The organism is Bacillus sp. MZGC1, assembly GCF_002998605.1.
In the GTDB taxonomy this organism is placed as follows: domain Bacteria; phylum Bacillota; class Bacilli; order Bacillales; family Bacillaceae; genus Bacillus.
Genome location: NZ_PVRE01000002.1, coordinates 570,291 through 627,961, shown reverse-complemented (window position 1 = coordinate 627,961; position 57,671 = coordinate 570,291). Strand labels below are relative to the sequence as shown.

54 protein-coding genes and 1 riboswitch (2 of these 55 cut by a window edge) are annotated in these 57,671 nt (G+C 42.1%); all 54 genes read right to left on the bottom strand.

From position 1 onward, the window contains the following. Positions 1-998: the 5' portion of a sulfate permease gene (gene cysP / locus C6Y06_RS08405; RefSeq protein ID WP_066030931.1), read on the bottom strand. 67 nt of this gene lie to the left of the window's left edge; the window shows 998 of its 1,065 coding nt (coding positions 1-998); it begins with the start codon at positions 996-998; its stop codon lies beyond the left edge, outside the window. A gap of 13 nt (positions 999-1,011) precedes the next feature. Then, complete coding sequence (locus tag C6Y06_RS08400) at positions 1,012-1,713, bottom strand: phosphoadenylyl-sulfate reductase (RefSeq protein ID WP_060596213.1); 702 nt, start codon at positions 1,711-1,713, stop codon at positions 1,012-1,014. A gap of 36 nt (positions 1,714-1,749) precedes the next feature. Beyond that, positions 1,750-1,815 carry a DUF2292 domain-containing protein gene (locus C6Y06_RS20315; RefSeq protein ID WP_080869532.1) on the bottom strand — a complete coding sequence of 22 codons (66 nt, stop codon included), beginning with the start codon at positions 1,813-1,815 and terminating at the stop codon, positions 1,750-1,752. A 151-nt stretch (positions 1,816-1,966) separates the two neighbouring features. Beyond that, a riboswitch (SAM riboswitch) is annotated at positions 1,967-2,069 on the bottom strand. Positions 2,070-2,364: 295 nt separating this feature from the next. Then, on the bottom strand, positions 2,365-3,003 hold the full coding sequence (gene pyrE / locus C6Y06_RS08385) for an orotate phosphoribosyltransferase (RefSeq protein ID WP_106036778.1): 639 nt from the start codon (positions 3,001-3,003) through the stop codon (positions 2,365-2,367). Positions 3,004-3,010: 7 nt separating this feature from the next. Then, a complete protein-coding gene (gene pyrF / locus C6Y06_RS08380) occupies positions 3,011-3,715 on the bottom strand; it encodes an orotidine-5'-phosphate decarboxylase (RefSeq protein WP_060596211.1) in 705 nt (234 codons plus the stop codon). Beyond that, the gene (locus C6Y06_RS08375; protein ID WP_060596210.1) at positions 3,687-4,619 is read right to left on the bottom strand and encodes a dihydroorotate dehydrogenase; all 933 of its coding nucleotides are present in this window, start codon (positions 4,617-4,619) and stop codon (positions 3,687-3,689) included. Before C6Y06_RS08375 ends, pyrF begins: the two co-directional genes overlap by 29 nt. After that, positions 4,613-5,389 carry a dihydroorotate dehydrogenase electron transfer subunit gene (locus C6Y06_RS08370; RefSeq protein WP_060596209.1) on the bottom strand — a complete coding sequence of 259 codons (777 nt, stop codon included), beginning with the start codon at positions 5,387-5,389 and terminating at the stop codon, positions 4,613-4,615. Before C6Y06_RS08370 ends, C6Y06_RS08375 begins: the two co-directional genes overlap by 7 nt. Further along, on the bottom strand, positions 5,386-8,601 hold the full coding sequence (gene carB / locus C6Y06_RS08365) for a carbamoyl-phosphate synthase (glutamine-hydrolyzing) large subunit (protein ID WP_060596208.1): 3,216 nt from the start codon (positions 8,599-8,601) through the stop codon (positions 5,386-5,388). The genes C6Y06_RS08370 and carB overlap by 4 nt, the downstream gene beginning before the upstream one ends. Next, positions 8,586-9,680 carry a carbamoyl phosphate synthase small subunit gene (locus C6Y06_RS08360; protein WP_060596207.1) on the bottom strand — a complete coding sequence of 365 codons (1,095 nt, stop codon included), beginning with the start codon at positions 9,678-9,680 and terminating at the stop codon, positions 8,586-8,588. Before C6Y06_RS08360 ends, carB begins: the two co-directional genes overlap by 16 nt. After that, positions 9,677-10,963, bottom strand: coding sequence for a dihydroorotase (locus C6Y06_RS08355; RefSeq protein WP_060596206.1), 1,287 nt, complete (start codon positions 10,961-10,963; stop codon positions 9,677-9,679). Before C6Y06_RS08355 ends, C6Y06_RS08360 begins: the two co-directional genes overlap by 4 nt. Beyond that, positions 10,947-11,870 (bottom strand): aspartate carbamoyltransferase catalytic subunit, encoded by a 924-nt coding sequence (locus C6Y06_RS08350; RefSeq protein ID WP_060596205.1) that lies wholly within the window; start codon positions 11,868-11,870, stop codon positions 10,947-10,949. The genes C6Y06_RS08355 and C6Y06_RS08350 overlap by 17 nt, the downstream gene beginning before the upstream one ends. 130 nt (positions 11,871-12,000) lie before the next feature. Then, positions 12,001-13,329: a solute carrier family 23 protein gene (locus C6Y06_RS08345; protein WP_060596204.1), complete on the bottom strand. Its 1,329-nt coding sequence runs from the start codon at positions 13,327-13,329 to the stop codon at positions 12,001-12,003. Between the two features lie 155 nt (positions 13,330-13,484). Further along, on the bottom strand, positions 13,485-14,027 hold the full coding sequence (gene pyrR / locus C6Y06_RS08340) for a bifunctional pyr operon transcriptional regulator/uracil phosphoribosyltransferase PyrR (RefSeq protein ID WP_024424234.1): 543 nt from the start codon (positions 14,025-14,027) through the stop codon (positions 13,485-13,487). Between the two features lie 170 nt (positions 14,028-14,197). Next, positions 14,198-15,112, bottom strand: a complete 915-nt coding sequence (locus tag C6Y06_RS08335) for an RluA family pseudouridine synthase (protein WP_066030939.1) — start codon at positions 15,110-15,112, stop codon at positions 14,198-14,200. Next, positions 15,109-15,576, bottom strand: a complete 468-nt coding sequence (gene lspA / locus C6Y06_RS08330; protein WP_012009890.1) for a signal peptidase II — start codon at positions 15,574-15,576, stop codon at positions 15,109-15,111. Before lspA ends, C6Y06_RS08335 begins: the two co-directional genes overlap by 4 nt. A 94-nt stretch (positions 15,577-15,670) precedes the next feature. Continuing rightward, positions 15,671-16,045, bottom strand: coding sequence for a TraR/DksA family transcriptional regulator (locus tag C6Y06_RS08325; RefSeq protein ID WP_066030940.1), 375 nt, complete (start codon positions 16,043-16,045; stop codon positions 15,671-15,673). 160 nt (positions 16,046-16,205) lie between these two features. Then, the gene (gene ileS, locus C6Y06_RS08320; RefSeq protein ID WP_060596200.1) at positions 16,206-18,971 is read right to left on the bottom strand and encodes an isoleucine--tRNA ligase; all 2,766 of its coding nucleotides are present in this window, start codon (positions 18,969-18,971) and stop codon (positions 16,206-16,208) included. A 355-nt stretch (positions 18,972-19,326) separates the two neighbouring features. Next, on the bottom strand, positions 19,327-19,821 hold the full coding sequence (locus C6Y06_RS08315) for a DivIVA domain-containing protein (RefSeq protein WP_003211323.1): 495 nt from the start codon (positions 19,819-19,821) through the stop codon (positions 19,327-19,329). Positions 19,822-19,847: 26 nt separating this feature from the next. Beyond that, positions 19,848-20,624, bottom strand: coding sequence for a YlmH family RNA-binding protein (locus tag C6Y06_RS08310; RefSeq protein ID WP_034662515.1), 777 nt, complete (start codon positions 20,622-20,624; stop codon positions 19,848-19,850). Between the two features lie 53 nt (positions 20,625-20,677). Continuing rightward, a complete protein-coding gene (locus tag C6Y06_RS08305; protein WP_060596198.1) occupies positions 20,678-20,959 on the bottom strand; it encodes a YggT family protein in 282 nt (93 codons plus the stop codon). Between the two features lie 6 nt (positions 20,960-20,965). Further along, positions 20,966-21,424: a cell division protein SepF gene (locus C6Y06_RS08300; protein ID WP_034662521.1), complete on the bottom strand. Its 459-nt coding sequence runs from the start codon at positions 21,422-21,424 to the stop codon at positions 20,966-20,968. A gap of 1 nt (position 21,425) precedes the next feature. Further along, positions 21,426-22,115 (bottom strand): YggS family pyridoxal phosphate-dependent enzyme, encoded by a 690-nt coding sequence (locus C6Y06_RS08295; RefSeq protein ID WP_066031761.1) that lies wholly within the window; start codon positions 22,113-22,115, stop codon positions 21,426-21,428. 6 nt (positions 22,116-22,121) lie between these two features. Then, positions 22,122-22,961 carry a peptidoglycan editing factor PgeF gene (pgeF, locus tag C6Y06_RS08290; protein WP_080869533.1) on the bottom strand — a complete coding sequence of 280 codons (840 nt, stop codon included), beginning with the start codon at positions 22,959-22,961 and terminating at the stop codon, positions 22,122-22,124. A gap of 237 nt (positions 22,962-23,198) precedes the next feature. Next, entirely contained in the window at positions 23,199-23,435 is a 237-nt protein-coding gene (locus tag C6Y06_RS08285) for a YlmC/YmxH family sporulation protein (RefSeq protein ID WP_008344958.1), read from the bottom strand. A 79-nt stretch (positions 23,436-23,514) separates the two neighbouring features. Continuing rightward, positions 23,515-24,294 (bottom strand): ABC transporter ATP-binding protein, encoded by a 780-nt coding sequence (locus C6Y06_RS08280; protein WP_106036777.1) that lies wholly within the window; start codon positions 24,292-24,294, stop codon positions 23,515-23,517. 127 nt (positions 24,295-24,421) lie between these two features. Beyond that, positions 24,422-24,778 (bottom strand): PTS glucitol/sorbitol transporter subunit IIA, encoded by a 357-nt coding sequence (locus tag C6Y06_RS08275; protein ID WP_106033186.1) that lies wholly within the window; start codon positions 24,776-24,778, stop codon positions 24,422-24,424. A 26-nt stretch (positions 24,779-24,804) separates the two neighbouring features. Next, a complete protein-coding gene (gene srlE, locus C6Y06_RS08270; protein WP_060596196.1) occupies positions 24,805-25,815 on the bottom strand; it encodes a PTS glucitol/sorbitol transporter subunit IIB in 1,011 nt (336 codons plus the stop codon). 13 nt (positions 25,816-25,828) lie between these two features. Further along, entirely contained in the window at positions 25,829-26,359 is a 531-nt protein-coding gene (srlA, locus tag C6Y06_RS08265) for a PTS glucitol/sorbitol transporter subunit IIC (protein ID WP_106036776.1), read from the bottom strand. Positions 26,360-26,377: 18 nt separating this feature from the next. Further along, the gene (locus tag C6Y06_RS08260; RefSeq protein WP_034662530.1) at positions 26,378-26,809 is read right to left on the bottom strand and encodes a transcriptional regulator GutM; all 432 of its coding nucleotides are present in this window, start codon (positions 26,807-26,809) and stop codon (positions 26,378-26,380) included. 12 nt (positions 26,810-26,821) lie between these two features. After that, a complete protein-coding gene (locus tag C6Y06_RS08255) occupies positions 26,822-28,066 on the bottom strand; it encodes an NAD(P)H-dependent oxidoreductase (protein WP_034662533.1) in 1,245 nt (414 codons plus the stop codon). Between the two features lie 445 nt (positions 28,067-28,511). After that, positions 28,512-29,450 carry a sugar-binding transcriptional regulator gene (locus tag C6Y06_RS08250; RefSeq protein ID WP_060596195.1) on the bottom strand — a complete coding sequence of 313 codons (939 nt, stop codon included), beginning with the start codon at positions 29,448-29,450 and terminating at the stop codon, positions 28,512-28,514. Positions 29,451-29,601: 151 nt separating this feature from the next. Next, positions 29,602-30,381 carry an RNA polymerase sporulation sigma factor SigG gene (sigG, locus tag C6Y06_RS08245; protein ID WP_003211879.1) on the bottom strand — a complete coding sequence of 260 codons (780 nt, stop codon included), beginning with the start codon at positions 30,379-30,381 and terminating at the stop codon, positions 29,602-29,604. A gap of 142 nt (positions 30,382-30,523) precedes the next feature. Next, positions 30,524-31,243, bottom strand: coding sequence for an RNA polymerase sporulation sigma factor SigE (gene sigE / locus C6Y06_RS08240; RefSeq protein WP_007499746.1), 720 nt, complete (start codon positions 31,241-31,243; stop codon positions 30,524-30,526). A gap of 58 nt (positions 31,244-31,301) precedes the next feature. Next, a complete protein-coding gene (gene spoIIGA / locus C6Y06_RS08235) occupies positions 31,302-32,231 on the bottom strand; it encodes a sigma-E processing peptidase SpoIIGA (RefSeq protein WP_060596194.1) in 930 nt (309 codons plus the stop codon). 249 nt (positions 32,232-32,480) lie between these two features. After that, a complete protein-coding gene (locus tag C6Y06_RS08230; protein WP_106036775.1) occupies positions 32,481-35,987 on the bottom strand; it encodes a S8 family peptidase in 3,507 nt (1,168 codons plus the stop codon). 292 nt (positions 35,988-36,279) lie between these two features. Then, positions 36,280-37,425 carry a cell division protein FtsZ gene (gene ftsZ, locus C6Y06_RS08225; protein WP_024424252.1) on the bottom strand — a complete coding sequence of 382 codons (1,146 nt, stop codon included), beginning with the start codon at positions 37,423-37,425 and terminating at the stop codon, positions 36,280-36,282. Positions 37,426-37,458: 33 nt separating this feature from the next. Beyond that, entirely contained in the window at positions 37,459-38,781 is a 1,323-nt protein-coding gene (gene ftsA / locus C6Y06_RS08220; RefSeq protein WP_034662541.1) for a cell division protein FtsA, read from the bottom strand. A 159-nt stretch (positions 38,782-38,940) separates the two neighbouring features. Beyond that, complete coding sequence (locus tag C6Y06_RS08215) at positions 38,941-39,309, bottom strand: small basic family protein (RefSeq protein ID WP_003210988.1); 369 nt, start codon at positions 39,307-39,309, stop codon at positions 38,941-38,943. Next, a complete protein-coding gene (locus C6Y06_RS08210) occupies positions 39,309-40,034 on the bottom strand; it encodes a DUF881 domain-containing protein (protein ID WP_066030945.1) in 726 nt (241 codons plus the stop codon). The genes C6Y06_RS08215 and C6Y06_RS08210 overlap by 1 nt, the downstream gene beginning before the upstream one ends. Positions 40,035-40,054: 20 nt before the next feature. Then, complete coding sequence (locus C6Y06_RS08205) at positions 40,055-40,744, bottom strand: DUF881 domain-containing protein (RefSeq protein WP_106036774.1); 690 nt, start codon at positions 40,742-40,744, stop codon at positions 40,055-40,057. Then, the gene (locus C6Y06_RS08200; protein ID WP_060596191.1) at positions 40,741-41,520 is read right to left on the bottom strand and encodes a cell division protein FtsQ/DivIB; all 780 of its coding nucleotides are present in this window, start codon (positions 41,518-41,520) and stop codon (positions 40,741-40,743) included. The genes C6Y06_RS08205 and C6Y06_RS08200 overlap by 4 nt, the downstream gene beginning before the upstream one ends. A 127-nt stretch (positions 41,521-41,647) precedes the next feature. Continuing rightward, positions 41,648-42,559, bottom strand: a complete 912-nt coding sequence (gene murB, locus C6Y06_RS08195) for a UDP-N-acetylmuramate dehydrogenase (protein ID WP_034662552.1) — start codon at positions 42,557-42,559, stop codon at positions 41,648-41,650. Positions 42,560-42,590: 31 nt separating this feature from the next. Next, on the bottom strand, positions 42,591-43,685 hold the full coding sequence (gene murG / locus C6Y06_RS08190; RefSeq protein WP_066030946.1) for an undecaprenyldiphospho-muramoylpentapeptide beta-N-acetylglucosaminyltransferase: 1,095 nt from the start codon (positions 43,683-43,685) through the stop codon (positions 42,591-42,593). Between the two features lie 197 nt (positions 43,686-43,882). Further along, a complete protein-coding gene (spoVE, locus tag C6Y06_RS08185) occupies positions 43,883-44,983 on the bottom strand; it encodes a stage V sporulation protein E (protein ID WP_003212197.1) in 1,101 nt (366 codons plus the stop codon). 59 nt (positions 44,984-45,042) lie between these two features. Continuing rightward, the gene (gene murD, locus C6Y06_RS08180; protein ID WP_411265985.1) at positions 45,043-46,389 is read right to left on the bottom strand and encodes a UDP-N-acetylmuramoyl-L-alanine--D-glutamate ligase; all 1,347 of its coding nucleotides are present in this window, start codon (positions 46,387-46,389) and stop codon (positions 45,043-45,045) included. A gap of 9 nt (positions 46,390-46,398) precedes the next feature. Further along, positions 46,399-47,373, bottom strand: a complete 975-nt coding sequence (gene mraY, locus C6Y06_RS08175) for a phospho-N-acetylmuramoyl-pentapeptide-transferase (RefSeq protein WP_003211854.1) — start codon at positions 47,371-47,373, stop codon at positions 46,399-46,401. Between the two features lie 135 nt (positions 47,374-47,508). Continuing rightward, positions 47,509-48,984, bottom strand: a complete 1,476-nt coding sequence (locus C6Y06_RS08170; RefSeq protein WP_066031763.1) for a UDP-N-acetylmuramoyl-L-alanyl-D-glutamate--2,6-diaminopimelate ligase — start codon at positions 48,982-48,984, stop codon at positions 47,509-47,511. Positions 48,985-49,196: 212 nt separating this feature from the next. Further along, the gene (locus C6Y06_RS08165; RefSeq protein WP_106036772.1) at positions 49,197-51,116 is read right to left on the bottom strand and encodes a stage V sporulation protein D; all 1,920 of its coding nucleotides are present in this window, start codon (positions 51,114-51,116) and stop codon (positions 49,197-49,199) included. Between the two features lie 125 nt (positions 51,117-51,241). Continuing rightward, positions 51,242-53,392, bottom strand: a complete 2,151-nt coding sequence (locus tag C6Y06_RS08155; protein ID WP_223251443.1) for a penicillin-binding protein — start codon at positions 53,390-53,392, stop codon at positions 51,242-51,244. Positions 53,393-53,399: 7 nt separating this feature from the next. Then, entirely contained in the window at positions 53,400-53,747 is a 348-nt protein-coding gene (ftsL, locus tag C6Y06_RS08150) for a cell division protein FtsL (RefSeq protein ID WP_012009864.1), read from the bottom strand. 37 nt (positions 53,748-53,784) lie between these two features. Continuing rightward, positions 53,785-54,717, bottom strand: coding sequence for a 16S rRNA (cytosine(1402)-N(4))-methyltransferase RsmH (rsmH, locus tag C6Y06_RS08145; RefSeq protein ID WP_003210993.1), 933 nt, complete (start codon positions 54,715-54,717; stop codon positions 53,785-53,787). 66 nt (positions 54,718-54,783) lie between these two features. Next, positions 54,784-55,215: a division/cell wall cluster transcriptional repressor MraZ gene (mraZ, locus tag C6Y06_RS08140; RefSeq protein WP_060596189.1), complete on the bottom strand. Its 432-nt coding sequence runs from the start codon at positions 55,213-55,215 to the stop codon at positions 54,784-54,786. A gap of 128 nt (positions 55,216-55,343) precedes the next feature. Continuing rightward, positions 55,344-56,963 carry a bacillithiol biosynthesis cysteine-adding enzyme BshC gene (gene bshC, locus C6Y06_RS08135; protein ID WP_106036770.1) on the bottom strand — a complete coding sequence of 540 codons (1,620 nt, stop codon included), beginning with the start codon at positions 56,961-56,963 and terminating at the stop codon, positions 55,344-55,346. A gap of 65 nt (positions 56,964-57,028) precedes the next feature. After that, positions 57,029-57,671, bottom strand: the 3' portion of a protein-coding gene (locus C6Y06_RS08130) for a 2-dehydropantoate 2-reductase (protein WP_106036769.1). Its footprint extends 257 nt past the window's final position; only the last 643 of its 900 coding nucleotides appear in the window; its start codon lies beyond the right edge, outside the window; its stop codon occupies positions 57,029-57,031.

Sequence of the window (57,671 nt, the reverse complement as noted above, 5' to 3'; positions counted from 1 at the left end):
GCACCAAGTGAGGCAAGCAGTACACTCATCATGATAAAGATAGAATAATAGTCTCCTTTTAAGAAAAGGCTCACCAGCAAATACGATAGGCTAAGTGATAAAAAGGGTGACACTACCCACACTTTCAGCATTTTTTTCACCACATGTTTATGAAAAATATTTGGTCCGCCTTTTGCCATTCCAAGCCCAATGATAGACGAGGAGGTGATTTGGGTAAGTGGAACTGGCAGCCCAAAAATAGAGCTGACGATGACAAGTCCAGCACCGGTACTCGAAAGCAAAATCCCTTCACCTGTTTGATAGCGGGTGATTTTCTTTCCGTTTGTTTCAAGCACTCTTCTTCCTAATAAAAGGGCACCCAGTGCAACGAAAAGTCCGCCGTAAAGCGTTCCTTGCCCAACGGATAAAATGCCTGAAGCAACAAGGGGGCCTACAGCATTTGCGACATTGTTCATCCCAGCAGAAAACGCTTCTAGAAATCCACTGATGATCAAAACGATCGATAAAATCATGGTGCCTTTTTTTGACAAAGTTCGTTTCGGGAACATTCTGATGATTTTGACTACAACGAATGTAAAAAGAAAAGCAACAATAGGAATGATGACCCAAAATGACACAATGACTAAAATGGATTTCACATACAATACTTTATACGCTACTGCAACTCCAACGACAGCACCTACTGTGACCTCACTTGTTGATAAAGGGATGGCCATCAGATTCGCTATAAAGAGTGATAATGCAGCAGAACCAATAATAATACAAACAATTTCAAGTGTAATGACGGATTCAGGCATAATTCCAGAGCTAATCGTTTTGACGACCTCACCGCCGCCAATGACTGAACCTGCTAAAATCCCAACTGCACATACGCTAAGTGCATAGATAGGCTTTTGAATAGCACCTGACCCGTACGCGATGCCCATCGAAGCAGCTGCACCACTCGCGCCAATGTTTAGAGCGAAAAATAAACTAAATAAAATTGCGGCGATTTCCATACATTATGCTCCCTTACTCATGTAATCCGCACTCAGTCTTAGCTGTGCCTGACCATCTGCCAGAACGAAGATCCTCGGCAGTAAATGCCGGCTGTGTACACGGGGCACAACCGATACTTGGATATCCCTGATCATGCAGCGGATTATAAGTAAGTTCCTCTCTAGATGCATATCTCCATATGTCCTTCCACGTCCAGTGGATAAGAGGACATACTTTCACTGATTTGAATTTTTCATCCTGATTTAAAAAGTTCGTCCCTGCTCGCTTGGGTGACTGCTCTCTTCTTAAGCCAGAAAGCCATGCCGGATAGCCGGATAGCGCTTCTTGCAAAGGAATGACCTTACGCATATAGCAGCAGCTTTGAGGGTCCGTTTTCCATAGCTGATCACCATGCTGCTCGTTTTGCTCCTCAACCGTCAGCTCAGGGGTTTTCAGCACAATATCTAAACCTGGGTATCTTTCCTTTACCGCATCAATTGTGTCGTACGTTTCCTTAAAATGCAGACCTGTATCTAAAAAGACAATTCTTGCATCCTTTTTTACTTTCGCAATAAGATCAATGAGGACGATGCCTTCAATACCAAAGCTGCATGCATAAACGAGCTGATCACCATAATGACCGTATGCCCATTTCAGCACAGATAAGGCCCCTTTATACAAATCATCCTCTTGAAATGTAATGGACGGCTCTTGCCAATTTTCATAAGTTAACATTGTTTCTCCCCTTCCGGAGTATCACTACTCTCCGCACTACGTCAACCGAATTTTTCTGTTTTCTTCCACTTGAATCACTTGACCGTCCTGAACAATCAACATAACTGAACCGAATTCATATCCCCAATCAGTTTCTGCATATGCTTCAATAAGTCTTCATACTGATTTCGCTTCACTTCCATCTCGTCTTCCTCCTCACCGTTAAAATAAAAAAACTTCCTTTCAGTCCGAAAGAAAGATGAGGAAGCTCATTTCCTTATCTTTCAAAATAGAATCATTTTGCAGGAAGTAGCACCTTGCAAATCGCAGGTTGCCGGGCTTCATCGGGCCAGTCCCTCCACCTCTCTGGATAAGTGTTTTAATTTGTCTTAAATATTAACACAATTCAAACAAAAGTCAACCCGACTTTATTGATAGGATTAGTTTTTATTTGAATTTGAGTCTATTTTACTATTTTTAACCAAATAAAAAAGCTGTGCGGGTACGCGCAGCTTCATATTGTATTCAGCGTGATAGAAAACCTTTGCAGTCTAGGAAGGACGAGTACCGGAGCGGAGCGAATTGAACATTCGTGAGCACCGGCACGCAGTTCTGACAAAGAATGCGAGGGTTTGTCCGCGCGCTGAAAGCTGTGCGGGTACGCGCAGCTTTTTAGACGGTTTCTTTCATCCAAGATTCAGAGGAAGGATCTTGTCTCCAGCGTTTTAGTTTATTCATAGCAGAAGGCTCGATCGCTTTCAGCTCAAGTGCCACGTCTGTCAGTGTGTCATAGTCTGTTAGGGTGACATATGGAATGTTTTTCTCTTGAAAAGCAGCTGCAGCTTTTGGCAGTCGGTATGTGAAGATCGCGGCAACTCCTAGTACGTCACAGCCCGCTTCTTGAAGAGCAGCGACCACTTCAAGCACACTGCCTCCTGTTGAAATCAAGTCTTCTACGACGACCACCTTTTGACCTTTTGATACGGCTCCTTCAATTTGATTCCCTTTTCCATGTGCTTTTGGCTTACTTCTCACATAACACATCGGCACGTTCAGACGGTCTGCCGCTAATGCCGCATGCGGGATGCCTGCTGTTGCAGTACCAGCAACAACCTCCGCTCTTTCAAAATGAGTGAGGATCAACTCTTTAAGACCTTCAGCAATGTCGTGTCTTACTTCTGGGTAGGACAAGGTAAGACGGTTGTCACAATAGATCGGTGATTTGATACCGCTTGCCCATGTAAACGGTTCGTCTGGTTTTAATGAGACCGCTTTGATTTGTAATAGGTGTTTAGCGATTTTTGTTTTCATCTGGCAGTCACTCCCACTCTTTTAAAATTTGATGATAGGCTTCCAATGGTTTTTCAGCTTTTGTGATTGACCTTCCGACAACAATTTGTGAAACACCTTGCTCTTTTGCATAGGCAGGAGTCGCCACACGCTTTTGGTCATCGGTTTGATCATTTTGTAAGCGAATCCCCGGCGTGACAGTGAGAAAGGCAGGTGAGATGTGCTCATGAAGGGCTTTGGATTCATGAACAGAGCAAACAACACCGTCTAGTCCACTTTCATATGCCAATTGCCCGTACCGGATGACAGTCTCTTGCAGCGGACGGTCTATGAGTAATTCGTTCCTCATCATGTCTTCTGACGTACTCGTCAGCTGTGTCACTGCAATAATGCCTGGACGTTTTTGTCCAGCAGGCGTCCCGCTTTCAAGCCCTTCTAACGCAGCTTGCATCATATGTTTCCCGCCAGCAGCATGCACATTGACCAAATCAACACCAAGTGCGGCAAGCCGGTTCATTGCTTTTTGCACCGTTGTTGGAATGTCATGTAATTTGAGATCGAGGAAAATGCGGCAATTTTTTTCTTTGAGCTCGTCAAGGATAGCAGGTCCTTCTTGGTAAAACAGCTCCATGCCGACCTTCACAAATAATGGCGTCCCTTCAAAGGGTTCTAAAAAGGCGAGCGCTTCCTGCGCTACCGGAAAATCAAGCGCGATGATGGGCAAGTGCTTCATGTTTCCAGCTCCTTCCGATACATTCCTCTACAGATGAATAGCCATATGCTGCTAACACTCTTGGCAGTTCTTCAATGATTTCTGGGCAAATAAATGGGTTTACAAAATTGGCTGTGCCAACAGCTACTGCACTTGCACCTGCTAGTAAAAATTCAAGTACGTCTTCAGCATTTTGTACCCCGCCCATTCCAATAATCGGAATAGAAACCGCTTGACTGACCTCATGTACCATGCGCACAGCGACAGGTTTTACTGCCGGTCCTGATAATCCGCCTGTTTTATTGGCAAGAATCGGTTTCCCCGTTTTTAAATCTAAACGCATACCGATTAACGTGTTAATCATCGTGAGTCCATCCGCTCCAGCAGATTCAATCGCTTGAGCAATCTCCACAATATTGGCTACGTTAGGAGACAGTTTGACATAGACAGGAACGGAAGAAACGTCCTTCACCGCTTTTGTCAATGCTGCTGCCATTTGAGGATCTGTACCAAAGGCAATTCCGCCTGTTTTGACATTCGGGCACGAGATATTCAGTTCAAGGGCATGGACATTTTTTGCTTGGCTGATTTGCTTGGCTACTTCGACATAATCATCGACCTGTGAGCCAGCGACGTTTGCAATGATCGGTGTATCAAACTGCTCAAGCCAAGGCAATTCATTTTCCAGCACGCCTTTTAGGCCTGGATTTTGAAGACCGATTGCATTGAGCATACCGGCACCTGTCTCCGCTACCCTTGGTGTCGGATTGCCAAATCTCGGTTCAAGGGTTGTGGCCTTGATCATGATACCGCCCAGCACTGATAAGTCATATAATGAAGCAAATTCCCTTCCGAATCCAAAGCAGCCTGATGCAGGGATAATCGGATTCTTTAAAGATAAGCCGGGTAACTCAACGTTTAGCATGACAATGCCACCTCCTCTGCTTTAAATACAGGTCCATCCAGACAGACTTTGACGTAAGGTTTTTCGTGCTGGTCGGTATGACAGACACATGCAAAGCAAGCACCAATTCCGCAGCCCATTCGTTCTTCCATTGAAATATAGACAGGCTTATCGGGATAAGAGTCTTTTAGTGCTTTTAACATAGGTGTCGGTCCGCAGGAAAGCATGACATCAAAGCTCAAATCATTCTCTTCAATGACACCTGTCACGAAGCCCTTTGAACCATATGTCCCATCAACTGTCGCGATAAACGTATCTCCGAGTGCTTGGAATTTCTCCTCGTAAAATACATCCTTTTTCGATTGAAAGCCAAGGACATGCTTGACGATGACACCTTTTTTCGTTAAACGCTTGGACAGTTCATATAAAGGCGGTACACCAATTCCACCGCCGACTAGTAAGGCTGTCTGACCTGGCTGAACAACTGAAGGATCGTACCCGTTGCCAAGCGGTCCTAATACATCGATGGATTCCCCATCCCGCTTTTGGGAAAGGAGCTTTGTGCCCTCTCCCTCTGCGCGGTAGATGATGGTTGCTTCTTGTTTCTCGGCATGAATATTGGCAATACTGATCGGTCTTCTCAGCAGCGGTGTCATGGACTCGCTGACCTTGATATGAAGAAATTGTCCAGCCGTTTGAAAGGAGTCCACAAGGTCACCTTTTAATGTCATTTCGTAAATATGATCAGCGATCTCTCGGTTTGAGACGACCGTCAAGTATGCTTTTTTCATATCGTTACTGTCACCTCAGCATTCGTTTTCACTTCTGGCATTTCGTCCGCTCTAAATGTCATGCTTTCCAGCACTCTTAAAATGGCTTCTGCTGTATCTAGCGATGTTAAGCAAGCTACGCCATTTTCAACAGCTTCACGTCTGATTCTAAAGCCGTCTCTTGCCGGCTGTTTTCCTTTTGTTAGAGTGTTGATGACAAATTGAGCTTCCCCGTTTCGAATGACATCGAGAAGGTTTTTGCCTTCTTCTCCTATCTTGCCGACAACACTTGACGGGATGGAGGCTTGTTTTAAGTAATTCGCCGTTCCTTCTGTCGCTAAAATATGATAGCCGATCGAATGGAATCTTCTTGCAATCTCAAGTCCTTCTTCTTTATCCTTATCAGCAACTGTTAGAAGAACTGTTCCGTCTTTAGGAATTTGAATGCCCGATGCAATTAATCCTTTGTAGAGGGCTTTTTCAATTGTGACATCTTTCCCCATGACCTCACCTGTAGATTTCATTTCAGGCCCGAGTGTAATATCCACTCTTCTTAGTTTTGCAAAAGAGAAGACTGGAACTTTGACGTACACCCCTTCTTGCTCTGTGTGAAGTCCTTCTTCGTAGCCATAGTTTTTAAGCTTGTCACCTAAAATGACTTTTGTCGCTAGATTTGCCATCGGGATGCCTGTAATTTTACTTAAGAAAGGAACTGTCCGGCTTGAACGAGGATTCACTTCAAGTACGTACACTTCACCTTTCGAGAGAACAAATTGAATGTTTAGCAGCCCAATAATATTGAGGCCTTTTGCAAGCTTGATCGTGTATTCTGCGATCTTCGCTTTGATCTCATCAGACAATGTTTGCGGCGGGTAAACCGCAATCGAGTCACCGGAGTGGACCCCGGCTCTTTCAATATGTTCCATAATGCCTGGGATCACGACAGTTTCCCCATCAGATACGGCATCTACTTCAATTTCTTTTCCCGTCAAATATTTGTCAATTAACACTGGGTGCTGCGGATTGACTCTCACCGCATTCTCCATGTAGTGAAGAAGCTCTTCTTCTTGATAAACGATTTCCATCGCACGACCGCCTAATACATAGGAAGGACGGACAAGGACTGGGTAGCCGATCTGATTGGCAATCGCTACAGCTTCAGGCACAGACGTAGCTGTTTTCCCTTTAGGCTGCGGCACGCCGAGTGCTTCTAATGTTTGTTCAAACTTGTCTCGGTTTTCGGCGCGGTCTAGGTCTTCAAGAGAAGTGCCGAGAATCTTCACCCCTCTATTTGATAATTCATCTGCTAGGTTGATCGCCGTTTGTCCGCCGAACTGGACGACGACTCCTTCAGGCTGCTCAAGATCAATGATGTGCATCACATCTTCTACAGTGAGTGGTTCAAAGTAGAGCTTATCTGAAATACTAAAGTCTGTTGAGACCGTTTCAGGGTTGTTGTTAATAATGATTGCTTCATAGCCTGCTTGTTTAATTGCCCACACAGAATGAACCGTCGCATAATCAAATTCAACTCCTTGACCGATTCTGATAGGACCTGAGCCTAATACGATGACGCTTTTCTTGTCTGTGCGTTCTGATTCATTTTCATCTTCATACGTGCTATAGAAATATGGCGTCTCGGATTCAAATTCAGCCGCACAAGTATCTACCATTTTGTAGACAGGTACGATGCCTGCTTCTTGTCTTAGCTTGTAGACATCCGCTTCATTCATATTCCACTCACGGCTAATATAGATGTCTGAGAAACCTTTATCTTTCGCATCTTTTAATACGTCTGTATTGCCTTTGTTTTCTTTTAATGTCTTTTCAAATGCGATGATGCCTTCCAGCTTATGAAGGAAGAAGTAATCAATTTTTGAGAATTCATGTATTTGTTCAACCGTATAGCCTCTTCTAAGCGCCTCGGCGATATAGAATAATCGTTCGTCTCCCGCCTTGATAATCCGCTTTTCAAGCACTTCGTTTGTGATATCTGCTTCATCTTTTAATTCAATGTGATGCACATCAGCTTCAAGTGAACGGACAGCCTTTAGAAGGGACTCTTCTAATGTACGTCCGATCGCCATCACTTCACCAGTTGCTTTCATTTGCGTCCCAAGACGTCTGTTAGCAGATTCGAATTTATCAAACGGCCAGCGCGGGATTTTAGACACAATATAGTCAAGTGCCGGTTCGAAGGCAGCATAGGTTTTCCCTGTGACTGGATTCATCATTTCATCAAGCGTTAAGCCGACAGCAATTTTCGCTGCAAGTTTGGCAATTGGATAACCAGTTGCTTTCGACGCAAGTGCAGAAGAACGACTGACGCGCGGGTTTACTTCGATGATATAGTATTGAAAGCTGTCTGGGTCAATCGCCAGCTGTACGTTACAGCCGCCTTCAATGCCAAGTGCCCGGATCAGCTTGAGCGACACATTGCGAAGCAGCTGATATTCACGGTCACTTAATGTTTGGCTTGGCGCCACAACGATACTGTCACCTGTGTGGATACCGACAGGATCAAAGTTTTCCATGTTACAAACAACGATCGCATGATCACCGCTATCACGCATGACTTCATATTCAATTTCTTTAAAACCTGCAATGCTTTTTTCAAGTAAGCATTGTGTGACTGGGCTTAACTTCAGGCCGTTTTCGACGATTTCCTTCAGCTCTTGCTCGTTTGTACAAATTCCGCCGCCTGTTCCGCCTAATGTATAAGCTGGTCTCACAATGACAGGGAAACCGATTTGATTCGTAAACGCTATCGCTTCTTCAAGGTTATGGATGATTTCACTTTCTGGTACAGGCTCATTTAGTTCATTCATCAGATTACGGAATAAATCTCTGTCCTCTGCTTTTTGAATAGCTGACAGCTTTGTTCCTAATACTTCAACACCGCATTCAGCTAATACGCCAAGGTCTGATAATTCAACAGCAAGGTTAAGTCCAGTTTGTCCGCCAAGTGTTGGCAAGATCGCATCAGGACGTTCTTTTCGAATGATTCGTGTTAAGAATTCTGGTGTCAGTGGTTCGATGTATACCTTATCGGCCATTTCTGTATCTGTCATGATGGTCGCTGGATTGGAATTCACAAGAACGACTTCATAGCCCTCTTCTTTCAGTGCTAAGCAAGCCTGTGTGCCTGCATAGTCAAACTCCGCTGCCTGTCCGATGATGATTGGACCTGAACCGATGACTAAAATCTTTTTGATGTCTACGCGTTTTGGCATACTTCTTCCCCTTCTTTCTCAGTTGTATGAATCATGTCCATGAACTGGTCGAATAAGTAGTTCGCATCTTCTGGACCTGGTGACGCTTCTGGGTGGTACTGGACAGTGAATGCTGGTGCTTCTTTATGTTTTAACCCCTCAATCGTATTGTCGTTTAGGGCGATATGTGTGACTTCGAGCACGTCCTCGTTAATTGCACTAACTGTGTAGCCGTGGTTTTGAGATGTCAGTGTCACCTTGCCGGTGGCTAGTTCTTTGACTGGGTGATTCGAGCCTCTGTGTCCGAATTTCATTTTTTCAGTACTTGCGCCGCACGCAAGAGCGAATAATTGATGTCCAAGGCAAATGCCAAAGAGCGGAACCTTTCCAATCAATTGCTGAATCATCTCGACTGCTTCTGGTACATCAACAGGGTCTCCAGGGCCGTTTGAAAGCATGATCCCATCAGGCTTTAACTGCAGCACTTCATCTGCCGTGATATTGTACGGCACCACGATGACATCACAGTCACGTTTATTGAGCTCGCGCAAAATGCCATGCTTCATGCCGAAATCGACAAGGACAATTCTTTTTCCTCTTCCCGGGCTTGGATACGCATTTTTCACAGATACTTGACTCACTTGATCAGTCGGCAGCTGCATTGTTTGAAGGCGGCGGACTAAGTCTTCCACTTGTTCATCCGGTCCTGCAAACGCCCCTCTTAAAGTCCCTGCACTTCGAATCATTCTCGTCAGCTTCCGTGTATCGATTCCGCTAAGACCTGGAATGTTTTTCATTTTTAAGTATTCATCTAGTGAGTATGAAGAGCGCCAGTTTGAGGGCTTTTCACAAAGCTCCTTCACAATCAGCCCTTTTACAAACGGTGTGATCGATTCAAAATCATCACGGTTAATGCCATAGTTGCCGATGAGCGGATAAGTGAGTGTGACAATTTGTCCGCAGTATGATGGATCAGACAAAATTTCTTGATAGCCCGTCATCCCTGTATTAAAGACGACTTCTCCGACTGACGATTCTAAGCTGCCAAAGCCTGTTCCTTCGAATACTGTTCCGTTTTCTAGCACTAAGCGTCTCTTCATTTTACTAGTCTCCCCTCTTCATACACGACTTTCCCAGATGCAAGTGTCATGACCGGCCATCCTGATACAGTCAATTTGTCAAACGGTGTATTTTGCCCTTTTGATAAGAAGCTTTTTTTATCGATTGCCATTTCTTTGTTTAAATCAATGAGTGTGATATCAGCTGTTTGTCCTTCTTCCAGCTTTCCATATGGAAGAGAGAAGGCTTCTGCTGGCTTGATTGTCATATAATCAACGAGTTCTTTTAATGTCCATTCGCCTGTTTTGACAAATCGTGTATACAGAAGCGGGAACGCTGTTTCAAGCCCGACAATTCCAAAAGGTGCACGCTGCATCGTTTCGTTCTTTTCTTCTTCAGTATGCGGCGCATGGTCTGTTGCGATGAAATCAATCGTTCCATCTAAAAGTCCCTCGATCAGTGCCTCGCGATCCTCTTTTCCTCTGAGCGGCGGGTTCATTTTATAGTTTGTATCAAGACCAGGGATGTCCGCATCACATAACAGCAGGTGATGCGGTGACACCTCAGCTGTCACACGGATGCCTGCTTTTTTTGCATCGCGAACGACTCGCACAGATTCTTTCGTACTGATATGACATACATGATAATGGCAGTTCGCTGCTTCTGCTAAAAGAACATCTCTTGCAATATGCACCGATTCACAAATGGACGGTATACCGTTTAATTCATTTGCTTTTGAAAATTCTCCTTCATGAACGCATCCTCCGTAAATGAGCGAGTTATCTTCACAGTGTGCCACAATCGCTTGATCAAGACTTGCTGCCTTTTTCATGGCTTCGTACATCATGCCTGCTGTTTGGATGCCGACTCCGTCATCTGTAAAAGCGAAGGCGCCTGCTTCTTTTAGTGCTGCAAAGTCCGTCATTTCTTCCCCAATCTGTCTAGTTGTAATGGAGGCGTATGGCAGTACTCTGACAGAAGAGGTCTCTTCGATTCGATCCATGAGCCATTCCATTTGCTCTTTTGTATCTGGAACTGGGCGTGTATTCGGCATAGCTGCAATCGTCGTATAGCCGCCTCTTGCGGCTGCTTTAGAGCCTGTTTCAATCGTTTCCTTTTTCTCTCCGCCTGGCTCTCTTAAATGTACATGCAGATCAATCAAGCCTGGTGAAACAAATAGCCCTTTAGCATCAATGACCTCTTCTCCGTCTTCTCTTTCTAAGTGACCAATCGCTTGAATCACTTCTCCTTCTACCCTAATATCCTGCTGCACTTTTTCGCCTGTGCTTGTTAAGATAAAACCGTTTTTAATGAGATATGACATAGACAGAATCTCTCCCTTTTTGATGTAGTCTGCTATTTTGAAAAGCTCTTTTTAATACGGCCATTCGGACATAAACGCCATTTTCCATTTGCTTGAAAATTCGTGACTGCTTTGATTCCACTAAAGAATCATCTATCTCCACACCTCTGTTCACTGGTGCTGGATGCATAATAATGGCTCGTTCTTTCATGTTGTTTGCCCTGTCTACTGTTAATCCATAAGTCGATAAGTAATCTTCACTGCCCATTTTTTCAGCATGTCGTTCATGCTGAATTCTGAGCAGCATCACCACATCAGATTGTGTGATGGCTTCATCTACTTGGACATACGTTCCGTGAGGGTTTTGCTCATCTTGGAAGGAAGCAGGCCCTGAAAAAAGGACTGTTGCTCCCAGCCTTGAAAGAACCTCAGCATTCGACCTTGCCACCCTGCTGTGTTTGATGTCTCCATGAATCGAAATCGTTAAGCCCTCAAAGCCGTCAAACTCTTCATAGATGGTCATTAGGTCGAGCAGTGATTGGGTCGGATGCTGCCCGCAGCCATCTCCAGCATTGATGATGGGAATCCCAACCTTCCCGATCAGCTCATTGTAATATTCATCGGTGCTGTCTCTGATCACACATGCTTTCACGCCGATGGATTCGAGCGTTTTTACCGTATCGTAAAGTGTTTCGCCCTTTTGAACGGAGGTGCTTGCTGCATCTAAGCTCAGTACATTCATCCCCAGTTTCTTTTCGGCAACTTCGAAGCTAAATCGTGTTCTTGTGCTTGGTTCAAAGAAGAGGTTTGCTACAAATTCTCCCGCTAAGCCAAGTTCTTGCTTCCCCTTTTTGAGAGCCGCTGCTTCTTCAATCAGCTGTAAAATCTCTTCTTTAGACAAGCTGCTCATTGTCGATAGATCATTCATTTTTTCTTCCCCCTCTAGTTTTTCATCACTTTCAGGTTCAAAAAAACCCTAAGCCTCGGCAGCTTAGGGTTCTCCAAAAGAAGCAGCGGCACTTTCGTGCATTCTGCTCATTTTAGAACCCTTGTCAGCCTCACTGGACTTCTTTTAAAAGGTTTTCTGTATTCGATTCATTTGACTCGTCATCCTCCGCTTTTTGCTGCGGCAGGATCAGGTTTAACAGGACACCCGTGATGGCAGCAAGTGCCATTCCAGATAGTGTGAGGTTGATTTGTTTCACCTCAATGAATGCCCCGCCAATTCCAATGACTAAGATGACTGATGCGATAATGAGATTACGCTTTTCTTCAAAATTCACTTTATGATCAATCAGGATTCTCAGACCGCTTGAGGCAATGATCCCAAAGAGCAGGAACGAAACGCCTCCCATGACCGCGGACGGCACTGTACTGATTAATGCTGAAATTTTTCCGACAAAGCCGAAGCAGATCGCAAAGACTGCTGCTCCGCCGATGACGAAGATACTGAACACTCTTGTGATGGCAAGGACCCCGATGTTCTCTCCATACGTTGTTGTTGGCGGTCCGCCAATGAGTGAAGCGAAGATCGTCGCTGCACTGTCTCCTAAAATGGAGCGGTGAAGACCAGGTTTTTTAATAAAATCTTGCCCTACAACTTTACTTAACACCACTTGATGGCCGATGTGCTCAGACATTGTCACAAAGGCAACCGGCACCATCACTGTGAGAATGCTTAAAGTCACAGCAGGTGTGTAGTCGACAAATGGTACGACGAAGTCTGGTACAGCAAACCATTTCGCGTCAATGACCGGCTGGAAGTTCACAATGCCTTGTGTTAAAGCAAAGAGATAGCCGCTAATAATTCCGATTAATACTGGGATCAAGCTTAGGAATCCTCTTAGGAAGATCATGCTGATAATCGTGACAGCCAGTGTGAAGCCGGCGACCATTAGGTGCTTAAGGCTGTAAACAAGCTCGGTTGCATTCGGATCAACATACATCGCCATGTTGACAGCTGTTCCAGCGAGTCCGAGTCCGATGACCATAATGACTGGCCCTACGACGACCGGCGGCAGAAGTTTCATCAGCCAGCCTGTGCCGAGCCATTTAATAAATAGTGCAATGAGTGCATAAGCGACACCCGCCATGAAGGCACCAACCATTGCGGCTCCAGGGCCGCCTGTTGCTTTGACATTCAGTATGGGGGCGATAAAGGCAAAGGACGATCCAAGATATGCCGGAATTTGTCCTCTTGTAATGATTAAGTAAACAATGGTTCCAACACCACTTGAGATGAGCGCGACGGCCGGACTCATATCAATGATTTTTGGTACAAGAATGGTCGCACCAAACATGGCAAACAAATGCTGAAGGCTAAGTGACAGCCATGTGAACGGTTTTGGGATATCTCGAATGCCTAAATTGGCTTTTTGCTGACTCATGATTTTCCTCCTAGATGTGTCCTTTTTCATTAAAAAAGCCTCTTTGCGAGTATGCGCAAAGAGGCCTAGAAAAACCGTACACGTCACTTAAGCCGTGTGCTCGGTGTCTCTGTTATTGCCCTCTTTGCAAACTCTCTGGAATGCATTTAAAAAGGTTATTTTTCATATATAGCGACAAGGTCGTTTTGATCTACTTCATTCAGCTGAACCATGACGGTCTCTGCTTTTGATGTCGGAATGTTCTTCCCGATATAATCCGCTCGAATCGGAAGCTCCCGGTGTCCCCGGTCGACGAGAACAGCAAGCTGAATGGAAGATGGTCTTCCTACATCCACAAGGGCATCCATGGCCGCTCTGACGGTTCTGCCTGTAAACAGGACATCGTCAACGACGATCAGTGTTTTGTCATTAATGTCAGCTGGGATGTCTGCACCCTTTACAAGCGGGTCTTGGTTGTCTGTCTTTTTTGTCAGGTCATCACGGTATAGCGTAATATCAAGTTCACCCACTGTGACTGGATTTCCTTCAATTTGCTCGATGCGCTCTGCAAGGCGCTTTGCAAGATGAATGCCTCTTGTCTTGATCCCCGCAAGGATGACATCTTTCATCCCTTTATTGCGCTCAATCATTTCATGTGCAATTCGGGTAAGCGCTCGTCTGATCGCTTGTTCATCAAGAATGACTGCTTTTTGTTCCATCTTTTACACCTCTTTTTGACAAATAAAAAGCCCCTTCTGCAAAGGGCAGAGAGGGGCGTTCATTTGTGCATACACGTGCACAAATTGATCCGTTATCCTTCTCAGCCTCTCTGGACTGTTTTAAAGAATCTTCATTTCTTCGTTTATTATTTCAAAAAAAGAACTGCCTGTCAATCGTTATTTCTTAATGAATCGATAAAAGCTTGCATATCAGCAGGAATCGGTGCTGTGAACTCGATATATTCTCCTGTTCTAGGATGATCAAATCCTAGAACACCTGCATGAAGCAGCTGTCCATTAAAATCGACTGTCTTTCTCGGTCCATATTTCGGATCTCCTGCAAGCGGATAGCCGATATATTTCATATGAACACGAATTTGGTGTGTTCTTCCTGTTTCAAGACGGCACTCCACAACCGTGAAGTCCTGAAAGCGTTCAATCACATCAAAGTGAGTGACTGCTTGTTTTGCACTTTCTTTTGTAACCGTCATGCTTTGGCGGTCTTTTTTGTCTCTGCCAATTGGGGCATCAATTGTGCCTGTATCATGCTGGATAATTCCATGTACAACGGCCGTATATTTCCTTGTGACGGTCTTAGCCACGAGCTGATTGACGAGTGATTCATGCGCCATATCGTTTTTCGCGACCATTAACAGTCCAGACGTGTCTTTATCAATTCGGTGGACAATTCCAGGACGCATCACACCATTAATGCCTGATAAGTCCGTGCAATGTGCCATCAGTCCATTTACAAGTGTTCCAGAGACGTGACCTGGCGCTGGATGAACAACCATTCCTCGTGGTTTATTCACCACTAGCACATCTGCATCCTCATAATAAATATCAAGATCCATTGGTTCTGCTTCTACATCTAGTACTTCTGGGTCTGGAATCTCGACTTTAATCTCATCTCCAGCTTGTACTTTGTAATTGGCTTTCACTTGTTTCCCGTTTACTTCGATCAGCCCATCCTTTACCCACTGCTGGACTTGGGTTCTTGACCATTCTGGTTCTGTCGTGCTTAGAAATTTATCAAGCCGTTCACTCGTTTGATCTTCTGAAACGGCAATATTTACTTGATTCATGTAGTTGACTCCTTCGTTTTCTTTCCATCTAAAAGCATTTGAATGAAGAGCAGAATAACCCCTACACATAGAGAAGAATCTGCAATATTAAAAATTGGGTAGTGATAATTCCCAAAGACGAAATGAGCAAAATCTACCACTTCCTGACGGAAAACGCGGTCGATAAAGTTTCCAATCGCTCCGCCAAGCATTAAGGCCAGCGCTACTCCAAGCAGCTTGTCCTTTTGCCCATGCTTTTGCAAATAATAAACAATTCCCGCAATAACAACGAGTGTGATCACATAGAAAAACCACATTTGTCCTTGGAGAATTCCCCATGCGGCTCCTGAATTTCGGTGAGACGTGATATAAAAGAAGCCATCAATCACTGGATAAGAATCTCCGAGCATCATATTTTTGACAATGAGCCATTTTGTTAATTGATCTAAACAAATCATCACGAATGCGATTATGTAATAGAACACACACGTTCCTCCATCTTCATACTTTGATCTTTAAGCATTTTATCAAGAAAACAGGAAGGAGTAAAGAAACTTTAGTTGACAGACAAAAACCTCCCTACATGTGGAAGGCTTCAAAATGAGAATCATCTGATTCGTGAGGATAAGGAGTGAAGGCTTTTTTCTCGTATTGCTTATGATATAGAAAGTCGTCAGCCGTGCGGGCGGTAGGAAGAATACTCATTTGTTCAAGCGGAATGACCTCACCTGTCGCCTCACATATACCATAGGTTCCCTGCTCAATTTTTGCAATAGCAAGAGACACATCTTGCAGCTCTTCTTTGATGTGATAAAGAAGCGTGGTCGTTTGGACCTCGTTCATTTTGACATGCTCAGCGGGTGAACGAAATGATGCGTATTCAAACAGTTTAGATTGCAGCTCTTCTTTCATTTGAAGGAGTTCCGTGTAAATCGTCTCTAGATCGCCATTCATGTCGCTATTTCAACTCCTGCCCTGTCGTGATAATCATATTGTTGCCCCGGCTGCTCACTTTAAAGCCATAAGATTTTTCCTTTCGTTCTAAACGCTGTCATTTTCGCAAAAAAGAAAACGCCCCGCATATGGCGGGGCGCTAGTTGGTCATATCACACTGTTAATTCTGGTAATATTTTTCCACGATTTCAGCATTTTTCAGTGACAATGTTGGGTATTTCGGATTTGCACCAACATCTTTTGAAATAATGCGGGAACGTTCGCACAGTTCTCCTTCTGCTTTTTGAACCAGAATCCGTCCTGATGTGTATCCAGGTGCTGATGCGTCAGCATTTTGCTCATCTTCTACCGTTAATTCAGAGATGATAAAGAGCTGCTTCACATCTTCTTTAATGGATGCAAGAAGATTTTTCACTTCTTCTGTCGCATAAAGAGTCACATTTGCTTCAAGTGAACGTCCGATGACTTTCTCATTACGCGCAATTTCGAGCGCTTTTAGCACATCGTCACGCACTTCCATAAAGCGGTCAAACTTCACTTCTGTCGCTTCCGCTTGAGGAACAGTCACACCTTCTGGCATATCTGTTAACTGAACACTTGGCTCTTCAACAAAGCTTAAGTGGCTCCATAATTCATCTGCTGTATGCGGAAGAATTGGTGCAGTCAGCTTCACTAATGCCATTAATGTTTCGTAGAAGACCGTTTGCATGCTGCGGCGGTCTGGATGATCTGCATGCTCAATGTACACGACATCCTTTGCAAAATCGAGATAGAAAGAGCTTAGCTCAATCGTACAGAAATTGTGAATCGCATGATATACGACCGCAAATTCGTAATCATCATAGGCCTTTTTCACTTTATCAATCAATTTGTTTAATTTGATCAAGATATATTGATCCACTTCGCGAAGCTCTTCTACCGGCACCGCATTGACTGCTGGGTTAAAGTCAAATAGGTTTCCATGCAGGAATCGGAACGTGTTACGGATTTTACGATAGACCTCTGCTACTTGTTTCAAGATATCATCAGACACTGGGTGATCGGCTTGATAGTTGACAGAAGATACCCAAAGTCTAAGAATCTCCGCCCCAAGCTGCTTCGCTACCTTTGTTGGGTCAATCGTATTGCCTAATGATTTACTCATCTTGCGTCCTTCTTTATCAAGCGTAAAGCCGTGGCTTAGAACACCTTTATACGGTGCTTTTCCAGTAACAGCAACTGCTGTTGATAAGGAAGAGTTAAACCAGCCGCGATATTGGTCAGAGCCTTCTAGGTAAAGGTCTGCCGGACGGACAAGGTCATCTCTTTCTTCTAAAACGGCCTGGTGAGAAGAACCTGAATCAAACCATACATCCATGATGTCCTGCTCTTTTGTGAATTCACCGTTCGGGCTTCCTGGATGTGTAAAGCCTTCTGGCAATAGTTCTTTCGCTTCTTTTTCAAACCAAATATTAGAGCCATGTTCTCTAAATAATTGAGAGACATGCTGAATCGTTTCATCTGTGATGATCGGCTCGCCATTTTCCGCATAAAAGACCGGAATTGGAACGCCCCATACACGCTGTCTTGAAATGCACCAGTCGCCTCTGTCTCGCACCATGTTGAATAGGCGTGTTTCGCCCCATGCTGGAACCCATTTCGTTTCTTTAATATTGTCTAATAGTGCTTCTCTGAAGTCTTTAATCGATGCAAACCACTGAGCTGTCGCACGATAAATGGTTGGTTTTTTCGTTCTCCAGTCATGCGGGTAAGAGTGCGTGATAAAGTCGAGCTTTTTCAGTGCGCCTTTTGCTTCAAGCTGTTCTGTGATCGCTTTATTGGCATCCTCGTAGAATAATCCTTCAAAACCAGGCGCTTCTTCTGTCATCACACCTTTTTCGTCTACTGGACATAGCACATCAAGACCGTATTTCATACTGACAATAAAGTCATCTTCCCCGTGACCTGGTGCTGTATGAACACAGCCTGTTCCTGCATCCGTTGTCACGTGGTCGCCAAGCATCACAAGAGAGTCTCTACCATAGATCGGATGCTCTGCAACGATGGTATCTAATTCTTTTCCTTTTAATGTTTTCACGACTTCATACTCTTCAAAGCCAAGTGTTTTTGCCACTTGTTCAACTAACTCAGATGCGACAACATATCGCTCAGCACCCACTTGAAGAACGCTGTACTCTAGGTTTGGATGAACACAAATCCCAAGGTTTGCAGGAAGTGTCCAAGGGGTTGTTGTCCAGATGATGAATTGTTCGCCGTTTTCAAGTACGCCTTTGCCATCTTTCACTTTAAATGAAACGTAAATGGATGGTGAACGTTTGTCTTTATATTCAATTTCCGCTTCAGCAAGTGCTGACTCACTTGAAGGAGACCAGTTAACAGGCTTTAGCCCTTTGTAAATATAGCCTCTCTTCGCCATTTCTCCAAAGACAAGAATTTGCTGCGCTTCGTACTCAGGCTTTAACGTGACATATGGATTGTCCCAGTCTGCTCTTACGCCTAATCGCTTAAATTGATTGCGCTGACCCTCGATTTGCTTCCAAGCATACTCTTCACATAATTTACGGAATTCAGCTGTCGACATTTCTTTACGTTTGACTTTTTTATTTTTAGTGAGTGCTGTTTCAATTGGCAAGCCGTGTGTATCCCAGCCCGGTACGTACGGTGCGTGGAACCCATTCATTGATTTAAAACGGACAATAAAATCTTTTAGGATTTTATTGAGTGCGTGCCCCATATGAATGTCACCATTCGCATATGGAGGTCCATCATGCAAAATAAAGGTCGGGCGTCCTTTTGTCCGCTCTAAAACCATTTGATAGATGTCTTTTTCTGCCCACTCCTCTTGGATTTCAGGCTCTTTGTTCGGCAAGTTCCCTCTCATTGGGAATTCTGTTTTCGGCATTAATAAGGTGTCTTTGTAGTTCATACCCATTCCTCCATATGCAAATTCTGATTAAAAAACAATAAAAAAAGCCCTCTCATCCCATAAGGGACGAGAAGGCTTGTCTCGCGGTACCACCCTTTTAGACAGCGCTATGAAACAGCCGCTTATCCACTCTAAAATCGTAACGTGATCAGACGCCTTTTCTTACTCATTCATTTCAGAAAAGGAACTAAAGGGGTGATCTCATTGCAGCGTCTCGTAATGTCAGGCTTCCACCATCCCTGATTCGCTTTATTACGCATATGACAACTGCGAGTGTCCCTTTCAAACGTTTATCTCTTGTTAATTTATGATGGTATTATATGCAACATGTGCACGTCATGTCAAGATGACGCGCTTATTCTTTTTCGTCAAAGACAGCGTCAACTTCATATTCCAGTAAATGATCCCAATCGTCATTTTTTAGAAGATCAAGCTGAGCTTCGATGAGCATTTGGAAACGAGTTCTAAAGACCTTCGACTGTTTCTTCAGCTCTTCGATTTCCATCGCAATCTTTCTTGATTTTGATAGCGCTTCGTTGATAATACGATCTGCATTTTTCTCTGCTTCACGAATAATCAATTTCGCTTCTTTATCAGAATGACGTTTGACGTCTTCTGCTGCTTCCTGCGCCACAAGTATTGATTTGTTTAATGTCTCTTCAATTGTCGCAAAATGACCAAGTCTTTCGTCAAGTTCGTTTACTTTTTCTTCAAGTTCGTTCTTTTTGCGAAGCACGATTTCGTAATCTTTACGTACTTGGCTTAAAAACTCGTTTACTTCATCTTCGTCATAGCCGCGAAAGCTTTTTGTGAACGTTTTATTATGAATATCATTAGGTGTTAATGGCAACCTCGCCACCTCCAGATTCAAGTTCGTTATGTCAGAAGCTCAAATGTTACTTTAAATTTATCTTTTTTGGTCTTCCCATCAATCGTTTTCAAGCTAAATCGGCCAAATCCCCGTACAGAGAGCTGATCGCCTTCGCCGATTGTAAAGGAAGGGTCCTCAGTGACTTTCCAATTAACTTTGACAAGCCCATTTTTGACCAAAAGCTGTGCCTTTTGCCGAGACTGACGGCTGATTGCAGCACATACCGCATCAAGCCGCAGTGAAGAAATGGTATCTTCTTTGATGTCAGTCTTGCTCATAACCGGCTTTAAATCTGCCTGCGTGATTTCCTCTAATGAAACGGAGGCTCTGCCGACATGTGTCAGCTGCGCCCGCACAAAATCGGCGACATCACTTGTACAAATAAACTGCACATCTTCCTCTGAAAATAACAGATCTCCGAATTTTTGACGCTTCAAGCCTGTCCCAATCAGTGAACCGAGAAGCTTCGGGTGTTCTAACGAAATAAACTTTTTCGCATAGTTCACCTGAAAATAAGACAGCTCAACATCCTGAGTAGCCGGTTCTAAATATTCAGGATAAATGAGAGCTCTTTTGCGCTCCGCTCCTTCATACCCGCCAAAAAACATGATCCCAAGCTCATCAGCATGCTGGATGACGGACTCGGTAATAAACTGCTCACGCGGATCAAGAAAGTCTGTTAATTTCATTCGATACTGGTCGAGTGCGATTTTTTTCCAGCCTAACACTTGGTCGACAAATGGCTGTTCGTCTTTTCTAAAATGTTGATAAATATCGCTCATTTTGTTCCCCTCTTATGTAAAAGAGCCTGGCAGCGCCAAGCCCGGCAGCCTGTCTACATGAAGCGTACAATCATATTGTAAAGACCAGTTAGTCCATATGATGATGCAAAACGAATCACAAGCAATGCCACAATTGGCGAGATGTCAATCATGCCAATTGGCGGAATAATTTTACGAAATGGTTCTAAATACGGTTCGCAAATATTTGTCAGAAAACGCCCAATCGATGTTTCTCTTGCAGATGGCACCCATGACATAAAGATGTAAATAATAATCGCGAATGAGTAAATCGTTAATACCGTTCCTAAAATATTAAAAATGAAATTTAGAATCACTATGATTTACCACCTCTGAGGTTCTTCCTCTGTCAAAAGTTCTGATATTGTGCCAGATACATCCACATTATCAGGTGTGCAGAGGAATATATTCGAGCCAATGCGCTGGATGTCTCCACCGATTGCATAAACAGTTCCGCTTAAGAAGTCAATGATTCGCTTTGCTTGATCGTGCTGAATGCGCTGCAAATTCACGACGACTGCACGTCTGTTTTTAATATGGTCTGCAATCTCTTGCGCTTCTGCATAAACACGCGGCTCACTTAACACCACTTTAGAGGATTTCTGCAAGCTTTGCAAGCTGACGACATTTTGTTTTCCAGTCTGCGGACGCTCTTGAAATGCCGCTTTGTCCTTCGTTCCTTTTTCTTCTTGGACTGGTTCTCTTTCTTCATCAATATATTCGTACTCATACTCTTCATCGTCGAGAGTGAAAAAGCTTTTAAACTTATTTTTTATGCTCATGTCACGCACCTCCTGTTTCATTTCCAACAAGTGAAGAGCCAATCCGAACGAATGTCGCACCTTCTTCAATTGCGATTTCAAAATCATTTGACATGCCCATCGATAAATGCTGACAAGGTGCATTTACTTGGTTAAGATGTTTTACTTCTTCTTGAAGATTTTTTAATGTTTGAAAGCAGTTTCGTATCACAGTGTGATCATCTGTAAATGGAGCCATCGTCATCAGTCCAGCAATTTCAATCTTTTTGAAATCAGCGAGCTGCTTCACAAATGGAATCACGTCTTCACTTTGTAAGCCGTGTTTTGACTCCTCCAGCGATGTGTTTACCTGTACAAAACAGCGAACCGTGTGATCCGCTCTTTTTTCAATTTCATTCGCAAGAGACATCCTGTCGAGCGAATGTAAGTAGTCAATTGTTTGAATGACAGATTTTACTTTTCGTGTTTGTAAACTGCCGATGAAGTGCCAGCTAATGCTTTCATCGGTTATGGCCGCTTGTTTTTCAAGTAACCCTTGGTCACGATTTTCTCCAAAGTGCAAAATTCCTGCTTCCTTGGCTTCTTGTGCTCGCTCAATCGAGACATACTTTGTGACAGCGACGACCGATACATCCGCTGGGTTCCGGCCAGCTCTTTTACATGCTTCGTTTATTTGTTCATTTATTTGTCTGAGATTCTCTCGTACATTCAATTGCACTTATGCCTCCTTAAACCCGACAAAAGACATCATACGTCCTGTTTTCCCTTGATCACGGCGGTGTGAGAAGAAAAGCTGATCACTGCAGCTTGTGCACATCGAACTGACATGTATGTTTTCTTCTTTCATCCCTGCATGAAGCAATACGTTTTTGTTTAATGTTTTTAAGTCTAATTTATATTGTCCTTGTGAAATCTCGGAATACACATCCTCTGTTGAAAAGGGAAGCTGTTTCACTTGATCCATGACCACGTCATCGACTATGTAGCAGCAGCTGCCAATGGATGGTCCAATGACGACTTGTATTTGATCGGTCTTGGCACCTTCTTGGTTGACCCATAGATCTACCATCTTTGCACCAATTTGCTTGACGGTTCCTTTCCATCCGGCATGGGCTGTTCCGATGAGTCCATTTTGCGGAGCTAGAAAATAAAGCGGAACACAATCGGCGAAACAAAGAGCGAGCATCATGTTCGGTTCAGACGTATATAAGCCGTCTGTTCCAGGCAGTGCCTCATGATAATGAAGACTTCCTCTTCCTCTTTGCTCCTTGGTGACTTTCTTGATGCGGTCATCGTGTGTTTGGTCTGCAAACACCCAATCAGAGAGCGGCACAGCAGTAGCATCTGCTATGACTTGACGATTCATTTGGACACTAGAAGCATCATCTCCTACATGGAGTCCAGTGTTCAATGATTGATATGGAGAAAGGCTGAAGCCGCCATTTTTTGTCGTAAATCCGGCCAATACCTCTTTACCAGAACATGTCATGTTCGTCCAATCATGAATGGTCATTGCATAAGGTGATTTCTGCTGAAAGGGGTCATATTTGTGTGTCAAAGCTGCCCTCCCACCTTTCATTCATCTCTCTTTATTTCGCTCCTATTTTACCACAAGACATGCGTAGACAGTTAGTGGGATTCATTAAATATTACACTCAAATGTGCCCTTTCTACAGGTTTTTTTTCAAATTGATATGAAAACGTAATCTTTTTACCCGAAAAAGACATTGTTTGCTAAGAATGGAGAGCTTATTTTAAGGATCATTGAATAATTCATTGAGGAGTTATACGAATTTTAAGAAGACAATCGGACAAGTATCACATCTTCGCCAATTTTTACTATATTTCGCCACGGCACAATCATTTCCTCTTCTTTTCCGAAAAATCCCATCATTTTACCTGTGCCGCCGATAATGATCGCTTGTATTTTACCGCTCGTGACATTAATATCAATGTCCCCAATGGTGCCTAGTTTTTTTCCGCTCGACACATCGACGACATCCTTGATTTGGAATTCAGAAATACTGATCATCTGTCCTTCCCCGCCTTTCGTTTTCTACTATAATATGTATGATGGAAAAGCAGGGATACAGACCAATAGTTTCTTTCATCTACAATTTACTTAAGTGAGGACGGCCATTTCTCCACATCACATCTACCGGACATTCAAAGAAGGAAGAAAGCAAATCGCTTGTCATCATCTCTTTTGTTTCTCCTTGATCAAAAACAGTCCCATCTTTTAATAATAAGGTGTGCTGAAAAACAGGCAAAATCTCTTCTGCATGATGGGTCGTATAAAGTAAAGTAGGCGCATCAGGCTTTGAAGCAATGAATGAGATGGTCTCCAGCACCTGTTCTCTTGCTAAAAAATCAAGACCCGTCACAGGCTCATCTAAAATCAGAAGCTTGGGATCATTCATTAAAGCCCTCGCAATCAGGACTTTTTGCTTTTCTCCTTGTGAGAGTGTTTCATATGTCCGGTTCGCATATTTGAATGAACCAAATGCTTTTAATAGATCAATGGCTTTCTCTCTTATCTCATCTGTCGGGGTTTCATAAAGCCCGATAGATGCAAATGCTCCGCTGAGAACTATTTCAAATGCATTGTCGTCTCTGTGCAGTTTCTTTTCAAGTCCCGCAGAAATGAGGCCAATTTTCTTCCTGAGCTTTTCGCCAAGCGCCTCCTTGCCAAAGACATGTCCCAGCACGGTCATCTCACCTGACGTGGGGAAGTAATATGAGCAGAGCATATTTAATAAAGCGGTTTTTCCCGCACCATTTAAACCGTAAAGCACCCAGTGCTCCTCTTTGTTCACCTGCCAGTCAACAGATTGCAGCAGCCATTTCCCATTTCGTTTTAAAGAAACATCCTTCAATTCAAGTGACACCATCATTTCCCCCTGAGTAAAAATTCTGAATAAACAAACAATGAATGTTTACAGCATATCGCAATTGCTCTTTCTGGTAAACCTCACATAAAAAAAGCTGCTCCTTTTACGGAACAGCTTTTCTTTATCGTTACGAAATTTCAATTCGTACGCCTTCTTTTATATCAGGAAACGTGTGCGGGAATGCAAAGACAGCTCCCGGTAATACATCATCAAACGGCTCTTGGAAGTAGATCGAAATATGGCCGAGCTCTTTAAAGTTGTCATTTGCTTTATTGCCGAGGGCTGTGATCGTGTACGTTTGATCGCCCACTTGAATGGTACCGCCCAGCTTCAGCGGCTCTTCTTCTAAATGTTCGAACTCATGAATGACGGACATATCTCTTAATTCCTGCGGCGCTGCGGGTCCAAATAAAACAATCAGCTTATCTTCTTTAAATTGCGGGACTAAGATCCCAATTTCTTTTACGACAGATTGTGTTACCATGTATCTCGATTCCTCCTTTAATACGTTTAATACATACCGAAGCTGGCAACGTATGCGATCACAACAGATAGAACCCCTGTAATGAGACGGCTATACAAAACAGCTGGTACCCCATATTGTACCGTTTCCGGCTTCGCTTCACCAAGTGACAGACCAACTGGAATGAAATCACACCCTACTTGACCGTTGATGGCAAATAGTGCAGGGAGTGCAAATTGAGGCGGGATATTCCCTAGTGCAATTTGACTACCAATGAGAACACCGATGACTTGTGCAATGACTGCTCCAGGTCCTAAGACAGGCGATAGGAACGGCAATGTACAGACCACGACGAGCAGTAAGAGCCCCCATATAGATCCTGCCAGTGGCGATAGAAAATGAGCAATCAAGTCACCGATTTTTGTATAATTGATAATTCCAATTAACATACTGACAAATGCCATGAATGGAATAATGTTTTTCAAAAGCATATCAACGGAATCACGGCCAGCCTGATAGAACGTACCGGTGACTTTCCCGATTCCTCTTGAGAATCTCATGAGGAAATTACCTTTTTCCTGACGCTCGATATTTTCCTCTTTCAGTTTTGAATAGGTTTCTTTGAAATTCTCCTTGTCAATCGGCTCACTGTTTTCCTGACCTTCTACTTTCGACTCACCATCAGATGCTTCCGCAAAGGAAATATCCTTTTCTGTTACGCCTGATACGAAGATATCCTCTGTAATATGTTTTGCAAGCGGTCCAGAAGGAGAGGATGCCAAAACGTCTACAGTTGGAATGCGCTTCATTGGATACAGTCCGATTCGCGCAGTTCCACCGCAGTCAATGACAACACACATCATTTCATCTTCTGGTATCGAGTTTTTAAAGCCGTCACATGCTTCTGTCCCTGTCATTTCTGCAATTTTACGTGCAACTGGGTGAATGCCTCCCCCTGTAATGGAAACAACCTTTCTTCTTTTACCAGTCGGTTCAAGCTCCAAGCCTTTTCCCCATCCGCCAGCACCTTTTGCAACAAATACTTTGTGGTTTGTCATGTCTAACCCTCCCCTATTGTGAATTCGCTTTTATTTTTCCTGCTAAGTATTTTGTAATCCATTCAGTAATAATACCGCGAAGTAAAATGACGACGATCCCGACTAAGAAGTAACGAACAGCAAGTTCTGACATTGAATATCCTGCTTCTTTAATCCCGTTTGCAATCCCTAAGTAGACAAACAGTTCTCCTGCGTTGGCATACGGGAACAGTGATGTCACCGGATGAACAAATGAAACAGCTGAATCATAGAATGCTGGTTTTTGTTTTTCAGGTAAGAAGCGGCCAAACGTATAAGCCATTGGGTTTGTCAAAATAAGAACAGATAAGATCGGCATTAACGTGTAGCGCAAAATCGTATATTTCGCTGCAAACTGGATCGCTCTATTCACTCGCTCTTCTCCAATAAACTTCATGACAGCATAAGTGAAAGTAAGTAACACAACAAGCGTTGGAACGATGCCTGTAACAAGACCCATGAATTGCTTTCCGCCGGCTTCAAACATTCCGATAAAGTGCTCTCCAAACCATTGAATCCATTCCATGTTTCATCTCCCCTTTCTTTAGTTCACATTTGTTATATTTTTTTTCGAAATCGAGACAAGTGCTTGTTCAGCCGCCATGGAAAGTGCGTGCATGACAGCTGGCCCCTTTTTGCGTTTTTTCAATGTCTGCTTCATCATATGGTGCTCGTCTAGCACTGCACCAACATGCTTTCCTTCATATGAAGGAACTTCTTTAAATTTAGATAAGATCGACACACCGCCAAGCACATGGCATTTTTGAATGATATAAGATTCATCCACAATGATGAGCGCTATGGCTCCAGGGCCAACTTTGCGCCGTTCCATTCCCGAAAACAAGTGATAGCCTTGCTTCCCTTTGTAGTCATCAATAAGTGAATCCATGCTCTTGCGGTAGTACTTGATTTGAATAAAAGATAACCCATACTGCACAATGAGAATGATACAAAGTACGATTGCTAATTTTTCCATAGCTTCACGTCCTTATGATTGAAATAAATGATCTTGTAATGAACGCAGCTTCCAGACCGTTGTGTTTGAATCAAGTTCTACATCATCATGAGTCAGGAATTGTCCTAATTTGATGTCTTTTTTCGCTACGACTTTTCCGCTGATTAAGCCAATTGGAATGTGGCCGTTCGTTTTCATGTCTTGATGTGTTTCAAGTACACCTCTTACGGAGTACCCGCCAATTCCGTCAAGTGATTCCCCTGCTTTAATCTCTCTTTTCGCAACAGCTACTGTTTCTGACACTGGTACACCAATTGGGTGGATGGATGAATCATGCTGTAAGACCGCTTTTGCGATGGTGACAGGTGTTTCAAGACTCGCTAAGTGGAAAGGACGGTAAAGTGTATAGTGCGGACCTTTTCCAACTTTTAAGTAGCGCAGTTCTTCATCCACTGGCTCAAGATCACTCTTGACGATGACAAATACGCCTGGTGCAAGTCCATTTACATATTCAACGACTCCGAAGTTATCCAGCACGCCGCCTTGCTGTTTTTGATTCAATTTATCTGCTACATTCTCTAAATTCGCTTCGACTCCGTGCATACCGACTTTATCAGGCAGAAGCCCTGTCGCATTACTTAATAAGTTCATTTCGGCCATTGTTTTTGTGCCGTCCTGGAATGCAGCCAGCATATGTGCACTCATATGTTTACTATCTGCTTCTGCTTTACACGTATCTGGATTTGCTTCTGGGAAGAATGGGTTGTTCTTTCCTTTCCCGGCAACGAGCACCTCAAGACCCATTGTTTTCGCAAATTCATATAATTCTAGTGTTGCTGCTGGTTCGTCTCCAGCTGATCCTGAGTAAACAAGCCCTGCATTTGTGAATAACTTATGCATGACCAAACCGATAGTAATATCAACTTCTACATTTAAAAGAACGAGATGTTTTTTCGAATTAAGCGCTTCCAAAGAAATGTTTGCTCCGACCTCTGGGACACCTGTTGCATCTACTACAACTTCCACGAAATCTGATTGAATCACTTCTCTGTAATCATTTGTGACAACCATTTGATGCGGCTTCGCATGCTGCTTGTAGAAATTTGCTGCCTTCTCTGCTGCACTAAGGTGAATATCACAAACACCAGCGACAATCATGCCTGGAATTTTAGAAATTTGTGAAATGAGTCCAAAGCCCATTTGGCCTGCTCCAATAATCCCTACTTTGATTGGATCTCCACTGCGTTCTCGAGCTAACAACTGTTGATAGATTGACATCTAAATCATCCTTTCAGGTTTTCTTGCTTCTCAATAGATTGCTAGAAATATAATCTGAAACTTTTAACAAATGTTATAAAAATTAACAAAGATCTGCTTATTGTAACATTTGTTATTTTATTTATCATTTGTTATGAACTTAGTTTATATGATGTGTCAACTTTGTGTCAAGCTAAAATCGATAAAATTTTCAATCTTTTTGAGTCTTTAGACTCAAAAAAAACTACCTAATGATATTTAGGTAGTTACAGATTGTTGACAAAGGGCTAAAATGATCTTCATTTTAGCCTTTTGTCTTCTTTTCAGCGTGATAGAAAACCTTTGCAGTCTAGGAAGGACGAGTATCGGAGCGGAGCGAATTTGACATTCGTGAGCACCGGCACGCAGGACTGACACCGAATGCGAGGGTTTGTCTACACGCTGACTACCTAATGATATTAGGTAGTTACTTTAATAAGGCATCTCCTGTTCGTTCATCGGTAATTAATACATGAATTAATCCACCTGCTAATGCCGCCCGGATCGCTTCAATTTTTTCTTCGCCTCCGGCGACACCTATGACCAGCGGAATTTCTTTCAGCTTTTGCGGGCTTATGCCCATCACCCGGTCGTTCCATGGGTGGGGATATACTTCCCCTTGATGATCAATAAAGTTATAGCAAATGTCACCTGCTACATCCTTCGCTTGAAGGATGTCCTCTTCGCCGCTTGTCATATAAGATTTCACCATCGTTGAATGCTGCGGAACACCGCCAATTCCGACAACCGCGATATTTGATGATTCTCCTAGTTCAATCACTTTTTTGATCGACGGCTGTCTAATCAGTACTTCCTTCGCTTCTTTCGTATCAAGCATGACGGGTACATGTAAAAACTCACATTTAGATTTGAGTGCCTCTGTGCATCTCGCAATAATATAGTTGGCGTGGATATCGACGTCTTCATTTCCCACACCTCCGACAAGCGGAACAAATGTCACGGATGGATAGTACTGAACAGACGTAAGCGCTTTCGCCATTTCATGCAGCGTTGTCCCTGAGGAAAAGCCGATAACTTGTCCATCCTTCATCACTTTTAATAAAAAGCCCGCCGCCGCCGCACCGATTCGGCTTTTGGTTGTGTCTTTGCTAAGCGTTTCCACACAGACGACTTCTCGCAGCCCATATTTGCGTTCTATTTTTCTTTCTAACGATCCATACTGTTGATTGACTTCATCATGAATAATGATTTCCACGATTCCTGCTTCACGTGCTTTTGCCAAATATTTCGATATGAGCGAACGGCTAACCCCAACAGCTTCTGCAATGTTAGATTGAGTGGCGCCTTCTTCGTAATACATATGCGCAACCTTAATGAGCAGCCTTCTTTCATCATGGAATGTCATAATAACCCTTCTTTCCGCTTAAGTGTTCCCTAACAAATGATATCTAAAATAACATTTGTTAAAAACAGATTAAATGAAAAAAATAACCGAGTCAATACTAGGGGCATGTTCTCTAACAAGAATGAAAAAAGCCGCACATGAAGCGGCGGCTTTAAAAGATGTTTTTATTCATTTGTTTGATGGCTGCTTTTTCAAGCCTTGAGACCTGTGCTTGAGAAATCCCGATCTCTTCAGCGACTTCCATTTGCGTTTTGCCCTGGAAAAAGCGTTTACGAAGAATCATTTTTTCCCTGTCGTTCAATCTGCGCATGCCCTCTTTTAAGGCCAATTCTTCCACCCATTGTGTGTCTTTGTTCCGTTCATCACTAATTTGATCCATCACATAAATCGGATCTCCTCCGTCATTATAGATCGGTTCAAACAAAGATACAGGATCTTGAATCGCATCTAGGGCAAAGACAATTTCCTCATGAGGCACTTCGAGCACTTTGGCAATGTCTTCTGCTGTTGGCTCCTTGCTTGTCTCACTAATCAGCCTCTCACGGACCTGAAGTGCCTTATAGGCAATATCTCTTAGTGAACGAGACACCCGAATCGGGTTGTTATCACGCAAGTATCGACGGATTTCTCCTATGATCATAGGAACCGCATAAGTTGAAAATCTGACATTGTGGCTTAAATCAAAATTATCAATTGATTTCATTAATCCGATACAGCCTACTTGGAAGAGATCATCGACATATTCGCCTCTGTTGTTAAAACGCTGAATCACACTTAAAACCAACCGTAAATTGCCATTGACTAGCTTTTCTCTTGCTGTATCGTCACCCTCATCTTGCAGCTGTCTGAACAATTTTCTCATCTCGTCGTTTTTCAGAACAGGCAGTTTGGAGGTGTCGACTCCGCAGATTTCCACTTTATTTCTGGACACTTTTTTCCCTCCCTACAGGAGCTGTTGTACAAAGTTCAGTATCTCCTTGGGATGGAAAAATATGCACGAGCGATGACGAGAATCATGTGAAAAAATGGTTATCCCTTTGATAGTAAAGGGATCGAGCTTTCAAAAAATTTTTTTAGACCATTTTATTAAATTCTTTTTGTAATCGTTTAATGATTCTTTTTTCAAGCCTCGAAATATACGACTGGGAAATCCCAAGCATGTCAGCGACATCTTTTTGGGTTTTTTCCTCACCGCCGACCAAGCCAAATCTTAGTTCCATGATCTGCTTTTCGCGGTCATTTAACTGCTCCAGCGCTTTTTTCAGCAGTTTTTTATCTACATTTGCTTCAATATCCCGCGTGATAATATCATCATCTGTTCCAAGTACGTCTGATAAAAGCAGTTCATTTCCGTCCCAATCAATGTTGAGCGGTTCATCAAACGAGACTTCTGAACGGATTTTATTATTTCGCCTCAAGTACATCAGAATCTCATTTTCAATACATCTCGAAGCATATGTTGCCAGCTTGATCTTTTTTTCAGGGTTAAATGTATTGACTGCTTTGATCAGGCCAATGGTTCCGATACTAATTAAATCCTCAATATTAATACCTGTGTTTTCAAATTTCCTTGCGATATAAACGACTAAACGCAAATTTCTTTCGATCAGAATCGCCCTTGCGGTTTGATCACCTTTTGGTAATTTGACAAGCAGTTCCTGCTCTTCATCTTTTGATAATGGAGGCGGCAGCGCTTCACTTCCACCAATATAATAAATTTCATCACTCTTTAGACCTAGCTTCATGAGGAGTTTATACCAGTAGTAAGTGAGTTTAAATTTTAATTTTTTCATCTTCTTCTCCCTTCTAAATGTCAAGTTGACCTCGTAAGATAAAAGACATCACAAAAAACTACGACACCCCCTGGATGATTTTCCCGTCTAACATATCTGGATGAATGATGGATTGAAATTCCTGATCTGCTGATAAACCGCTCAGACTCAACCCTACAAAACACTTGGCTGGCTGAATCATAAGCGTCTTTGAATAAATGAAGACTGTATCTGGTTTTAGGCATAGTAGAAAACCGTGATCATGACCGACTGCTCGATATGGAACAAGTCTTAATCGATCAAGAAGGGGAAATTGATCATCGATCTTTTGCATCACTTCAACAGGATGAGACTGTTTCATGAGCTCTATAAATGGCTCTCCGCAAATGGCCGTTAGCTGATCGGCCTGGACGATCATGACAGGTGTTTTTGTCATAGGATCATACAGCTGATTGCCAGAATCGACGAGTCCATTTAAGCGGATGGTCTCCCCGTGAATGTGTATCTCTACAAGCACTTGTTCATCATATTGTCTTTTTTTCGCACCAACCTCTCCTAATCTTTTCTTTGAAAACAGCCATATCGCAGGAAAGCCGGTTAAAACAAAAAGCCAGCTAATGGGATCACCAAAGCCATCATTTTGTGAAATGAGCAGGCCATCTTGGATCACTGTGTTGGTTTGCAAAAACGAATGAACCCCGATCATGCCTCCTCCCATCAAAAATGTTACAAAGTAAAAAGCAAACAGATTTTGAAAAAAGGAACGAAATCTTTGAAAACCAAAGGTTGCAAGAACGATGAAGACAGAAAAAAATAGTTTGCCTAAAGGGTGTGACACAACCATTGCAAATGGTGTAAAGAGCAAGAGAACAATGCTCGATCCAATGAGAGCTCCTAACATATATCGCCTTTTTTTTACTTGTCGTTTGAGAATAAATGCAGTGAGTAAGAGAAGCAATAGATCAAAACAAAAGTTTAACAGCCAGATCACATCTAAATAAATGACCACCTTCTGCTCCTTTCATCTGAAACAAAGAATCAAAAGCAGTACTTGCACTTGTTTGTACCAGTATAAAACAGTCAAGAGATGGAAGTCTGTCAATTCTTGTTGGGGATGATAGAGAACTTTTGGTGGATTGTTATTGTTTTTGTCGAGGAATGAGAGCGCGAAGCAAGAGAGTGTTCTTCTGGACAAGCTTTCAAACAATTGCTCGAAAAAAAAAAGACACGCTCCTGGAAATCGTGTCTTTTGTTTAAGTTACTTTTCATTGATGTTTAATGTGCCTGAAGCCTTTTGTCTTGTGACATTTCCATAATCATCTCGCACAATTACTTCAATGACCGCACCTTTTGCTTTGGCGGTAGAAGTAGCTGTCCAGTAGCCTTCATATGTTCCGCTAGATACTTCGCGAAGCGGCAGCTCTGTTGTATTTTGAAGCTTTGATCTCGCGTTTGTCAGCGGCATGTGAATAACAAACGTTGCGTCTAGCTTTTCCCTGCTGTTAAATGAAATTTTAACAGACTCTCCTGATGATAGATGGACATTCTCTGCTGGAGTCAGCTTAGAAATTTCAGGTGCCTCGTATTGGACATCGATATTGACTTTTTTAGTCGTTTTGTTTCCTGCTGCATCTTTCGCTGTTACTTTTATTGTATTTTTCCCGTTCTCAAGCAGTATTCTTGCGGAATATTTTCCATCTTTTACGGTTGCCTTTTTTCCATTTACAGTGACTTGATCAAGATGATCATCTGTGACCTTTCCTTCTACAGTGAGTGATTCTTTATTAGACTTTTCCCCTTTTTTAGGTGTATCTATGGTGAGTGCTGGAGCTGTTTGATCAATGATGACCTTTACTGGTTTTGATCGTTTCGTTGCGCCTTTATCCGTAACAGTCGCAGCTGTGAATACATGCTCTCCACTTGAAACTGTGACCTTTTCTTTGAAAGCGCCTGACTGATCTGCTTTCACTTTGGCAATCTCTTCATCGTTTTGATAAATCGCTACATCAAGCCCAGGGGAGGCTTTGCCTTCAATCTCCAGTTCACCTTTGTTCGAAATGGTTCCGGCCTTCGGAGATATAATCTCTGGCACATCTGCTTCATAGTCAACAAGCGCCCGAATCATATAATTCCCTTCTTCTTTTGGAGAAGGAGAAAAAGCACCGCTTGTCAGCTGCCAGCTTCTTTCAGCATTTGGACCATCTTCGTCCGTTGCAAGTCCTGGAGACTCCGTATTCTTTTTCGATTGAATATAGACAAGATAGAAATCTCCATCCACCGTAATGGCTTGATCTTCTAAATCTACTTTTGTCCATTCACCATTACGCAGCGCATTCGCTTTTAGAGGTCCTGCAATTTTCTCCCCTGGAGCTCCATTCTTCCCAGAAGCATCATACACTTCAACCGCAAATTCATTCCCGCCAGGAGCTGGCCACTCTGATGACCAGAAACGGAAAAGCCCTCCTGTGAGTTGCGCTTGTTTCTTCCCCTTTTCTAACGAAAACTTCACAGCCCAGCCATTGCCAGGATCATAGAAGGCTCGCGCATTTTCAGCTGTTCCGTCATCGTAGCTAATTTCACCAGCAAAGCCGATGAATGGCTCTAGCTGAATGGCTTTTTCAACCGGCTTTTCTGTCACATCTGCTGTAAAAGAATATCCTTTAAACCCTTTCGCAAATACTTTGACGGTATAGACACCGCTCAATGCCTCTAGAGAAAATTCGCCATCTTCATCTGTTTTCACCGGCTTAATTTTCGCATCTTCTACAAGATAAACCGTGGCATCCTTTACTTTTTCACCCGTTGCTTCATTGACAATTGTACCGGATATCGTTCGTTTCTTTAGTGGCTGTAAGGCGAAATTTGCCTCAGCCGTTTCATTTGAAGAAATATTGACTGTTTGTTTGCGTGATTCAAACCCGTAAGCTTCCGCTTTCACCGTGAATTCCCCTGCACTGTGAGTAAGCTGATATCTCCCTGTCGCTTCATCTGTGTACGTTGATTTTCCGCTTTCAAGAACACTGATTTCCGCTTTCATAGGAAGAGCTTTGATGGACGGAGCATCAAGATTTTTTTCCTTTTTCAATTCTTTTGTTTTTGCAGGCTTCTTATGTGGATGTACAGCCTTTTCTTTTTGAGGCAGGGCTTGATCTGTTATTTTCATATCACCTAAATTAACATCTTCGTTTGTCACCTGTCCTTCAATCGTGCCAATTCCATCTGTTAATGCCGTAATCGCCTCTTTTGCATCAACTAAACCTGCCCCATAGCCATTGTTAGGGGATTCCGGGAATTGCTGATCAGTCAACGGCTTCGCTGTATCAATGAGAATTTGTTCAATCTCTTCAACAGAAAGATCTGACTGTACTTGGCGAAGAAGAGCCACAACAGCTGAAACATGCGGACCAGCCATCGACGTCCCATTCCAGCCATCTTCATACCCTTTCCCTGGAATGGATGAACGAATGTTTACCCCTGGGGCCGCAATATCTGGTTTCATGACGCCATATGGAGACGGACCTTGCAGCGAGAAAGACCCCAATTTGTTGTCTTGATCCGTTGCACCCGTTGCAAAGGCCTCCTGATAGTTCGCAGGATTTGCAATTGATCCCTCACCACCAGGGTTAAATAAATCGGTATTGCCAGCTGAAAACTCTGGGAAGATGTCCGCCGCTCTCCAAGCATTGACCACATCTTTATACCAATCATCAAGACCAGGCCCACCGCCCCAAGAATTATTGACGACATCTGGTGCCTTTTCTGGATGTGGGTTTCCGTCCTCATCTTTTGGTGCTAAAATCCACTCTCCTGCGTCAAGTAGATCAGCATCTGAACCACCATCTTCTGAGAAAGCTTTCACCGCAATCCATTTTGCGCCTGGTGCGACTCCGATTTGATTCTTTCCATCTGGCTCAGAGCCAACCATCGTTCCCGTCACATGTGTACCATGCTCTAAATCGTCGTATGGCGCTTCAGATCCTGTTGTAGCATCGTACCAATTGAATTCATGAGATGGATCATTCGGGTGTGCTGGATCAAATCCGCGGTATTTTTCCTTTAAAGCAGGATGATCCCATTCCACTCCTGTATCAATACTTGCCACAACAGTACCAATACCGTCATAGCCTAAAGCCCACGCTTCTGGAGCATGAACTTGAGAAATGTTCCACTCGACTCCATCTACTGCTTTCATTTGTTTTTTCTGCTTAGACGTCTTCAAATCAACGGGGCGATGAATTTGACGGGTTTCATTCGGCAGCACTTGATCTACTTCTGGGAAGGAAGCCACCTTTTCCATGACTTCTTTCGTTCCCGTCACCGCTAGACCATTCACAATATAGTACGAATGAATCTCCTTCACTTGCTTTTTCTTTTGTTCCTTTTGTAAATACGTAAGCAGCGCTTGCTGCGTCTCCTCAGACGTTGCTCTTAATTCTGATACGACGGCTGATCTTTTTGTGTACTGCGTTCTAGCCGCTGTTAATTTCTGTTTTTTGGCTCTGGACACAGCTTCCTTCGCCACTTTTTGCGTATTTGTTTGCTCCTTCATTTTGATTAAAAAGGTCACCTTGTCATCCTGTTGAAACTGTTTCATTAATCTAGATGAGATCTTTGCTTTTGTTGTCTTAGAGGAAACAGCTTCCTCCTGATATGAGGTAGAAGTCGATTTTGCTTGAACCATCCCAAAGCTTGTCATCGTTAAAGTACCTATCACCAAAAGACTCATCAAACGATAGCCGGCGGTTTTGCGAAACTTCAATTTCAATCAAATCCCTCCTCCTCAAATGGCCAAACAGAGTATATGTCTCACTCCTTTCCTTCTTTTGTTCATGACAAGATTCATGGTGTTCTTTTTAATGTAGTCAAATAAAGGTCATCATCTTGTCGTTTTTTGTAAGAGGGGTTAAAAATGATTCTTTTTTCTTAAGCACCTTAAGTCAAATTACATATGAAAGATGAAGTGGCTCTCACGCTTTTAAGACTTTTTGATTAGAGTCCCCTTATACGTTGAGACATGAAAAAACCCCTTCCAATGGAAGGGGTTAAGCTATACTCGATTAGCGTTTATTGCGGTTGCGTAAGAACGTTGGAATGTCCAGCGTATCATCACTTGATTGTGTATTTTGTCTCGGCTGAGATGATGGCTGCTGATGTTCCTCACGTTTTACTTCACGTTTTTGAGGAATGGATTGATTTTGCTTTAATCCTTGTCCTAGTGGATTTCTTTGTGGTTTTGTCACTTCTGGCTCTTGCTCAATAAATCCAGTTGCGATCACAGTCACCACAATTTCATCCTTCAAGTTATCATTGATGACAGACCCGAAAATCATGTTTACATCTTCGTCAGATGCAGAAGCCACAATATCCGCTGCTTCTTGCACTTCATAAAGACTTAGGTTCGTGCCACCCGTAATGTTCATGATGACGCCTTGAGCACCATCGATCGCTGTTTCTAGAAGTGGTGAAGAAATGGCTTTCTTCGCTGCTTCAGCAGCACGGTTTTCACCTGTTGCGACACCAATACCCATAAGAGCCGAACCTTTATTGGACATGATTGTTTTCACGTCAGCAAAGTCAAGGTTAATCAGACCTGGTGTTGCAATTAAATCGGAAATCCCTTGAACACCTTGTCTAAGCACGTTATCTGCCGCGCGGAATGCTTCCAGCATTGGCGTGTTTTTATCAACAATTTCAAGCAAGCGATCGTTTGGAATCACGATTAATGTGTCCACTGCTTCTTTCATAGAAGCAATTCCTTCAACTGCTTGAAGCTGACGCTTTCTTCCTTCAAATGTGAAAGGACGAGTCACGACTCCAACTGTCAATGCACCAGAATCTTTTGCGATTTTTGCAATGACAGGTGCAGCACCCGTACCAGTTCCACCGCCCATACCAGCTGTAACGAAGACCATGTCTGCGCCTTTTAGTACTTCTTCAATCTGCTCTTTGCTTTCCTCAGCAGCCTTCTTACCGACCTCAGGATTCGCACCTGCTCCAAGCCCTCTTGTCAGCTTAGCACCGATTTGCATTTTAGTTTCTGCTTTTGATAGATTTAACGCCTGTGCATCTGTATTGACTGCAATAAAATCGACACCTTGTACGTCATTTTCGATCATTCGGTTGACAGCGTTATTCCCGCCGCCACCTACTCCGATTACTTTAATTGATGCTAGGCCGTCTATATTTGTTTCAAACTCCAACATGCTGAATCCTCCTAATCCGTCGAAAATCTAATTCTATTCCCAGAACATATTAAATAGTTTTTTCATTTTGCCCGGTTTTTTATTTGTCTCTTGTTGTGCTTTTTGTTTAACTTTCGGTCTTGGCTGCGCTTCTTTCACTTGTGGTGCAGAAGAAACCGGCTCCATGGATGCGCCTACTTCATGAAACGCCTCATCTGGCATTTGGAATCCAACCTGTCTACCCTGAATCTTTGCATTGCGATAAGCAAAGTGGATCAAACCCACTCCTGTCATATATTGAGGCTCTCTCACCCCGATATAATTCGGACTTGCAATCCTGACATTGTTTTGCAAAACCGTTTGTGCAAGAGAAAGGATACCTGGTATGGCTGCCTGTCCACCTGTTAGAACGAATCCACCAGGCAAATCATGGACACCCATATTTCTTAATTCCTCTGCCACAAAGAGCAGGATTTCCTCCAGCCGCGCTTCAATAATGTTAGCCGCATCAAGTTGTGTATACGTTTGTTTTTGATCGGTACCGATCACAGAAACTTCAAATGTCTCCTCAGTCGATGCCTCATCATAAAACGCATGCCCAAATTGTTTTTTGATTCGTTCAGCTTCTTCAGTGGAAGTTCTAAGTCCTATAGACAAATCTTTTGTAATGTTCTCTCCGCCCAAAGGGATACTGTGAGTAGAATAGAGATGCCCGTTTTCAAATACGGAAATCGTTGTAGATCCGCCGCCAATATCGACAAGAGCTACCCCGAGATTTTTTTCATCTTTCGATAATGCTGCTGAGCCCGATGCGATTGGCTGCAAGCAAATATCCATAATTTCAATTCCAGCTCTTTCTACACATCGGAGCCAGTTATGTAGAATCGTTTTAGAACCTGTAATTAACGATCCTTCCACCTCTAGCCGAACACCAAGCATTTTTTTCGGATCTGTGATCTCATCTCTTCCGTCGACGATAAATTGTCTTGGAATCACGTCTACGACGAGATGTTCTTGAGGAATAGATACTACTTGTGCTGCATCTAAGACACGTCTCACATCTTCAGCATGTATTTCTTTGTTTTCACTAGATACTGCGACCACGCCGCTCGTATTCTGAATATGAATGTGGTTTCCGTTAATTCCGACAATCGCCTTTTGTAAAGGAAATCCTACCATTCTCTCAGCCTGTTCAAATGCTTGTCTAATAGAATGAACTGTCTCATCTATATCAACAATCGATCCTTTTTTTAACCCCTCTGAAGGGACATTTCCAACACCTATAATGTTAAGCGAATCATCCGCCATTTCTCCGACGATGACTTTTATATTGGATGTACCGATGTCAAGGCTGACGTAAATTTCATTGTTGTTCATTCTATGGCACCTCCTCACATATCAATACTTTCTATTCTATTATTTGCTGAACAACAATACAATGAATGTGTTTTTACAAGTGTGTAACAAAACTTAAAAAATCAACATTTTTTATTAGGATTACTGAAAATATTCGTTACATCATATGTATATCCTTTTTTATGACTCACTTTTTTTCTTTTTTTCTCTTGAAATTGTCCATTTTGTTAGTAGAATTCTTCTGATAACTGCTATATTTTGAAACAATCTAACGCCGAATGCAAACATTCCGACTAAGTACAAGTCTACACCAAGATGGACGCCCAGAAAAGCTAAACTTATTGCGAGTATAATATTAAAGAAGAAGCCTGATACAAACACTAGTTCATCGTATGCCCCTTGCAGATGTGCTCGGATTCCACCAATCAATGTATCAAGCGCAGCAAGTACAGCGAGGGAAAGATAGTTAGAATACTCATTCGGTATCGTAAAATTTGTTAAGAAACCGATCGCAACTCCTATGATTAAGCCAAGTACAGGAAGCCACATTAAGATTTTCCCTCCTTTACATCTTCAAGAGGCTTCAATTCGTTTACTTGAATTGCACCGTCATATGCTTTTAAATGGATTTTTTTCTTCGGCTGGCTCATACTCAAGCTGAAGTTTTCCTGAGCAAACAAATCACCAATATCTGATACATTTAAACGGCTGTATAATTTGTCGGCCTGCTCACTAATCATTTTAATGTTGACTTCATCACTATCTAAGCTGTAACCATCTATTTTTGTCGTGCCATTAATATCTCGAATCACACTTGTATTAATTACACGGCGATCATTGATGGAAATATGTTTTGCCCCAAACATATTGGCTTCATTAATTAACTTTTTCAGAAGATCAGGCGGGATATTTTTCACTTCTTCTCCGGTAAGGTCCTTTGAAAAAAGCTGAGAAATTTCAATTTCAATCCCCTCCCCTTCCACTTCTGTAAAACCAGCCTTTTCTTTTAAATCTTTTAACGTTTTTGTTAATTGTGCTTCTTTTGATTGATCTCCTTGATGACCATATTTTTTTAGCATCTCGTCGTATTTATCAATTTCTTTGAGCAAATCCAATTCCTTACTTTTAGATGCAGATAAATCCTCTCTCAGTTCCCAAACATCACGAGTATCACGAACTTTGGGCTTTTGTAAAGAATTAAACTGGATGGAGACCATGATGCCAAATATGATCATTAAAGCTGTTAAACTAAGTAAAGGCTTCTTTTTCCTCAACACCACTCACCTTTTCACTTTTAATCTTTGTTTCTTAAAAGAGGGTTCATACGAATATCCGTTTTCTCAATCGTCATTGAAATGTGATCACTTGTCAGCTGATCGACCACTCCTCCTGCAATATTTAAAGCAGGTATTAACACAGCCGGATCTCCAATACCAGAAATGACAAATGGTGCTGGATGCTGAACACCATCAACAGTGACAACTGGACCATTACAATGTATGTATGATTGGTGTGTGATTCTTTGCCCATTAATAGATACAGCAGAAGCCCCTGATATAAATAGTTCGTTTATCACATGAAAAATGTGGCTCTCATGCACAATGTAATTATTGACATTTTGTCCACTCGGGATATAAGATGCATCTTCAAGAGATACATTGACCCCTTTTCCTTTTACACCAATCTCTCCTGTAAACATTCTGTATTTCTCAACATCTTCCAGTACATTAAAATACTGCTCTTTTTCATTTTTCAAATTGGACTCTGTCGCTTGAACCTTTGATTGAAGACTATATAATTCTTTTTCGAGTTTCTGATTCGCCTTTTCTTGCTTTGTGAGCTGACTTTTCAGAGAGTATTCTTTTTTCCATTGCTCTGTTCGAATGACATCTGCCTGATGCTGCTTTGTATATTGGTATGAAAAAGAAATCAGAAAACCAAGAACAAGCATGACAATTGAGAATATAACTGTTTTGCCTCTCAACGCTCATCTTCCTTTTTCTTAGATTTAAACGCTTCAAAATACGTAGCGACTTCCATATGGATTGTGCCTTTTTCAGAAGACGAAAGTTCTTTTACAATGGCTGGATAGGTTTTCATTTTATCACCGAATGTTTTAATTGATGCAATCACAGTGTTTCCGTCATTCATATAAAATTTAACTAGCCACTGGTTTGAATTTGTCGGCACATAATATACTTCTGAGATGAGTTCCTGAATAGAGGCTGGCAGCTGATTTAAAGATCTAACGGTTTGCTTCAGCTTCTCCTTGTTGTCCCAATCGACAAAAATAGGTCCTGCATGACTCGGTGTAACTTCTTCTGGTAAAGCGGTCCCATTTTCAAGAAGCTCATAATATAGATTTCCCTTTTGAAGATACGCAATATTTGCATATTCTTTGACAGCAATACTGACCTTATTTGGGAAATGCTTTTTGATCCTAACGCTTTTAATCAGTTTATTTTGTTTAATATGATCTGCTGTTATATCTTTATTTAAATTCCAAAACTCTGTTTCGCCTTCTTTAATTTGTGAAAGTTTAACAAGCTGTTTTGTAGAGACATGCTCGTTACCTGTGATGGTTAAAGAAGAAATTTTGCTGATTGGTGTTTGCAAATAAATAATAATTAAAACCATGATAAAAAACAGTAGTATAAAAGAGATCAGTCTACGATTCGCTTTTTGCTTCCTTTGTTCTTTAATTTTAGGAATTCGCTCTTCTATATTGACGATCTTTTCATTTTCATGATCAGGCCGCATATATACTCTTCACCTCATTCAAAGCTGCTTGTCCACATCTTTGGGTCATCATTTTGATGAGAAAACAAACGGCATTCTTTCATGCCGTTTGTTTTCCTGTGATGCCATCATTCATAAAAACTAGCTGTTAATTTTCTTCACCGATAATTTCTACCTCTGTATGCATATCTACGTTGTAGTCTTCTTTAATTTTCTTTTGGATGTACTGAATTAGGTCCAGCACGTCTTGAGCAGTAGCTCCACCAGCGTTGACTATAAAGTTGCCGTGCATATCGGAAATTCTAGCTCCGCCGATTTGGTATCCTTTTAAATTCGCTTTTTCTACAAGCTGTCCTGCATATTCAGGCAGCGGATTTCGAAAAATACTGCCAGCACATGGCCGGTTATAAGGCTGGGTTTCTTTACGATAATCTTTATTTTGCTGCATTTTCTTTGTGATTTTTTCGCGATCATCCTGTTTGAGCTTAAACACGGCTTCGAGAACAATGCCAGGTCGTTCTTTTTGAAGGACTGATGTTCGATAGCTGAAATTCATCTGTTCATTTGTGAGCCACTCGATGCTTCCATCTTCAAATAAGATTCTAGCTTTCACAAGAATCTTACTGATATCAGATCCATGTGCACCTGCGTTCATATAAACAGCGCCTCCAATAGACCCTGGAATACCAGCTGCGAATTCCAACCCTGAAAGACCCTGCTTACTAAGAGATGTCGCGAGCCTTACGACAGAATAGCCGCCGCCAACTGTAATTTCTTCATCATTTACAGTTAGGTGATCCAGTCCAGCACCTAGCTTGAGAACAACTCCACGAATTCCCTTATCAAGTACAAGTAAATTCGATCCTCTTCCAATGACCGTCCAATTCGTATGGTGTTTTTTCACCTGATCCATGATCGTTTTAACTGCATCGATATCTTTTGGGATGATCAAAAGATCTGCTGGTCCGCCTATTTTCATTGTTGTATGATTAGCAAGCGGCTCATTTTCAAGTACTTTACCAACTTGCGCTTCTAATAATTCATTCTTCAAGTTCTCCATATTACCCTCCGCCTTACCTAATATCATTCCATCATGTAGTCGTAATATCTTTTAACACATTATATAAACGTGCAGCCGCATCTGGTACTCCGAGTTCTTTCGTTAAACGGCTCATTTGGTTGAGTTTTTCTTCATTACCGGCAATTTCATCAATTGCATGCAGCAGACGATCCCCTGAAAGCTCTGATTCTCTTAAAACAATCGCAGCATCATGTTTTTCAAGTGATCTTGCATTGATTTCCTGATGATTTGCCGTCACGTATGGGCTCGGAATAAAAATGGTTGGGATTCCAAGAGCCGTTACTTCAGCAATTGTTGTAGCTCCCGCTCTTGCAACAATCACATCGATCGATTTCAGGTACTCCGGCATTTGATGTAAGAAAGGTTTTGTGATCATATTAGGTGCTGCACCTTTTTCCTTTAGCTCATTCAACACTTTTTCATAATGAACCTCACCTGTGATATATAAAAGCTGGTAGTTTTTAGCCTTTAAATCATCTTGCATTTCGATCACTGCTCTATTGATAGGAGCAGCACCTCGGCTCCCGCCGAAAATAAGAACCGTTTTTTTCTGTTCATCGAGCCCAAATTCTTTAAGAGATTTCCCCTCTTTTATAGAGACGACTTCAGAGGCTCTAGGGTTTCCCGTAAATACAACCTTTTCAGAAGGAAAATGTGCCTTTGCTTCGTCAAAGCAGATGGCTACTTTATTAACATATCTCGCTAGGAACTTATTTGTAATACCAGGCAGGCTGTTTTGTTCGTGTATAATAGTCGGGATCTTCAGCTTAGAAGCCGCATAAACCACAGGCCCACACACATAACCGCCTGTTCCAATGACCGCATCAGGTTTGAATTCTTTTAAGTAAGATTTGCTTTTTTGAACGCCTTTCAAAAATCTCATCACCGTTTTGACGTTATCAAAGGAAAGCTTTCGTTTAAAACCTGAAATTTCTATCGCCTTGAAAGGGATATTTTCTCTTTCTACAATTTTCTTTTCAAGTCCATTTTCAGTACCGATATATAAAAATTCCACATCAGGATGCAGTCTTTTCACTTCTTTAATAAAGGCTAAGGCCGGATAAATATGTCCGCCTGTTCCGCCTCCACTGATTACTATACGCATTATACCATTTCCCCTCAATTTTTTTCTGCTCTGAACAAAGTATAAACCCTGTTTTAAACAACAGGGCTCCGTTAAAACCTGTAAAGAAGAGTCAAAAAACACGTTTTCGAAACAAAAACTGTCATTTTCACTCTTCAAATCATTTTTTTGTACTTTTGCAAAATAAACGTCAACATGGTTTCATGAGCTTCAGCACGTTAATATCTTGCGTACCTGCTTACATTCAAAAGTACGCCAATCGCCATCAGCATTAATGTCAGTGATGAGCCGCCATAACTAAGGAATGGGAGCGTGATACCTGTCACAGGAATAAGTCCAGTGACAACTGCGATGTTAATCATTACTTGAATGGCCACCATTGAAATAATACCAACTGCCAGGAAACTTCCATATAAATCTGGGGCTCCAAGTGCTATTCGTATGCCTCTCCATAATAGAACACTAAAGAGGAGTAAAATGAGTGATCCCCCTATAAAGCCAAGCTCTTCAGACAATATCGCAAAGATGAAGTCCGTTTGGGGCTCAGGTAAATAGAAGAATTTTTGTCTACTTTGACCAAGTCCCATTCCGAAAAGACCACCTGGACCAACAGCGTATAAGGATTGAATAATTTGAAACCCACTGCCTAGCGGATCTTCCCAAGGATTTAAGTACGATGTAATTCGTTTTATTCGGTAGGGTGCTGATAAGACAAGTGCAGCAAACCCGCTGAGTCCTATAAGACCGAGAAATATAAAGTGAGCAATTCTCGCACCTGAAACAAATATCATAATAATACAGGTTCCAACCATCACCGTTCCTGTTCCCAGATCCGGCTGAAGCATAATGATGGCAAATGCAGAAAATACAATGCCTAAAGCTGGGGCAAAACCTTTGCGAAAGGATGTGATATTTTTTTGTTTTTCAGATAAGAATTTTGCAAGAAACGCAATCATCGCAAGCTTCATAAATTCAGAGGGCTGAATACTAAACGCACCGACACCGATCCAGCTTCTTGATCCATTTCTCTCCATACCGATACCAGGAATGAGTACAAGCAGCAAAAGGAGAAAACAAACAGCAATCAATATCTTTGACCAAGTCCGCCACGTCCAATAATCGACTCGCATAATGAAAAACATTGCGATAACTCCGATTCCGGCAAACAAAAGCTGTCTTTTTGCAAAATAAAACGAATCATCAAATTTATACGATGCCCACACAGCACTAGCGCTGTACACCATAATTAAACCAATCGTCAATAAAAGTAACGTAATGACAACAAGCAAAAAATCCGGAGAAGTTTTCTTATTCGTCAAGAGACCGACACCCCAAGCATAATTTCATTTGGGCTGTCAGTCATATGAGAGACAAGCCCTTATTTAAGCATATGCACGGCGTTTACAAACATGTCTCCACGTTCTTCAAATGTTTTATGTTGATCCCAGCTTGCACAAGCCGGAGATAATAAAATCACGTCTTCTTCTTCAGATATGTTAAACGCCGCAGGTACTGCTTGTTCAACATTATCGACATGTTTTACGTGATGTATTCCAAGCTCTTCACCAAGCTTCACAAACTTAGGTGCAGTCTCACCAAATGTGATAATTCCTTTTACATTTTTCATGAAAGGTTTCAATTCATCAAATTCATTGCCGCGATCAAGTCCACCTGCTAATAAAATGGTCGGTTGTTCGAAGGCTGACAATGCTTTACTTGTTGCCAAAATATTGGTTGCTTTACTATCGTTATAAAATTTCCGACTTTGAATTGTATCTACAAACTGCAGACGATGCTTCACTCCACTAAATGTCGTGAGAACGTGTACGATTGCTTCATTTGAGCAGCCTGCATTTTTCACAACACAAATAGCTGCCAGAATGTTTTCTTGGTTATGCTCACCAGGAAGGACAACATCCTTTACATCAATGATATGTTCATTCATGTAATAAATTGCACCATGTTGAATAAACGCACCATGTTCTACTGGCTCTTTCACTGAGAAAAACACTTTTTTTGCTTTTGAACCTTCTGCCAGTTTTACGACCGATGGATCATCTAGGTTAATTACAGCGATATCATCTTCATGTTGATGTGCGAATACTTTCTGCTTTGCTTTTTCATACTCATCACGAGTGTGGTGATAGTCTAAATGTGCATCAAAAATATTTAATATTAAGCTGATTTTAGGTCTAAACTCAACTGTTCCCATTAACTGAAAAGAAGAGAGTTCCGTTACGATCCACTCATCGCCAGCTGCATTTGCAGCGACTTCGCTGGCAACTGTTCCAATATTACCCGCCACTAATGTTTTTTGGCTGTCTTTTTTCAGCATTTCATAAATCAAAGTCGTGGTAGTGGTTTTTCCATTCGATCCAGTAATCCCAATAAAAGAGGATGAGGTTAAATGATACGCTAATTCTATTTCCGTCCAAACTGGAATTTGGCGGCGAAGCGCTTCTTGAACCATCACATTTTCATATGGAATTCCTGGATTTTTAATTAAAATCGTAATTTCTTTATCTTCGAATATACGAAGAGGATGACTGCCACAAACGACATCAATCCCCTTTTCAGAAAGTAGCTGAGCAGGTTCGTTTTCTTCAAACGGTTTTTGATCATTTACCGTCACATTTACTCCATGTTCATGAAGAATTGAAGCTGCCGCATATCCGCTTTTTGCAAGACCTAATACTAGTACTTGTTCGTTTTTTAACATTTGCATCTTATTCAATTATAACCACACCTCGATGTAAATTCCTAAAACAGCAAGTAATAAACCAGCTGTCCAGAAGGTGACAACTACTCTCCACTCTGACCAGCCAACTAACTCATAGTGGTGGTGAAGCGGACTCATCTTAAAGATTCTTTTGCCGGTTGTTTTAAAGGAGATCACTTGAAGAATAACGGATAGCGTCTCAACAACAAATACTCCACCAATAATGACAAGTAAAATTTCAAGCTTCGTTAAAATCGCAATTGCTACAATGGCTCCGCCTAATGCTAGAGAACCTGTATCACCCATAAATACTTTTGCAGGATGTGCGTTAAACACAAGGAAACCAAGGACGGCTCCTGCAACAGCTACTGAAAAGATCGCTACATCATACTGGGATTGATTCCAAGCCAGTATGGCAAAAGCTCCGAAAGCAATAGCAGCGGTTCCAGATAAGAGACCATCCAGTCCATCCGTTAAGTTCACGGCATTAGAACCTCCGACAAGCATGAAAACGACAAGGATAAAGTAAGCCCATCCTAAATCAAAGCTGACGTCTGTTCCTGGAATGCGAATCGTCGTTGCAAACTGATAATAATGGAAAACTGCATAAAAGATCACTGCGATCACAATTTGACCGATTAATTTCTGTTTCGATGTTAATCCAAGATTTCGTTTCATCGCTACTTTAATATAATCATCTAAAAATCCTAATAGGCCGTAACCAAGTGTGACAAATAACAGTAAAAACATTTCTGGACTAATCTCAGAGAATTTGTTGATCATCACAATCGTTGTAATGGTGATAGAAAAGATAATCATAATTCCGCCCATTGTCGGAGTACCAGATTTCTTTTGGTGAGACTGCGGGCCTTCTTCTCTAATACTTTGACCAAATTTAAGTCTTCTTAAAAACGGTATAAAAATCGGGGATAAAAGAACACTGATTAAAAATCCCATTATGATTGTAAACAATATCACCTGTTCAAGCATCGTTCTTTACTCCTTCCGAATTTCCAAAGCCGTTTTCCATCAGAAAATTGCATTCATTATTATGGTATTCATTCGCGTTCTTCGTATGTTGTTTTTGTACAAAATGCTTCATTTCATTACACTCTTTTCATCATTTTAAGATTTGTTTAGATCTAAAATAGCGTCAACTGCAACCTTTGCATCATCAAAGTCATAGACTTGATCGCCAATGATTTGATATGTCTCATGGCCTTTACCCGCTATTAAGACTGTATCGCCTTTTTTCGCATTGGCAATGGCAAAGAAGATGGCTTGTTTCCGATTCACAAAGCTATGATAATACGCGTCTGGCACCCCATTTTCCATATCTTTTAAAATGGCTGAAGGATCTTCGCTTCTTGGGTTGTCTGATGTAAATACAGGTTCATCTGCATATTTCACAGCGATTTGGGCCATTTGAGGACGCTTTGTTTTATCACGGTCGCCGCCGCAGCCAATCACACAGAAAATTTTGCCCTCTGTTAATTCTCTACACGTTGTGAGGACATTTTCTAAACTGTCAGGTGTATGCGCGTAATCGACAATGACAGGGAAATCTTGATCGCAGTTTACAAGTTCAAATCTGCCTTTGACTCCCTCCAACTCTTCAATCGCACTAACGATCGACTCAAACGTTAAGCCAGATACGATCCCGACTGATACAGCTGCCAGGATATTATACACATTGAACTTTCCGACGAGGGCAACCGTCACATTCTTGGTGCCAATTGGAGTGACCAAATCAAATTGAGTTCCCTTCGGCATGATTTGAATATTTTTTGCCATGACATCTGCTTTTTGCTCTAAGGCATACGTCATGACTTCAGCAGCTGTGACTTTTTCAAAATAACTCGAAGCCTCATCATCTGCATTTAAAATCGCATGCTTGGGTTTATTGTGATGAAAGGCGCTTCCGAGCTGAGAAAATAGCAAGCTTTTCGCGTGTTTATATTCTTCCATTGTGTTGTGGTAGTCAAGATGATCCTGTGTAAGGTTTGTGAAAACAGCAATATCATAATCACATCCATGCACCCTGCCAAGATGGAGTGCATGTGATGATACTTCCATAATGGCTGTATCTACATCTTGATCAAGCATCTGTTTAAACGTTTTCTGAAGTGTGACACTTTCAGGTGTGGTGTTTTTCACGTCGAGAATGTCATCATTCACCTTCATATACATCGTACCGATTAAGCCTGTTTTCTTCTCGGCTTTTCTCATCATTTGTTCGATCATGTGTGTTGTTGAGGTTTTTCCGTTTGTGCCTGTGATCCCGATGAGATTCAGCTTATGAGTTGGCTGTCCATAAAACGCATCAGCTATTCTTGCAAGTGCTCTTTGAGAGTGTTTCACAATAATGACTGGTACATCTGTTATGTTAAGAGGGTGTTCCGCTACAATTGCTGCAGCCCCGCTTTTCACCGCTTTTTCAGCATAATCGTGTCCATCTACTGTATAGCCTTTTATACAGACAAAAAGGCTTCCCTTTTTCACCTCTCTTGAATCCATTTCAATGGAAGTGATATCAGGATTTTCGTTTATCAATTCGTTGTTTTCACTTTTAAAGTATGTAAGCAGTTCTTGTAATTTCATTTTCATATCAAACCTCTCAAATTCGTTCACGTGCATGTCTTGTGAAAAAAACACACAGTCTATATTTTATCGTAAAAAAAAGGATACATCCAGCGTATTCATTAAGTTTCTGTTGGAAAAAACACACTTTGGACTCTTTTTTTCAAACGGTCCTTCTCTTTCAACAAAAAGAGGCAGCCGAATGAGTGCGGCTACCCTCTGTTCATTCTTTATTATTCATCGTTTAAGTATAATCTGATCGTGGAGCCTTCTTTGACCTTTGTCCCAGCAGCAGGTGATTGCTTCACTACTTTACTGCCAGTTCCTGAGGCATCGATCTTTAGGTTGATCAAGAGGGATTCAAGATCTGAAACAGATCCCCCTACAAGATTCGGTACTTCAATGGTTTTTGTGTCCAGCCACTGATACTTCTTTTCAATTTGGCCTTTTCTTTTTTTCACACCCATCTCAGGCAGGCTGTCCCGCATAATATGACCAACAATTGGTGCGGCCACGGTACCACCAAATTGAATGGTGCCTTTTGGGTTATCCACAGCCACATAGACTACAATACTTGGGTCATCTGCAGGCGCAAATCCGATAAACGACACAATGTGGTTATTCTCCATATACTTTCCGTCCTTTACCTTCTGTGCTGTTCCTGTTTTTCCGCCGACCCGATACCCTTCAACAAATGCATTTCGGCCAGTTCCTTGGGCGACTACACTTTCAAGTGCAAACCTGATTTCTTTAGATGTCTCTGCTGAAATCACTTTCTTTTTGGCAATCGGTGATTGCTTTTTCACGACCTCTTTTGTGATTGGATCTATCCATTCTTTTGCAATATAAGGCGTGTAAAGTGTCCCGCCATTTACCGCAGCTGCTACTGCAGCTACTTGCTGAATCGGCGTAACAGATACACCTTGCCCAAAGGCCGTGGTCGCCTGCTCTACAGGACCTACACGATCAAGCGGGAACAAAATCCCCCGCCCTTCCCCTTGAAGGTCGATTCCTGTTTTTTGACCAAATCCGAAATTTTTAATATAGGAAAATAATTTATCTTTCCCAAGACGGTCTCCTAGCTCTACAAAGCCGGGGTTACAGGAATTTTGAACCACTTCCAAGAATGACTGTGATCCGTGCCCGCCTTTTTTCCAGCACCTAAGTCTTGCACCATCAACTGTCACAGATCCGCTGTCAAAAAATGAATCGCGCTTTAAATTTACTTTCTTTTCTTCTAATGCTGCTGCAAGTGTAATAATTTTAAACGTCGAACCCGGCTCATATGTGCTCCACACCGGAAGATTTCGGTTAAACACTTTTGGGTCAACTGATTGATAGTCAGCTGGATCAAAATCTGGTCTGCTTGACATTCCCAGCACTTCACCATTTTTCGGATTCATCGCAATCGCAATCATACCATCTGGATTATACTTTGCCTGCGCATTGTCTAATTCCCGTTCTATGATGGTTTGTACTTTTGAATCGACTGTTAATTTCATATCAAGACCATCTTTAGGCGGTGTATAATCGTCTGCTTCATCTGGCATTTTCTGCCCTTTTGCATCGGAATAAAACTTCACAGAACCTTTTTCGCCTTTTAGATCATCGTCATAGTAGGCTTCCAGTCCAAGTAAACCTTGATTATCGATTCCAGCAAAGCCCAGTACATGTGAAAGAAAGCTGCCAAACGGATAATGTCTGATGCTGTCTTCTGCTACATACACGCCTTCTAAATCAAGCTCTCTTACTTCTTTTGCTTTTTCATGAGATACCTTTCTGCCCTCAGGAGAAATTCGTTCAATTGATGTTTTCTTCGTGACATGCTTGTACGCTTTCTCTTCAGACATATTCAGTACTGCTGCCAATTTCTTGCTTGTTTCTGCAGGATCTTTAATTTGCCGAGGGACGACCAATATAGATGGGGCACTTTTGTTCGTCGCAAGCTCTACTCCATTCCGGTCCAAAATATCTCCCCGTTCCGGTTCGAATGGAAGGTTTCGGCTCCATGAATCTTTTGCTAAGCTTGTCAGCTTCTCGCCCATAATAAACTGCACATATCCTAATCTAGTATCTATGATGAAAAAAATGATCACCCCAAACAGCAGCACGAAAAGCAATCGTTTTCTCACTGTTACACTTGACACTCGCACGCCCGGTTCACTCCTTACATATGGCTTGTTTTCATCATATGCAGGCCCGTCCTTTTGTAGAACGCTACGTGATATTCAGCTGGAGCAAAAGAAAAAACCTAGCAAGCGGTTTGCTAGGTTTAAAGTTAATTTGGGCTTTTAAATGTCACAGTGACGACTTTGTCTGAAATCTCCGCTCCACTTTTGACACTTTGTTTTACAGCATATCCTTGTCCATTTGTTTCTATATGCACACCGGAAATCGAAGCATATTGAAGGACTTCCCTTCTGGACCAGCCTGTCATATCAGGCATCTTAATGGTTTTCCCTGCTGTTTTCAAGAAGACTTTCTGGCTTTCAGAGAATTCAGAGCCCGCACTCGGCCACTGGCGTTTAATGGAGAGGCCGTCTCCAATGACAACAGGCGCTAAGTGTTTATTTTTGGCTTCTGTTTCCGCCTGCTTCACTTCTAAATCCAGGAATGAAGGCATCGTTTCTTGTTTCACTTTTTCTGCGCCTGATTTTTTATCGTCTGTTTTTGTTGGTGCAATATTTAAATATAGCAGACTATTTTTCATCACAGGGTTAAAGATTTGAGAAACCGGGGCAGACCCTGTTTCTGTTTCAGACAGCTGCGGCTGCTGTACAGCTACATAAACAAGCAGCTTCGGATCATCTTTTGGCGCCATTCCCATAAATGAAAAGACGTAATCGTTTCTTCCTTGGAGGTAACCGCCGGCACCGCCAATTTGTCCCGTTCCTGTTTTTCCAGCAACGTCGAAGCCTTTGATTTGGTAAGGCTGACCTGTTCCAATTTTTGAGGAAACAACCTCACCTAAAATGTCGCGAACTTGCTTCGCTGTATCAGATGAAATCGGTTTTCCTGCTGCTGTTGGTTCGTGCTGCAAAATCGTTTTGTTTGTATTCGGGTCTGTAATATGGTCAATGACATATGGCTTCATCATTGTTCCGCCGTTTGCTATCGCTGTGGCTGCTTCGATTTGTTGAATCGGTGTGATGGCTGACGCTTGACCATAAGCCGTCGATGCTTTGTCATATTCGTATCTATAATTGATTTTGCTAGACGCTTCGTTCGGCAAGTCAATCCCCGTTTTGTCATAGAAATGGAACTTCTGCAAATATTGTTCGTATCGTGTGAAGCCTAGTTTTTCTTTCGCCAGCTTTGCAAAGGCCACGTTTGATGAGCGAAGAACCCCTTGATGAAAGTCAATTTCCCCCCAGCCATTTCCGTTGTTGTGGTCTCTCACAAGGCCGCCGCCTACTTTATAAGTACCAGATTGATATTTGTCACTGCCTTGGTAGACCCCTTCTTGGATCGCCGCAGCGAGGGTAAAAATCTTCATCGTTGAACCTGGTTCAAACGCATATGAAATGACATCATTGTTATAATTCGTAATGTCTAGTTCATTTAAATTAAAGCTTGGCCGCTGCCCCATCGCGAGAACCTTTCCAGTTTTCGGATCAACGACTGTGGCAATGATTTTCTTCGGCTTATACTTTTTGGCAACCTGCGTCATACTTTCTTCAAGAAACGCTTGAATTTTCTGATCGATGGTCAGCGTGACGTTTTTCCCGTCTTTCGGGGCAACAATGTCTTCTTTACTATTCGGCAAGGCCCATCCGCTTCTGTCACTGTTATATGTCACATAGCCGTCTTTCTCTTTTAAATATTTGTTCAGTGCCTTCTCAAGTCCCATTGCACCTGACATGTCCTTTGTCGCCTCATCTAATCTGGCATAACCGATCAGGTTAGAAGCAAACATGCCGTTTGGATAATATCGCTTCGTGTCTTTTTCAAATGCGACCCCTGGAAGCTTTAGCTTTTCAATTTTTTCCTTCGTTGAAAAACTAATATCTTTCCCCGCTTTACCAAACTCAACTTGGAATGCATCTTTTGTATTGAGACGCTTTAAAATTTCATTTTCACTCATGTCGATGACTTTTGAGAGCTCTTTTGCCGTCTTTTCTTTATCGACGACATGCATTGGATGCTTAGGGTCCACTGTCATTTTCTTGCTCATGACCGCAATGAGCTTATACACAGATGTATCCTCAGCAATCACATTTCCATTCCGGTCTAAAATAGATCCTCTTTTGGCTTCAAGTGTTTTCTTCGATTGATATTGTTCATTTGCCTTGGCGGCTAACACTTGTCCATCAACCGTTCCTGTAATCTGAATATAAATAAAACGTGCTAGGATGATAAAGAAAAACAGGGCGAAGCAAATACTTGCAATTGCCGCGCCTCTGTTCATCATTTTATTCTTTTTAGGCATCGCCATGTTAATCGACCTTCTTAACATCTTTCGATATGCTTAAGCCTGCTTTTTTCGCGGCTTCGATGATTCTTTCTGGTTCACTCAGCAAGTCTTTTTCCTTTTGAAGCTCAGTGATCTTCTTCGATTCTAAAGATACTTGCTGTTCTAATTTCTGCACTTCAATATTGGCGTGATAGACAGCAAAGGCTTTAGAAATGATGAGAATGGAGCTGCACATAAGAGCCATGACAAACATGACAAGTAAGATTTTTTCACCAAGTGTGATAGAACCTCTTCTTTTAATGACAACCGATTGGCCTTGCTGCTCTGTTTGATGTTGCTTCACTTCTCTTTGATAAGCCAAATTACTCATAAGAAACCTCCTTTTTATCATCATCTATGGTGTCGTTTTACTTTTTTTCTGCAATTCGGAGCTTCGCTGAACGGGCACGGTTGTTATGTTCCAGCTCTTGTTCTGATGCAACGATCGGTTTTCTCGTGATCAGCTTCAGCTTTGGTTCAAGTCCTTCTGGAATCACTGGTAGTCCGTGCGGAAGTTCTGGAAGAGAAGACATTTCTCTAAATGTACTTTTACAAATCCGGTCTTCAAGTGAATGGAATGTAATGACAGAAATTCTCCCCTTCGGATTGAGTAACTCTATTGCTTGTTCTAGTGCTTCTTCAAATACTTTCAATTCATCATTTACGGCAATTCGAATCGCTTGAAACACTCTTTTCGCTGGATGTCCGCCAGTTCGTCTTGCAGGTGCCGGAATTCCTTCTTTGATAATGTCGACAAGCTCACCCGTTGTTTCAATTGGCGCTTTTTTTCTTGCTTCTTCAATTTTGCGTGCGATTTGCTTGCTGAATTTTTCTTCCCCATATTTGTAGAAAATCCGAACTAGATCTTCAAATGGCCATTCATTCACCACTTTTTTTGCCGACAATGCGGCTGATTGATCCATTCGCATGTCAAGAGGTGCATCATGGTGATAACTAAAGCCTCTCTCTGGTGTGTCGAGCTGAGGAGATGAAACCCCAAGGTCAAAAATCACACCGTCTACGCTTGTAATACCTTGTTCATTCAGACGTTCTTTTAAATATCGGAAGTTGCTTTTTATGAAAAGAATGTTCGCTTTAGAATCCGCGAGCTTCTCTCGTGCATGATCCAGTGCAGCATCGTCTTGGTCAAATCCAATCAATGTTCCTTTTTCTGATAATTGAGATAGTAAATATGAGCTATGACCTGCTCCGCCCAGCGTGCAGTCCACATATGTACCGTCTTCTTTTACGTTTAAACCGTCAACTGTTTCTTTTAATAATACTGTCTCATGTTGAAACATGATGTTATGGTCCCACCTTTTTCAAATAGAAATGAATGTGTAGAAAGCTTGCTGCACAAGGGATTATTATATATCAAATCCAATCATGTTTTCAGCAATTTCAGCAAAAGAATCTTCTTGCTCTTCTGTATATTGTTCCCAGATCGACTTACTCCACAACTCAATTCGATTTGAAACGCCGATGACCACACATTCTTTTTCGAGTTTTGCATATTGGAGTAGGTTTGATGCGATGTTTATACGCCCCTGCTTGTCCAGATCGCATTCGACTGCGCCAGAGAAGAAGAACCGGGTAAACGCACGTGCATCTTTTTTCGTTAGCGGTAGTGCTTTGAGTTTCTCTTCGATTAGTTTCCACTCACTCATAGGGTAGCCAAATAAACATTGATCAAGCCCTCTCGTCAGCACAAACTGTTCTCCGAGACCGTCTCTAAATTTAGCAGGGATGATCATGCGCCCTTTTGAATCAATCGTATGCTGGTATTCACCCATGAACATGATAATCAGAGCCCCACTTTCTCACCCTTACTCTCCACTATCCACCACTTCTCTCCACAAAACTTATTCTACACTGTTTCTACATAAAAAAAAACCCTGAACTAGTCAGGGTTCATTAAAACTTTATTTCAAAGTTTGACAATTTGTTGCTTGTTTTGAAATGAAAATGGCAGATTTTTGAACGTTTTGAAGAATTCTGGTCCATATTTATTTAAAAAATACATGATATTCCAAATTCTTTCTTGCGGGGCGTCCAGTGGTTTTAAACTATTTTCAATCCGTTCAAAGTCCCGAAGGATATATCCTTCCTTCTCTTCCACACGCTGCGCCACCTTTTGATAAACAAATTGAAGCTGGTCTTCGATAAATTTGGCATTTTTATCTAGCAGCTGCTCGAAGTTTGGTTCAATCTCCAGTGCTTCTTGTCTCATCACACCATGAGCATTCGCTAATTCACGTTTGGCCTGTTGAACTGCTTGAACAAAGCTGTCTGGAAGACTTTGTTCAAAGTGCGCTTCTTTCTTTTCATTCACTCCGCTTGTCAGCACTTCTTCTACCGACAGTTCTCTAACCGGCAGTTTCTTGTTGATGTGCCTTTCAAGAATGGTCACATGCAGTCTTGGAAGAACAGGCGCCATCTTTAATTTAAAATGCTCAAAGATTCCTTTCAGTTCTCCCCAATAGTTAACCTCACCGTGTCCTGCCATAAAAGCAAGTGTTGGGAGAAGGCTTTCCTGCATCAAGGGACGCGTCACCACATTGTTGCTAAACCGTTCTGGGTGCTCCTCAACTTCCTGCAGAAGCTCTTCCTTTGTCCATGTAAGCCCCACTTCTGATATAGAAAACCGGCCGTTCTCTTTCTCAATTAGGAAACGTTCCTCATCATATTCGTAAAATAGGTTTGCCTGACTGTCACCAGCTTCAATGATCGGCTGATATCCTGCTCGTTTCATGGCGGCCTGCGTGTCTTTTAAGCGAGCAGTGACTGCATCATTTGTCTCAACAATGTGCTTGAATAACGCACGCTCAAGTGGTTTTACACCTAAGTCACCTGAATTAAATAAAAGCAGTCCATCTTCTTCAAAGAGGTCACTTACAATCCATTCAAAGAAATCAGTAAAGGTTTGTGATTTGCGTAAACATCGAAGAAGCTGATCGAGCAAGTCATTGGTGTACGCAGATTCTTCATATGTTGAAAACACATCACGGAGCCATTTCTCGGTTTTTTCTTGATCAAGCGGGATTCTTTTCGCAGCCGCTTTTTTGACGTTATGTAATGGCAGCTTTTGTTTCACTGGTTCTTTTTCGCCAGACGTGTACACAAAATTAATTTCATCTACGTCATGATCCTCACCGGCTACCCAAAAGACCGGAATCACTGGGATTCCAAGCTCTGTTTCTTTTTCTTTTGCAAACTGAATGATGGATATGATTTTATGTATGGTATAAAGCGGTCCTGTTAATAGACCAGCCTGCTGTCCTCCAACCACCATGACACTCCGTTCATCACGGATCTTTTCAATGTTCTGACGCATCGCTGCCGATTCAAACTTTGCATGGTATGCGCTCATATAATCCGCTAAAGCCTCGCGCGGGAAGCTCATTTCCATGAGATCGTCGTATCTCTTTTTCCATGTGTGCTCAGAATGTATATCATAATCAAAAAAAGTCGTCATCTCTTTTTTTTCTTCTATATAATCACGTATGAATAAATTCTGACTTCGGATGGAAAGTTCAGTCAATTGCATGTTTAGAACTTCCTTTCTTCAATAAATAGTTAGTTTCCCGAAAAAAGTATAGCATGTAAATGATCTCACTCAAAAGATTTTGTTTGCTTTTTTTCCAATACTTCCAAGCTTCGATAAAAGAAAGTGAGATGTGGCGCCGCAACACCTTGAACTTGAGCCTTTTTTAAAAGATAGCCAACGATGGCTTTTCTTTCGGTTTGGCGGCCTTTCACAATATCTTGAAGCATAGACGACTGATTCGCAGCCGTTTTCTCACAAACAGAGATGACATAAGGCCAGAGCCGCTCTTTTTCAGACAATCCCAAGATGGATACCGCTTCATCAAATGCACATTTCATCATGTATTCATATGAGGGGTTTGCGATCAATTTCCCGTTTCTCACATGCAGCAAAGCCGTCAGCGGATTAATACAGACATTGACAAGCAGTTTTTCCTCCAGCACCTTTTTCCATTCATCCGTATAGATCATCTGAAAATGAGATGATGTCTCATTCAATGCATTTTTTATATCAGCTGCTTCCTCATGCTGAAATGCCCCCCACTTGATGACACCAATACCTGTATGGTTCACTGCATGATCTGACATCTTCATAGCCCCGTGTTCTACCACACCTATATATAATGAATGTGCCGTTTTCCAATTCTCCAAATCTAATAAGTGAGCCATTCCGTTCTGTAAAAATAAGATACGCTGACGAGGTAATGTC

Bases quoted from the DNA above. Each gene is read 5' to 3' on its own strand.
- ftsL (WP_012009864.1), bottom strand. From the start codon at position 53,747: ATGAGTAATTTGGCTTATCAAAGAGAAGTGAAGCAACATCAAACAGAG.
- C6Y06_RS08250 (WP_060596195.1), bottom strand. From the start codon at position 29,450: ATGACATTCCATGATGAAAGAAGGCTGCTCATTAAGGTTGCGCATATG.
- C6Y06_RS08370 (WP_060596209.1), bottom strand. From the start codon at position 5,389: ATGAAAAAAGCATACTTGACGGTCGTCTCAAACCGAGAGATCGCTGAT.
- C6Y06_RS08400 (WP_060596213.1), bottom strand. From the start codon at position 1,713: ATGTTAACTTATGAAAATTGGCAAGAGCCGTCCATTACATTTCAAGAG.
- C6Y06_RS08200 (WP_060596191.1), bottom strand. From the start codon at position 41,520: ATGCGGCCTGATCATGAAAATGAAAAGATCGTCAATATAGAAGAGCGA.
- murG (WP_066030946.1), bottom strand. From the start codon at position 43,685: ATGCGTATAGTAATCAGTGGAGGCGGAACAGGCGGACATATTTATCCG.
- C6Y06_RS08345 (WP_060596204.1), bottom strand. From the start codon at position 13,329: ATGAGTCAGCAAAAAGCCAATTTAGGCATTCGAGATATCCCAAAACCG.
- C6Y06_RS08325 (WP_066030940.1), bottom strand. From the start codon at position 16,045: ATGAATGGCGATCTAGAGACGATTTACACGGAACTCCTTCAAATGAAA.
- ftsZ (WP_024424252.1), bottom strand. From the start codon at position 37,425: ATGTTGGAGTTTGAAACAAATATAGACGGCCTAGCATCAATTAAAGTA.
- mraZ (WP_060596189.1), bottom strand. From the start codon at position 55,215: ATGTTCATGGGTGAATACCAGCATACGATTGATTCAAAAGGGCGCATG.
- sigE (WP_007499746.1), bottom strand. From the start codon at position 31,243: ATGAAAAAATTAAAATTTAAACTCACTTACTACTGGTATAAACTCCTC.
- murB (WP_034662552.1), bottom strand. From the start codon at position 42,559: ATGGAGAACTTGAAGAATGAATTATTAGAAGCGCAAGTTGGTAAAGTA.
- C6Y06_RS08300 (WP_034662521.1), bottom strand. From the start codon at position 21,424: ATGAGCATAAAAAATAAGTTTAAAAGCTTTTTCACTCTCGACGATGAA.
- C6Y06_RS08255 (WP_034662533.1), bottom strand. From the start codon at position 28,066: ATGTCAATCTATCAACAGTTGTTAGCTCGAGAACGCAGTGGAGATCCA.
- C6Y06_RS08155 (WP_223251443.1), bottom strand. From the start codon at position 53,392: ATGCCTAAAAAGAATAAAATGATGAACAGAGGCGCGGCAATTGCAAGT.
- carB (WP_060596208.1), bottom strand. From the start codon at position 8,601: ATGCCAAAACGCGTAGACATCAAAAAGATTTTAGTCATCGGTTCAGGT.
- C6Y06_RS08170 (WP_066031763.1), bottom strand. From the start codon at position 48,984: ATGAAATTACAAGAACTGCTTACATACTTTAAAAGTGAAAACAACGAA.
- srlE (WP_060596196.1), bottom strand. From the start codon at position 25,815: ATGACAAACCACAAAGTATTTGTTGCAAAAGGTGCTGGCGGATGGGGA.
- pyrF (WP_060596211.1), bottom strand. From the start codon at position 3,715: ATGAAGCACTTGCCCATCATCGCGCTTGATTTTCCGGTAGCGCAGGAA.
- bshC (WP_106036770.1), bottom strand. From the start codon at position 56,963: ATGCAATTGACTGAACTTTCCATCCGAAGTCAGAATTTATTCATACGT.
- pyrE (WP_106036778.1), bottom strand. From the start codon at position 3,003: ATGAAAACAAAAATCGCTAAACACCTATTACAAATCAAAGCGGTCTCA.
- C6Y06_RS08310 (WP_034662515.1), bottom strand. From the start codon at position 20,624: ATGAGCGATATTTATCAACATTTTAGAAAAGACGAACAGCCATTTGTC.
- C6Y06_RS08375 (WP_060596210.1), bottom strand. From the start codon at position 4,619: ATGCTAAACGTTGAGTTACCCGGCTTATCTTTAAAGAATCCGATTATC.
- murD (WP_411265985.1), bottom strand. From the start codon at position 46,389: ATGCAAATGTTAAAAAACGAACAAGTACTAGTATTAGGTCTTGCAAAA.
- srlA (WP_106036776.1), bottom strand. From the start codon at position 26,359: ATGGAATGGATTCAATGGTTTGGAGAGCACTTTATCGGAATGTTTGAA.
- C6Y06_RS08275 (WP_106033186.1), bottom strand. From the start codon at position 24,778: ATGGTAACACAATCTGTCGTAAAAGAAATTGGGATCTTAGTCCCGCAA.
- C6Y06_RS08215 (WP_003210988.1), bottom strand. From the start codon at position 39,309: ATGTGGCTTCCTGTACTTGGCTTAATCATAGGAGTTGCGATCGGTTTC.
- C6Y06_RS08350 (WP_060596205.1), bottom strand. From the start codon at position 11,870: ATGAATGATCTATCGACAATGAGCAGCTTGTCTAAAGAAGAGATTTTA.
- C6Y06_RS08260 (WP_034662530.1), bottom strand. From the start codon at position 26,809: ATGGAAAAATTAGCAATCGTACTTTGTATCATTCTCATTGTGCAGTAT.
- rsmH (WP_003210993.1), bottom strand. From the start codon at position 54,717: ATGTTTCAACATGAGACAGTATTATTAAAAGAAACAGTTGACGGTTTA.
- C6Y06_RS08335 (WP_066030939.1), bottom strand. From the start codon at position 15,112: ATGAATCAAGTAAATATTGCCGTTTCAGAAGATCAAACGAGTGAACGG.
- C6Y06_RS08355 (WP_060596206.1), bottom strand. From the start codon at position 10,963: ATGTCATATCTCATTAAAAACGGTTTTATCTTAACAAGCACAGGCGAA.
- C6Y06_RS08280 (WP_106036777.1), bottom strand. From the start codon at position 24,294: ATGGTGTCACTTGAATTGAAGGATGTTTCTTTAAAACGAAATGGGAAA.
- ftsA (WP_034662541.1), bottom strand. From the start codon at position 38,781: ATGAACAACAATGAAATTTACGTCAGCCTTGACATCGGTACATCCAAT.
- C6Y06_RS08360 (WP_060596207.1), bottom strand. From the start codon at position 9,680: ATGAAGAGACGCTTAGTGCTAGAAAACGGAACAGTATTCGAAGGAACA.
- pyrR (WP_024424234.1), bottom strand. From the start codon at position 14,027: ATGGAACAAAAAGCAGTCATTCTTGATGAACAAGCGATCAGACGAGCG.
- mraY (WP_003211854.1), bottom strand. From the start codon at position 47,373: ATGCTTGAACAGGTGATATTGTTTACAATCATAATGGGATTTTTAATC.
- C6Y06_RS08285 (WP_008344958.1), bottom strand. From the start codon at position 23,435: ATGATCAGTATTTCTGAATTCCAAATCAAGGATGTCGTCGATGTGTCG.
- ileS (WP_060596200.1), bottom strand. From the start codon at position 18,971: ATGAACTACAAAGACACCTTATTAATGCCGAAAACAGAATTCCCAATG.